Origin of the sequence: Halomonas sp. 328, assembly GCF_015645095.1 — a bacterium.
Classification (GTDB): Bacteria; Pseudomonadota; Gammaproteobacteria; order Pseudomonadales; family Halomonadaceae; genus Bisbaumannia.
Map to the genome: position 1 here is coordinate 1 of NZ_JADOTW010000031.1, position 43,816 is coordinate 43,816.

Annotated in this window: 42 protein-coding genes and 2 riboswitches; of the genes, 21 read left to right on the forward strand and 21 right to left on the reverse strand. The window is 68.8% G+C overall.

Going from position 1 to position 43,816, the window contains the following annotated elements; all coding sequences use genetic code 11:
* On the forward strand, positions 1 to 958 hold a 958-nt coding region (locus IHD13_RS14845; protein WP_195861810.1), incomplete at its 5' end, for a hypothetical protein.
* A gap of 25 nt (positions 959 to 983) precedes the next feature.
* The gene (locus IHD13_RS14850; protein ID WP_195861811.1) at positions 984 to 1,340 is read left to right on the forward strand and encodes a hypothetical protein; all 357 of its coding nucleotides are present in this window, start codon (positions 984 to 986) and stop codon (positions 1,338 to 1,340) included.
* Here the strand turns inward: IHD13_RS14850 and IHD13_RS14855 are convergent.
* The 3 genes from IHD13_RS14855 to IHD13_RS14865 are packed head-to-tail and all read right to left on the reverse strand — an operon-like array spanning position 1,309 to position 6,210.
* Entirely contained in the window at positions 1,309 to 1,632 is a 324-nt protein-coding gene (locus IHD13_RS14855; protein WP_195861812.1) for a DUF503 domain-containing protein, read from the reverse strand. The genes IHD13_RS14850 and IHD13_RS14855 overlap by 32 nt on opposite strands.
* 34 nt (positions 1,633 to 1,666) lie before the next feature.
* The gene (locus tag IHD13_RS14860; RefSeq protein WP_195861813.1) at positions 1,667 to 4,963 is read right to left on the reverse strand and encodes an AAA family ATPase; all 3,297 of its coding nucleotides are present in this window, start codon (positions 4,961 to 4,963) and stop codon (positions 1,667 to 1,669) included.
* Positions 4,960 to 6,210 carry an exonuclease SbcCD subunit D C-terminal domain-containing protein gene (locus IHD13_RS14865; RefSeq protein ID WP_195861814.1) on the reverse strand — a complete coding sequence of 417 codons (1,251 nt, stop codon included), beginning with the start codon at positions 6,208 to 6,210 and terminating at the stop codon, positions 4,960 to 4,962. Before IHD13_RS14865 ends, IHD13_RS14860 begins: the two co-directional genes overlap by 4 nt.
* A 338-nt stretch (positions 6,211 to 6,548) precedes the next feature.
* Here IHD13_RS14865 and IHD13_RS14870 point away from each other — a divergent pair, with 338 nt between their 5' ends.
* Both IHD13_RS14870 and nfi read left to right on the forward strand, forming a co-directional pair.
* Positions 6,549 to 6,998, forward strand: a complete 450-nt coding sequence (locus tag IHD13_RS14870; RefSeq protein WP_230086351.1) for a DUF1499 domain-containing protein — start codon at positions 6,549 to 6,551, stop codon at positions 6,996 to 6,998.
* Positions 6,999 to 7,013: 15 nt separating this feature from the next.
* Positions 7,014 to 7,703: a deoxyribonuclease V gene (nfi, locus tag IHD13_RS14875; RefSeq protein ID WP_195861815.1), complete on the forward strand. Its 690-nt coding sequence runs from the start codon at positions 7,014 to 7,016 to the stop codon at positions 7,701 to 7,703.
* A gap of 24 nt (positions 7,704 to 7,727) precedes the next feature.
* Here the strand turns inward: nfi and IHD13_RS14880 are convergent, their stop codons facing one another.
* On the reverse strand, positions 7,728 to 8,612 hold the full coding sequence (locus tag IHD13_RS14880; protein WP_195861816.1) for an aldo/keto reductase: 885 nt from the start codon (positions 8,610 to 8,612) through the stop codon (positions 7,728 to 7,730).
* Positions 8,613 to 8,739: 127 nt separating this feature from the next.
* On the opposite strand from IHD13_RS14880, the gene IHD13_RS14885 reads away from it, so the two are divergent.
* Positions 8,740 to 9,291 (forward strand): DUF1415 domain-containing protein, encoded by a 552-nt coding sequence (locus IHD13_RS14885; protein WP_195861817.1) that lies wholly within the window; start codon positions 8,740 to 8,742, stop codon positions 9,289 to 9,291.
* 97 nt (positions 9,292 to 9,388) lie between these two features.
* Here the strand turns inward: IHD13_RS14885 and IHD13_RS14890 are convergent, their stop codons facing one another.
* Complete coding sequence (locus IHD13_RS14890) at positions 9,389 to 10,078, reverse strand: gamma-glutamyl-gamma-aminobutyrate hydrolase family protein (protein WP_195861818.1); 690 nt, start codon at positions 10,076 to 10,078, stop codon at positions 9,389 to 9,391.
* Positions 10,075 to 11,079 (reverse strand): amidoligase family protein, encoded by a 1,005-nt coding sequence (locus IHD13_RS14895; protein WP_195861850.1) that lies wholly within the window; start codon positions 11,077 to 11,079, stop codon positions 10,075 to 10,077. The genes IHD13_RS14890 and IHD13_RS14895 overlap by 4 nt, the downstream gene beginning before the upstream one ends.
* A 143-nt stretch (positions 11,080 to 11,222) precedes the next feature.
* On the opposite strand from IHD13_RS14895, the gene IHD13_RS14900 reads away from it, so the two are divergent.
* From IHD13_RS14900 to IHD13_RS14915, 4 genes are all read left to right on the forward strand, one after another.
* On the forward strand, positions 11,223 to 13,547 hold the full coding sequence (locus IHD13_RS14900; protein ID WP_195861819.1) for a mechanosensitive ion channel family protein: 2,325 nt from the start codon (positions 11,223 to 11,225) through the stop codon (positions 13,545 to 13,547).
* A gap of 381 nt (positions 13,548 to 13,928) precedes the next feature.
* Positions 13,929 to 14,708, forward strand: a complete 780-nt coding sequence (locus IHD13_RS14905) for a ThuA domain-containing protein (RefSeq protein WP_195861820.1) — start codon at positions 13,929 to 13,931, stop codon at positions 14,706 to 14,708.
* Positions 14,708 to 15,754, forward strand: coding sequence for a Gfo/Idh/MocA family protein (locus IHD13_RS14910; RefSeq protein WP_230086352.1), 1,047 nt, complete (start codon positions 14,708 to 14,710; stop codon positions 15,752 to 15,754). The genes IHD13_RS14905 and IHD13_RS14910 overlap by 1 nt, the downstream gene beginning before the upstream one ends.
* A 128-nt stretch (positions 15,755 to 15,882) precedes the next feature.
* A complete protein-coding gene (locus IHD13_RS14915) occupies positions 15,883 to 16,854 on the forward strand; it encodes a LacI family DNA-binding transcriptional regulator (RefSeq protein WP_195861822.1) in 972 nt (323 codons plus the stop codon).
* 16 nt (positions 16,855 to 16,870) lie between these two features.
* On the opposite strand, the gene IHD13_RS14920 is transcribed toward IHD13_RS14915, so the two are convergent.
* Positions 16,871 to 17,287 carry a hypothetical protein gene (locus IHD13_RS14920; RefSeq protein ID WP_195861823.1) on the reverse strand — a complete coding sequence of 139 codons (417 nt, stop codon included), beginning with the start codon at positions 17,285 to 17,287 and terminating at the stop codon, positions 16,871 to 16,873.
* Positions 17,287 to 18,210, reverse strand: a complete 924-nt coding sequence (locus tag IHD13_RS18480) for a J domain-containing protein (RefSeq protein ID WP_195861824.1) — start codon at positions 18,208 to 18,210, stop codon at positions 17,287 to 17,289. The genes IHD13_RS14920 and IHD13_RS18480 overlap by 1 nt, the downstream gene beginning before the upstream one ends.
* Before the next feature lie 311 nt (positions 18,211 to 18,521).
* On the opposite strand from IHD13_RS18480, the gene IHD13_RS14930 reads away from it, so the two are divergent.
* The 3 genes from IHD13_RS14930 to IHD13_RS14940 are packed head-to-tail and all read left to right on the forward strand — an operon-like array spanning position 18,522 to position 20,868.
* Positions 18,522 to 19,268: a DUF1190 domain-containing protein gene (locus tag IHD13_RS14930; protein WP_195861825.1), complete on the forward strand. Its 747-nt coding sequence runs from the start codon at positions 18,522 to 18,524 to the stop codon at positions 19,266 to 19,268.
* A gap of 32 nt (positions 19,269 to 19,300) precedes the next feature.
* Positions 19,301 to 20,179 (forward strand): hypothetical protein, encoded by an 879-nt coding sequence (locus tag IHD13_RS14935; protein WP_195861826.1) that lies wholly within the window; start codon positions 19,301 to 19,303, stop codon positions 20,177 to 20,179.
* Positions 20,164 to 20,868, forward strand: coding sequence for a hypothetical protein (locus IHD13_RS14940; protein WP_195861827.1), 705 nt, complete (start codon positions 20,164 to 20,166; stop codon positions 20,866 to 20,868). The genes IHD13_RS14935 and IHD13_RS14940 overlap by 16 nt, the downstream gene beginning before the upstream one ends.
* Here IHD13_RS14940 and IHD13_RS14945 read toward each other — a convergent pair.
* Positions 20,855 to 22,018 (reverse strand): glutathionylspermidine synthase family protein, encoded by a 1,164-nt coding sequence (locus IHD13_RS14945; RefSeq protein WP_195861828.1) that lies wholly within the window; start codon positions 22,016 to 22,018, stop codon positions 20,855 to 20,857. The two genes, IHD13_RS14940 and IHD13_RS14945, sit on opposite strands and share 14 nt — an antisense overlap.
* A 147-nt stretch (positions 22,019 to 22,165) precedes the next feature.
* Here IHD13_RS14945 and IHD13_RS14950 point away from each other — a divergent pair, with 147 nt between their 5' ends.
* Positions 22,166 to 23,581: a hypothetical protein gene (locus IHD13_RS14950; RefSeq protein ID WP_195861829.1), complete on the forward strand. Its 1,416-nt coding sequence runs from the start codon at positions 22,166 to 22,168 to the stop codon at positions 23,579 to 23,581.
* Between the two features lie 44 nt (positions 23,582 to 23,625).
* On the forward strand, positions 23,626 to 24,042 hold the full coding sequence (locus IHD13_RS14955; RefSeq protein ID WP_195861830.1) for a glutaredoxin family protein: 417 nt from the start codon (positions 23,626 to 23,628) through the stop codon (positions 24,040 to 24,042).
* A gap of 89 nt (positions 24,043 to 24,131) precedes the next feature.
* Here the strand turns inward: IHD13_RS14955 and IHD13_RS14960 are convergent, their stop codons facing one another.
* From IHD13_RS14960 to rbsK, 5 genes are read right to left on the reverse strand one after another with little or no spacing between them, the layout of a single operon-like run.
* A complete protein-coding gene (locus IHD13_RS14960) occupies positions 24,132 to 25,397 on the reverse strand; it encodes a NupC/NupG family nucleoside CNT transporter (protein WP_195861831.1) in 1,266 nt (421 codons plus the stop codon).
* A 41-nt stretch (positions 25,398 to 25,438) separates the two neighbouring features.
* The gene (locus IHD13_RS14965) at positions 25,439 to 26,254 is read right to left on the reverse strand and encodes an outer membrane protein OmpK (protein ID WP_195861832.1); all 816 of its coding nucleotides are present in this window, start codon (positions 26,252 to 26,254) and stop codon (positions 25,439 to 25,441) included.
* 27 nt (positions 26,255 to 26,281) lie between these two features.
* On the reverse strand, positions 26,282 to 27,349 hold the full coding sequence (tal, locus tag IHD13_RS14970) for a transaldolase (protein ID WP_195861833.1): 1,068 nt from the start codon (positions 27,347 to 27,349) through the stop codon (positions 26,282 to 26,284).
* The gene (locus IHD13_RS14975) at positions 27,346 to 28,332 is read right to left on the reverse strand and encodes a nucleoside hydrolase (protein ID WP_195861834.1); all 987 of its coding nucleotides are present in this window, start codon (positions 28,330 to 28,332) and stop codon (positions 27,346 to 27,348) included. The genes tal and IHD13_RS14975 overlap by 4 nt, the downstream gene beginning before the upstream one ends.
* Positions 28,333 to 28,343: 11 nt before the next feature.
* Positions 28,344 to 29,294 (reverse strand): ribokinase, encoded by a 951-nt coding sequence (rbsK, locus tag IHD13_RS14980; RefSeq protein ID WP_326838369.1) that lies wholly within the window; start codon positions 29,292 to 29,294, stop codon positions 28,344 to 28,346.
* Between the two features lie 516 nt (positions 29,295 to 29,810).
* Between rbsK and IHD13_RS14985 the strand changes: the two genes are divergently transcribed.
* Both IHD13_RS14985 and gfa read left to right on the forward strand, forming a co-directional pair.
* The gene (locus IHD13_RS14985; protein WP_195861835.1) at positions 29,811 to 30,812 is read left to right on the forward strand and encodes a substrate-binding domain-containing protein; all 1,002 of its coding nucleotides are present in this window, start codon (positions 29,811 to 29,813) and stop codon (positions 30,810 to 30,812) included.
* 144 nt (positions 30,813 to 30,956) lie between these two features.
* Complete coding sequence (gene gfa / locus IHD13_RS14990; RefSeq protein WP_195861836.1) at positions 30,957 to 31,547, forward strand: S-(hydroxymethyl)glutathione synthase; 591 nt, start codon at positions 30,957 to 30,959, stop codon at positions 31,545 to 31,547.
* A gap of 49 nt (positions 31,548 to 31,596) precedes the next feature.
* Here gfa and IHD13_RS14995 read toward each other — a convergent pair whose 3' ends face one another.
* Entirely contained in the window at positions 31,597 to 32,199 is a 603-nt protein-coding gene (locus IHD13_RS14995) for a class I SAM-dependent methyltransferase (protein ID WP_195861837.1), read from the reverse strand.
* A 361-nt stretch (positions 32,200 to 32,560) separates the two neighbouring features.
* Between IHD13_RS14995 and IHD13_RS15000 the strand changes: the two genes are divergently transcribed.
* Positions 32,561 to 33,241, forward strand: coding sequence for a CBS domain-containing protein (locus IHD13_RS15000; RefSeq protein ID WP_195861838.1), 681 nt, complete (start codon positions 32,561 to 32,563; stop codon positions 33,239 to 33,241).
* A 71-nt stretch (positions 33,242 to 33,312) separates the two neighbouring features.
* On the opposite strand, the gene IHD13_RS15005 is transcribed toward IHD13_RS15000, so the two are convergent.
* Positions 33,313 to 34,434 (reverse strand): aminotransferase class V-fold PLP-dependent enzyme, encoded by a 1,122-nt coding sequence (locus tag IHD13_RS15005; protein ID WP_195861839.1) that lies wholly within the window; start codon positions 34,432 to 34,434, stop codon positions 33,313 to 33,315.
* Positions 34,435 to 34,630: 196 nt separating this feature from the next.
* On the opposite strand from IHD13_RS15005, the gene IHD13_RS15010 reads away from it, so the two are divergent.
* Complete coding sequence (locus IHD13_RS15010) at positions 34,631 to 35,161, forward strand: porin family protein (protein WP_195861840.1); 531 nt, start codon at positions 34,631 to 34,633, stop codon at positions 35,159 to 35,161.
* 73 nt (positions 35,162 to 35,234) lie between these two features.
* Here the strand turns inward: IHD13_RS15010 and thiC are convergent, their stop codons facing one another.
* The 5 genes from thiC to IHD13_RS15035 all read right to left on the reverse strand — a co-directional run bounded on the left by thiC (position 35,235) and on the right by IHD13_RS15035 (position 40,366).
* The gene (gene thiC / locus IHD13_RS15015; RefSeq protein WP_195861841.1) at positions 35,235 to 37,124 is read right to left on the reverse strand and encodes a phosphomethylpyrimidine synthase ThiC; all 1,890 of its coding nucleotides are present in this window, start codon (positions 37,122 to 37,124) and stop codon (positions 35,235 to 35,237) included.
* 78 nt (positions 37,125 to 37,202) lie between these two features.
* Positions 37,203 to 37,324: riboswitch (TPP riboswitch) on the reverse strand.
* Positions 37,325 to 37,528: 204 nt separating this feature from the next.
* The gene (gene tenA / locus IHD13_RS15020) at positions 37,529 to 38,197 is read right to left on the reverse strand and encodes a thiaminase II (RefSeq protein WP_195861842.1); all 669 of its coding nucleotides are present in this window, start codon (positions 38,195 to 38,197) and stop codon (positions 37,529 to 37,531) included.
* 58 nt (positions 38,198 to 38,255) lie between these two features.
* Positions 38,256 to 38,413: riboswitch (TPP riboswitch) on the reverse strand.
* A 212-nt stretch (positions 38,414 to 38,625) separates the two neighbouring features.
* A complete protein-coding gene (locus IHD13_RS15025) occupies positions 38,626 to 39,546 on the reverse strand; it encodes a lysophospholipid acyltransferase family protein (RefSeq protein WP_195861843.1) in 921 nt (306 codons plus the stop codon).
* A 3-nt stretch (positions 39,547 to 39,549) separates the two neighbouring features.
* The gene (locus IHD13_RS15030; RefSeq protein WP_195861844.1) at positions 39,550 to 39,924 is read right to left on the reverse strand and encodes a DUF4870 family protein; all 375 of its coding nucleotides are present in this window, start codon (positions 39,922 to 39,924) and stop codon (positions 39,550 to 39,552) included.
* Between the two features lie 61 nt (positions 39,925 to 39,985).
* A complete protein-coding gene (locus IHD13_RS15035) occupies positions 39,986 to 40,366 on the reverse strand; it encodes a VOC family protein (RefSeq protein WP_195861845.1) in 381 nt (126 codons plus the stop codon).
* Positions 40,367 to 40,446: 80 nt separating this feature from the next.
* Here IHD13_RS15035 and IHD13_RS15040 point away from each other — a divergent pair, with 80 nt between their 5' ends.
* From IHD13_RS15040 to IHD13_RS15050, 3 genes are all read left to right on the forward strand, one after another.
* Positions 40,447 to 41,139 (forward strand): class I SAM-dependent methyltransferase, encoded by a 693-nt coding sequence (locus IHD13_RS15040; protein WP_195861846.1) that lies wholly within the window; start codon positions 40,447 to 40,449, stop codon positions 41,137 to 41,139.
* A gap of 207 nt (positions 41,140 to 41,346) precedes the next feature.
* The gene (locus IHD13_RS15045; RefSeq protein ID WP_195861847.1) at positions 41,347 to 42,747 is read left to right on the forward strand and encodes an MFS transporter; all 1,401 of its coding nucleotides are present in this window, start codon (positions 41,347 to 41,349) and stop codon (positions 42,745 to 42,747) included.
* A 182-nt stretch (positions 42,748 to 42,929) separates the two neighbouring features.
* Positions 42,930 to 43,703, forward strand: a complete 774-nt coding sequence (locus IHD13_RS15050; RefSeq protein WP_195861848.1) for an enoyl-CoA hydratase-related protein — start codon at positions 42,930 to 42,932, stop codon at positions 43,701 to 43,703.
* The last annotated feature ends 113 nt before the right edge of the window (positions 43,704 to 43,816 follow it).

Below are 43,816 nucleotides of genomic sequence, written 5' to 3' on the forward strand. Positions count from 1 at the left end.
CTCTACCTCCTGTCCATGTGGAGGTCATATCCTGGGCCAGTTCAGGGGGCAAATTCCACACCCAACGACGAAGAGCCTGAAAAAGCGCATTACCGCGGCGTTCCCGATCAACCGCGATCTGTATCGCTATGGCCAGGTGAGTGCCTATTTCGCCAAGGCGGAAGCCGTCGTCGATCAGCTTGCAGAACAGGCGCCGCAGGTTTCTGCGGAGCAGTGCCTGCCCCTGGTAGACTACGCGCTGTCACGCCTGGGCCGGGCGTTGGAAACCATCGATGACTCCGGCGGTTTCCGCTACCACTGCGAAGGGACCCTGCAGAGGCTGCATGTCCAGGCCGTGGCGCGGCTCGACTGGCCCGCCGAGACGCTGGCGGCCTATCTCTATGACAAGGCGTTCGGCGATCACTATGACTTCTATCCAGAGATTCCCGGTGCCTATGCCGAGGCCCTGGGTAGCGAGGGGCGGGAGGCCTACCATGCCTGCCTGCAGCAGGCCTGGGATGCCTTGCCGAGCCTGTCCCCTGGCGCCGACTGGTCGGAGCAGTACCGCTACCTGCGCCTGCGTGGTCCCTTGCTCGAGCGCGCCGAAGCGTGCGGTGACTTTCCCGCCATCCTGGCGCTACACCAGAAGAGCGCTATCAAGGCTCAGGATTATTTGGAAATCGCCGAGCTGTGCATGGCCCACGACGCCTGGGAGCAGGTGGAAACCTGGCTGGCCCAGGCGGCCAAGGTCGAGGACAAACGTTACCCTCACTGCCGTCTCGAGCGGGAACGCTTGCGGGTACGCCTGTTGCTGCATCGCGGCGAGGGCGAGGTGGCAGTGGAGCTCTCAGTGGCAGATTTACCAGGCGACGCAGCGGCTGGAGGATTACCGCCACCTGTTGGCATTGGCCGAGGAGCATGGCCTGGCCACCGATTACCGCCAGCGTGTCCACGGTTGGTTGGCTGCCAGGCTCGATGAGGCGCCCAAGAGCCGCTGGACCGTTGTGCCCCAGGCGGTGAATAGCCTGCTGGAGATCTATCTCTTCGAGCAGCGCCTGGCCGATGCCCTGGCACTGTGCACCGACAGGCCGGTGGCCGGAGGGCTGCTATTGAATCTGGCGCGGGCCCTGAATGAGCCCCATGACAGCTTACCGCTCTATCTGCGCCTGGTGCGCACGCTCGTCCATAACACCAATAACCAGAGCTACCGGGAAGGGATCGCCCTGTTGCAGGAGCTGCATGGCACCCTGGCAACGACGGCCCATCGGCAGGCCTTCGCCCAGGCCCTGATTGAGCTGCGTAGAGAGTTCAAGGCCAAGCGCAACTTCATCAAGTGGCTGAATGAGGCCTTCGCACCATAAGCGCTGGTCGCGACAGCAGTTCCCGGGTCGTCGCCATGACCCGCCCGCCCACGCCGCGCTGGATCTTGTCTTCGATCTCCGCGAGCAGCGACTCCACCTTTTGCGGTGTCGTGGCCGCGGCCACGACGGTCCGCTCGCTGGCTTCCAGGCGAACCCGGTCGCCGCTCTCGCAGACCGCTATCGCCGGGTGGCGGCCGAAGCGTTCATGGAGGCCACCCATGCGCTGGCGCTTCTCCTTGAGGGAGCGACAGCCGGGCAGCGAGAGTCGCAGGGTCAGGATACCGATATGCATGGTGTCGCCTCCGTAGCCTTGTGAATCCTGCTGTCTAGACGCCCACTAGCCGGGCGCGGCTGGTGCCGTTGCCCAGCGGTGCTACCTGAATCTGCACCGGGATGCGTTCGTGCATCTCCTGCACATGGGAGATCACCCCGACCCGGCGGCCCAGGGCCTGGAGGCCGTCCAGGGCCTCCATGGCCAGGGCCAGGGACTGGGGATCGAGGCTGCCGAAGCCCTCGTCGATAAACAGCGACTCGATGGTGAGCTCTCCGGAGGCCAGGGAGGCGAGGCCGAGGGCCAGGGCCAGGGAGACCAGGAAGGTCTCGCCGCCGGAGAGGGAGTGTACCGAGCGGGTCTCGTCGCCCATGTCGTGATCCACCACCAGCAGGCCCAGTTCGCTGCCGCCGCGAATCAGGCGGTAGCGGCGGCTCAGGCTGCCCAGGTGGGCATTGGCGTGCTCCAGCAGCTGCTCCAGGTTGTAGGCCTGGGCGATGCGCCGGAAGGCCTTGCCGTCGGCGGAACCGATCAATTCGCTGATCTGCCCCCAGCGGCGATACTCGGCGCGGGCCGCCTCCAGCTCGGCCTGGCCCTCGCGCTGGCGGGCACGCTTGCGGTCATCGTCATTCAGGGCATAGACGGCGGCATCGCGGGCCTGCTGGGCCTCCTGCACCCGGGGCACCAGGATATCCTGCGCCTCGGTTAATGCCTCGCCCTGCCGGGCCAATTCGGCGTCCCAGGTCGCGGCCAGCAGGGCCTCTTCCTCGGCCTCCGGGGCGACTTCACGGCGCTGGGCCAGCAGTTGCTGGCGGCGCTCGGTGAGGGTGGCGGCGGCCTGCTGGCGGTGGCGCTCGGCCTCGTCCAGGGCCTGCTCCTGGGCCCTGGCCTCGTCCTCGGACTGGGCCAGCAGGCGGGCCAGGGTGGCGTCGTCCAGCTCGGGATGCCCCCGCCGCCAGGCGCTCAGCTCCTGAGTCAGCTGCTCCTGCTCCCGGCGCAGTTGGGCCAGGCGCTCGGCCTCGTGTTCCCGCCGCTGGGCCAGGCGCTGGCATGCCTGCTCGGCGGCGTGGTGGTGAGTGAGGGCGGTGTCCCGCGCCTGGGTGGCCTGGGCCTGTTGCTGCTCCAGCTGCTGTTGCCAGGCATCGGCGCTGGGGTAATCGCCCAGGCGGGCGCGCAGCTCGGTATCGAGGCGTTCCTGTGCCTGGTGCAGGGGAGGCAGCTGGGCCTCCAGCTTGGCCAGCTCCTGGTCGAGGCCCTGGCGCCGGGTCTCGAGCCGGGTTGACTCGATCTCGCCCCGGCGCAGTCGTTCATCGATGGGGGCCAGGGCGCGTTCGGCCTCGGCGAAGACGGCCAGCGCCTCGGCCTGTCGATCACGCTCGTCTTCGCTGGCCTGTTGCTGGGACGTTAGCCAGGCATCCCGGGCTTCGACGGCGATGGCGGCCAGCTCCTCCCATAGCGGCTCTGCCTCCAGCGCCTGGTTGGCCGCCGCCAGGCGCCGTTCGGCCGCCGCCAGGCCGTTGGCCAACTGCTTCAGGGCACGTTCCGCCATGCGGTAGTCGCCCACCCGTTCCTGGTGCTGGCGTTGCGCCTGGTCGAGCCGCTCCCGGGCCTCGCCCAACTGGCGCTCCTCTTCGGTTTCCTGGGCGGCGAGCTGGGCGGCCTCGGGGCTGGCGGGAGGGCGTTGGCGGTAGGGGTGGTCGAGGCCGCCGCACACCGGACAGGGCTGCTCCTCCGCCAGGGTCTCGCGGAGCCGGGCCACGCTCTCGCTGCGTACCGCCCGCTGCCGCTCGATCAGGACCGAGACGCTGTTCAGGTGGGACTGGGCATGGTCCAGCCGTTCGCGGGCGGCATGGCCCTCCGCGAGCAGGGTTTCGCGGCGCCGGGTCTCTTCCTGGCGTTGCCGGACGAGCTCCTGACGCTGGTGCTCGGCGCGCTGGCTCTCCTGCCAGCGGCTGGCCAGTTCCCCCAGGGCGAGCCGGCGGCGGGCGGCCCGGTCATGGCGCTCCTGAACCGCTCGGCGGGCGGCATCACGATCGTCATGATCGCCCAGCAGGCGGGTCAGGGTGGCCTGCCAGCGGTCGCGTTCTTGCACCAGCTGTTGCTGGGCGTCGAGCTGCTCCTGGCGGCGGGTCGCGAGTTGCGTCGCTTCGGCCTGCCGTTCCCGACGGGTCCGGGTCAGCGTCGCCAGCTCCTGCTCCAGGCCGGCCAGTTGCTGGGCCTGCTCACGGGCGATACGTAATTCGGGCTCGGCGGCCTGGCGGGACGCCAGGGCCGCCGCCAGCGATGCCTTGGCCTGGTCGAGGGTAGCGGCGGTGTGCTGCCGCTTGGTCTCGGCCTCGGTCAGGGCCTGCTGGGTCTCGGCCTGGTCGGCCTCGAGGGTGGCGAGCTCTTGGGGCAGGGCGGCCTGGCGTGCCAGGGCATGGCGCTGGGGGGCGAGCAGGCGCCGCCACTCCCGCTCGGCGCGGGCGGAGCCCAAGGCCTGCCAGTGTCGCTCGGCTTCTTGCTGCTGCGCCAGGCCCTGGCGGTAGGCCTCACTCAGGCGCCGCTCCGTGGCATGCCACTGGCGGCGCCGTTCCAGCGCCGTGGCCTCCCGATTGAGCTCGGCGAGGCGGGATTCGGCCGCCTTGGCCGCCTGTTCCAGCTCGGCCCGGGCCTCGGCCTCGGCGGGCAGGTCGTCGGCGAGCCGGGCCTCCCGTTCGGTCACGGCCTTGCGGGCCTCGCTGGCACGGCGGTAGGCGGCGATGGAGATCCGCGAATACTCGGCGGTACCGGTGAGGCGTTCCAGCAGGTCGCTGCGCTCGTTGTCGTCGGCCTTGAGGAAGGCGGCGAACTCGCTCTGGGCCAGCAGCACGGCGCGGGTGAACTGGTCGAAGGTCAGCCCCAGCCGCTGGGGCAGCAGCTCGGCGAACTCGCGCTTCTGGGTGGTCAGCAGTCGATCGTCGTCCAGGTCGGTGAGCGACTGCTCTACCGCCTGCAGCCGCCCCCCGGCCTTCTCACGGGCGCGGCGCACCGCCCAGCGGGCCCGGTAGCGACGGCCGTCGCGGCCCAGGAAGTCGACCTCGGCATGGCCGCTGGCACAACCCCGGCGCAGCAGGGTGCGGGGGTCGGCGGTGCCGACCGTCTCGCCCTCCACGTCGGGCAGCGGCGCCTCCCGGCCGGGGGCCTGGCGCAGCCGAGGGGTATTGCCATAGAGGGCCAGGCAGAGGGCATCGAGCAAGGTGCTCTTGCCCGCCCCAGTCGGGCCGGTGATGGCGAAGAGGCCGGCGTCGCGCAGCGGCGACTCGGTGAAGTCGAGCTCCAGGGGGCCGGGCAGGGAGGCCAGGTTCTGCAGGCGCAGGGCGAGGATTCTCATGGCGTTTCCTCCCCGTCGAGGACGTCCTGGCGCAGGCGATCGAAGTCGGCCATTACCGCCGCATCCGGCGGGGCGTCCCAGTGGCGCTCCCAGGTACGCTGGAAGAGTTGGCGCGGGCCCAGGGAGGCGAGGTCGACCCGGGCCGCGCCCGGTTGGTCATCGCCTCGAGGCAGGCGTCGCTCCAGGCGCAGCAGGCGCAGTGCCTGGCCCTCCAGGGCGGCATCGACACGCGCGCGCAGGTCGGGGACCGGAGCCTCCAATTCCACCCGCACCTCCAGCCAGGGCCACTGCTCCTGGGGCAGGGCCGGGTCCTGGGGCAGGGTCTCCAGCTCGGCCAGCACCGTCTCGAGGGAGGCGGGGCCGACCCGGTGCATGGCCACCGGGCGGGGAATCGGCAGGCTCTCCACGCCGGCCAGCGCGGCGCCGGCCAGGGTCACCTCCACCACCTGGTGAGGGTAGCTCACCTCGCTGAAGTCCAGGGGCAGGGGGCTGCCGCTATAGCGGATGCGCGCTTCACCCACCCGCTGGGGGCGGTGCAGGTGGCCGAGGGCCACATAGGCGATCTCGGCGGGGAAGAGGGTGGCGGAGAGGGACTCCTCGCCGCCGATCACGATGGGTCGCTCGCTGGCCTCGGAGACGGCGGCGCCATGCAGGTGGGCATGGCTCATGGCGACCAGGGCCTGATCCGGCTGGCGTTGTCTCAGGGCGGCGTCGAAGAGCTGGCGATGTACCCGCTCGATTCCTCCCACATAGTCGTTGCCGGCCTCCTCGGCGGGATCCGCCGCCAGGCCGCCGCCGGTGACCTCGGCGGGGCGCAGGAAGGGGAGTGCCAGGCACCAGGCGCGTATCTCCCCCGTGGCATCGGTGAGCGGTACCAGCAGGCGTTCGGCGTCCAGGTGGCCGTCGTCGAGCCAGCGCACCCGGCCGACGGCATGGGTGCGCAAGCGCTTCATCAGCGGTGCCGGCAGCTCGATGCGGTTGCCGCTGTCGTGGTTGCCGGCGATCAGCACCATGTCCAGGGTCGGCAGCCGCTCGTGGGCTTCGACGATAAAGTCGTAGAGCAGCTCCTGGGCGCGCAGCGAGGGATTGACCACGTCGAAGAGGTCGCCGGCCACCAGCAGGGCGTCGGCCTGGCGCTCCACCAGGGTGTCGAGCAGCCAGGTGAGGAAGGCGCGATGCTCCGCATGGCGCTCCTGGCCATGGAAGGTCTGGCCGAGATGCCAGTCCGAGGTGTGAATCAGCTTCACGGCAAGGGTCCTTGTTCTCCCTGGGCGCGGGTGCGTTGACCGTCGCGCCGTCCATCCAGGCGGGTCGCGAGGCGCTGACCCGAGGGGGTCATCTTGCCATGCCAGGCTAGGGCTGTCGTCGCCGGTGCCGGGACCGACTCGGGCCGTTGACGGACCCGGCTTGCAGTGGCCGGGGGAGTGGCGTTGACTGGGATAGACCAAGGTCGAAAAAGCCAGGGGCAAGGAGCTCGGATCGTCGCAAGACTTGACACGGAAAGGTTTATGGAAAATATTTTCACATAAGGTTCCGGGAGAGGGCCGATGGCAGGAGCGATGCCTCTGCCGACCACGACACCACCATGATGCGCAGCCCACTGCGCGAGGAGGCCTCGATGCTGACCAACCCACTGACCAGCAAGCGCCCGGAAGAGATCGGCGTTCATCAGGGGCGCCTGGCGGCCTGTTCCCCCACCCGCAACAGCGTCTCCAGCCAGGCCGAGGACGCGGCCCACTATATCGATCCCCTGGAGCCGGGTGAGCGTTGCCCCGCCGAGATGATGCGTCGCCTCAAGACCGCCCTGATGGGCTGCGAGGAGGCGGAGGTGATCACCGCCAGCGACACCTACCTGCATGCCGAATGTCACTCGGCCCTGGGCTTCGTCGATGACCTGGAACTGCTGTGGAGCGAGGAAGAGGGCGTCTGTCATGTGCGCAGTGCCTCGCGGCTGGGCATCAGCGACCTGGGCAAGAATCGCGCCCGGGTCGAGAAGCTGCGCATGCTGCTGGAGGGCTGGGGCTTCTGCGAATAAGTCATCGGTCGATCCATGGGTAGAACGCCCCTGCACGACTGGTCGCTGACGCCTCGCCAGGCCATCGCCCTGCAGCGCCAATTGGCCGTGGACGTCGAGCGCCACGACCGCCTGGATGCGGTGACCCATATCGCCGGCGTCGATATCGGCTTCGAGGAGGGGGGCGCCATCACCCGGGCCGCTGTGGTGGTACTGGCCTGGTCGCCCGAGGCCCCCGCCCCGGGACTGACCCTGGTCGAACGGGTCCTGCACCGGGAGCCCACCCGCTGGCCCTATGTCCCGGGCCTGCTCTCCTTTCGCGAGGTGCCCGCCGCCCTCGGTGCCTTCGCCCGCCTGACGATTCGCCCGCAACTGGTGATAGTGGATGGTCAGGGCATCGCCCATCCGCGTCGCCTCGGCGTGGCCTCCCACCTGGGATTGTGGCTCGACCTGCCGACCATCGGCGTGGCCAAGTCGCGGCTCTGTGGGCGTCATCACGAGGTGGGGCCCGAGCGCGGCGATTGGGCAGCCCTGATCGACGGCGACGAGCCCCTCGGCGTAGTGCTGCGTTCCCGGGCCGGGGTCAAGCCGATCTATGTCTCCCCGGGGCACCGCCTGGGCATCGGCACGGCCCGCGACTGGGTGGTGCGCTGCCTGGGCAGGACCAAGCTCCCCGAGCCCACCCGCCTGGCCGATCGCCTCGCCTCCCGGCGAGGCGAGCTCTGACTTCCCGATTCCCGGATCCCGTTCTTAGACGATATCCAGCGGTAACTTGCGCGTCGGTGCCGGGAAGGCCGCCTCCAGGCGCGCCAGGGCTTCGTCGCCGAGGGCGATATCCAGCGCCCTGGCGTTCTGCTCCACATGCTCCGGCTGCACCGCCTTGGGAATGGCGATCACCTCGCGGCGGCCGTTTTCGGCGCGAATCGCCCAGGCCAGCAGCACCTGGGCGGGGGTGATGCCCAGCTCGCCGGCGACCTCCAGCAGGGCCGGCTGGCTCAGCAGGTCGCGACGCAGGCGCCCGGCCTGAGCCAGGGGGCAGTAGGCCATCACCGGCATGTTGCGCTCGCGCATCCAGGGGCGCAGGGCATGGTCGATGCCCCGGGAGCCCAGGTGGTAGAGCACCTGGTTGACGGCGCAGGCCTCACCGCCGGGCAGGCCATGGAAGGCGGCCAGCTCGTCCACGTCGAAGTTGGAGACCCCGAAGCGACGGATCTTGCCCGCCTCCTGCAACCGCTGGAAGGCCTCCAGGGTCTCCTCCAGGGGAATCGAACCGGGCCAGTGCAGCAGGTAGAGGTCCAGGTAGTCGGTGCCCAGGCGCCGGAGGCTGCGCTCGCAGGCGGCGATGGCGCTGTCACGGCCGGCGTTCCAGGGGTAGACCTTGGAGACCAGGAAGGCCTGGTCGCGGCGTCCCAGCAGGGCCTCGCCCACCACTTCCTCGGCGCCGCCCTCGGCATACATCTCGGCGGTATCGATCAGCGACAGGCCCAGCTCCAGCCCCTGCTGCAGGGCGCGCACCTCGTCGCGGCGCGGGGCCAGCCCCTCGCCCATGAACCAGGTGCCCTGGCCGATGGCTGGCAGATCGACGGTGGTCTGGTCGGTGCCGGCCGGCAGGGTGACATGGGGACGTGTGCTCATCGTGGCCTCCGGAGCTCGCTATTATATCGTGGAATGCATTTCTACAATTATGCTCGACCAGGCGAGGGCGGAATGCAAGATGCGCTAGGGGTATACTGCCTGCCCGCCCACCGTTCGAGCCCTTGCCATGACCGCCTCCGACGCCTGCCTCGCCGCCACTCGCACCTGGGTGGAGACCTTCGTGGTCGCCGAGAACCTCTGCCCCTTCGCCAATCGCGAGGTGCAGCGGGGCAGTATCGACTACCGAGTGATCGATGGTGGCGACTGGCCCCAGGCCCTGGCGGCGCTGATCGCCGCCTGCCGTGAGCTCGAGGCGAGGCCCGATATCGAGACCTGCCTGCTGGTGATTCCCGAGGGCCTCGAGGCCTTCGACGACTACCTGGACTTCCTGGGCCTGGCCGAGACCCTGATGAGTGATCAGGGCTACGAGGGTATCTTCCAGCTGGCCAGCTTCCACCCGGACTACTGTTTCGCCGATGCCGAACCGGAGGATCCCGCCAACTACACCAACCGCTCCCCCTGGCCGATGCTGCACCTGCTGCGGGAGGCGAGCCTGGAGCAGGCCCTGGCCGCCTACCCGGATCCCGAGGCGATTCCCGAGCGCAATATGGAACGGCTCAGGGCGATCGGCGGTGAGCCGCTGGCCCGGGCCCTGGCGGCGTTGCGCCGGAACCCTTAAGTCTGCGCCTGCCAGGCATCCTGGTTTGGAGAGAGCGGCGGCCCGCCGCCCCGTGCTTTGGAGGCCAAATTGACGGCCTTGCGAGACATGGGGTGACTCAGGTCTGCGCCTGCCAGGCCTCCTGATGACGGCGAGCCGCATCCACCAGGGCGCGAATTAGTCGCTGCTGGGGGCGGTTGAAGATCAGCCATTCCGGATGCCACTGCACGCCGATCAGGAAGTCGTGGTGGGCGGATTCGATGCCCTGGACCAGCCCCTCCCGATCCCGGGCCACGATCTCGATCCCCTGGCCCGTTTGCTGCACCGCCTGGTGGTGGAGGCTGTTGATGCGGCACCAGCTCACCTCGAGGATGCGGTGCAGCTGGCTGCCGCCGACGATATCCACCGTCTTGCGGGGCAGCACGGTGCGGCGTCGTTTGAGACCCTGATGGGTGGTGTAGATGTCGCTATCCAGGGTGCCGCCCTGATAGACGTTGATCATCTGGGCGCCGCGGCAGATGCCCAGCACCGGGCAGCCCTGGGGAATGAAACGCGCCAGCAGCGCCAGCTCCAGCTCGTCCCGCTGCGGGTCGACCCGCACGTCCAGCTGCATCTCGCCGCCATAGAGGTGCGCCTCGATATCGTCGCCGCCGCCGATGATCAGCCCATCCAGGGCCTCTGGTACCGGTCGCGACGGCGACAGGCGCAGTGGCCGGCCGCCGTGGCGCCACACCGCCAGCCAGTCGAAGAACCAGGCGATGCGGCTCTTGTGATCCGAGGTGGTGATGCCGATGCGGGGGCGGGTCATTCGTCCATCCAGCCGCGCAGCTTGTCGAGCCAGCGAGTCATCGGCGACTGGCGGTGATGGGCCACGAAGGCGGCGGCCCGCTCGGCCAGCAGCGTTTCGTCGGCGGCCAGGCGCTCCACCTCCAGCCAGCGGTTCCACTCCTCCACGGCGCCCCAGCCGGGGCGCGAGAGCTGGGCATTGGGCAGGCGGTAATGGAAGGTGGGCCTTGGCTTGACCAGGTCGCCACTCAGCAGGGGGCTGGGGTGCTCGGGGCAGAGGTGGGCGAAGAGCGGAAAGAGGTCCAGCTCCCGGTTGCGGGTGGGGTTATCCACCAGGTAGTCGTCGATCAGGGTGGTCAGGTCCGGCGCGTAGTCCGGATCGAGCACCTTGAGGGCGTACTCCTTGGGGAAGGGGTTGGCGTGGGGCAGCACCTCCCGGGTGATATCGATATCGATATCCTGGCGCAGCCACTCCGCCAGCAGCAGGTAGGCGCGCAGGTGTGCCAGCAGGGCGGTGACCGAAGTATCGGCCAGCTCCGGGTTGAGATGCAGGCCGAAGCCGTAGAGCAGACTGGCATCGGTGCCCTTGGCGCCCTGGGTGCGCAGCCCCTCGAAGAGGGCATCCAGCTCGCCCAGTTCCGCCCAGGGCACCGGCGGGCAGACCACCTCGGTGGGCACCAGTCCGGCCACCACGTCGCCGATCAGCTCCCGGGTGCGGTGATGGAGGTCGAGGCGCAGCTGATGGCGCAGTTGCTCCCACTCGCTGTTGCCCTTGGGAGCACGGTCGGTGACCTTGGCGTCCGGGTGGGCATACTTGGCATCCAGCTCGATGGTGAAGTCGCCCCAGCGGGCCCCCTCCACCTTGAGGCGGTGGGGGCTGACCGGTCGCGGGGTACCGCCGAACCGCTCGACCACCAGCTCGGCGGCCTGGGCCGGGGCGATGCCGGCGAACTCGATCTCTACCCCGACACGGCGGGGCCGGCCCTCTGGGGTGATGGGGTGTGGGGGGGCTTGCGGCTCCATCATGGGGGGACTCCTCGTGACCTCACCTGCCTCGGATTCCGAGCCTACCATAGTCGCCGGGTTCGTCATCACCGCCGGTGGTTTTCCCGGGCCGGCGGGTCCATTACTCTTGCCGCATACCCTTGCCCGTTTCGGAGTCGCCCATGTCTCGCCCCCCTGTTGCCCGCTTGTTGCTGCCACTGCTGGGGGGCTGGCTGCTGTGCCTGATGCTGCTGTCGCTGGCCGGGCCGGCCCAGGGGCAGGGCCTGACCCTGCCGGGGCTGGCCGGCGAGTCCGCCACGTCCGAGGGCGCCGATCCGGAGGCCCTGCGGCGCTCCCTGGACGAGGTGATCGCCACCCTGGAGGATGGCCAGCGGCGAGGCGACCTGCTGGAGCGGCTCAAGGAGCTGCGCGAGGCCACCACGCAACTGGAGCGGCCCGGCGGCGAGCTGCCCCGCCAGGGCCTGTTGGGGGCCCTGGCGGATACCTTCAGCGACCTGGGTGACCAGGCCGAGGCGGGCCAGTCGCCCCTGGATGCCTGGCAGCAGCAACTGGCCCAGGCCGGCGAGGAGGCCGCCGACCTGGCCCGGGAGGCGAGCCATGCCCAGATCGCCCGCTTCGCCGTCGAGGCGGCGGTGATGTTGGCGATCTGGCTGGCCCTGTTGAGCCTGTGGATGGGCCTGGGGCGCTGGCTGGCGCTGCGTCGAGACTGGCCGCGAACCCTGCCCCGGGAGCCCAAGGCCTGGTTGCTGGGGGTGCATTTCCTGCGCCGGGTGCTGCCCTGGCTGCTGGCCTTCCTGATGGCGCTGGCCCTGGGGCAGGCGCTGGCGCCCAATCCGGGGCGCGACCTGGCCCTGGTGATCGCCTATGTGGCGCTCTGCGGGCGCCTGGTGGCGGCGGCCTGCGAGGTCGTGATCTCGGTGTTCTCCCGGGGGCACCGCTTCGTGGCCGTGCAGCACCTGCGCCAGCGGGCGCTGCGCCGGCTGTTCGTGATCGGCGCCCTGGTGGCCCTGGCCGACGCCCTGGACTCCTCGCGGCTGATCGTGCTGCTGGGGGATGACCTGGCGGGCTTTCTCTCGGTGTCATCCAATGCCCTGGCGGCGCTGCTCAGCGGCTTCTTCGTGGTGCGCTTCAAGCGCCCCATCAAGCACCTGATTCGCAACCGCCCCTACGCCCAGCGTCGCGAAAGCAATACCGCTCAGGAGCTGATTCGGGTCCTCGGAGGCCTCTGGCATATTCCGGCGCTGCTGATGGTGGGGGCCTCGCTGCTGGCGATCTTCGTCTCGGTGGGGGATGCCGGTGGCGCCCTGACCCGGGCCCTGGCCAGCGCGGCGCTGCTGATCCTGACCCTGGTGGTGACCAGCCTGATCCGCCGCCACAGCGAGACGGTGACCCGGCGCAAGCGCATCTCCCAGTACCGCCGGCGCCTGGAGCGCTTCGGCTATGCCCTGGCACATCTGCTCGCCTGGCTGGCCTTCGCCGAGCTCTCCCTGCAGGTGTGGGGCACCTCGCTGATCGGCATCGGCGGCGAGGCGGTGGCCAGCGCACGCATCGGCCAGGCGCTGCTGGCCATCGGTTTCACGGTACTGCTGGCCTGGCTGGCGTGGATCTTCGCCGACACGGCGATCCAGCGGGCCCTGACCTCCTCGGCCCGGGCCCGTGGGCGGCGGGTCAACAACGCCCGGGCCCAGACCATCACGCCGATGATCCGCAATATCATCTTCGCCGCCATCGTGATCATCGCCGCCATCGTCGGCCTGGCCAACCTGGGGGTCAATGTGACGCCGCTGCTGGCCGGTGCCGGGGTGATCGGCCTGGCCATCGGTTTCGGCGCCCAGACCCTGGTGCAGGACCTGATCACCGGGCTCTTTATCCTGATCGAGGATTCCCTGGCCATCGACGACTTCGTCAATCTGGGCGGCCACATGGGCACCGTGGAGGGGCTGACCATTCGCACCGTGCGGCTGCGCGACCTGGATGGCATCGTGCATATCATCCCCTTCAGCCAGATCACCTCCATCCACAACATGTCGCGGCAGTTCGGCATCGCCCTGATGCGTTTGCGCATTCCCCACGAGATGAAGATCGACGACGCCATCGCCCTGGTGCGGGAGGTGGCCGATGACCTGCGCCAGGACCCCATGATGCGCCACCATATCTGGTCGCCCCTGGAGCTGCAGGGGGTGGAGCGCTTCGAGGAGGGCGCCGCGGTGCTGCGCATGCGGATCCGTACCGCCCCGGTGATGCAGTGGGACGTGGCCCGGGCCTTCAACCTGCGCTTCAAGCAGCGCATGGAGGAGGATGGCCGCGATATGGCCATGCCGCGGCTCAGCGTGCAGATGGAGGGCCGCGGCGGGGCTCCCCTGGAGGTCAGCCCGGAGCAGGCCCCCCGCGCCGATGGCCTGGGTCGGGCCCCGGGGGAGGCGGGCAGCGCCGATCCCCTGGGCCAGACCAGTGCCAGCGGCGGTTCGCCGGACCCGGGGCGTTAACCCGAACGAGTCGACCCGGGACGGCGGCAGGCGCCGACCATCCATGCAGATCCAGGCCAGTGCCAGCGGCGGTAGGCGCCGACCATCCATGCAGGGCCAGACCAGTGCCAGCGGCGGTTCGCCGGACCCGGGGCGTTAACCCGACGGCGCCAATCCCTCCCTCCCTCGACTGACTTGTCATTACCCCATACCCCTTGGCCCCGGCCGGCACTCGCCGGCTTGGTCACTGGTTCTTTCGTATCGCTCGTGGCTTGCAAAATTGGGCGAAAGTCGTAGAGAGTAAGCGTTTACGTTCAATCGAGTAAACGTTTACTCTTGGCGTGTCCCCGCGGGGGATTCACCCATCATGCCCGTCAGGGCACGACCAGGAGGAGCCAGTCAATGACGATCAGGGTCACGGTCTGGGGCGAGAACGTCCACGAGCAGACCAACGAGGTAGTCGCACGGATCTATCCCGATGGCATGCATGCCTGCATCGCCACCGCGCTCAACGAGGACGAGGCCATCGAGGCCCGTGCGGTCACCCTGCAGGACCCGGAACACGGCCTCACCGAGGCGGTGCTGGAGCACACCGATGTCCTGCTGTGGTGGGGGCATGCCGCCCATGGCGAGGTGCGCGACGAGATCGTCGACCGGGTCCAGGCTCGGGTACTGCAGGGCATGGGCCTGCTGGTGCTGCACTCCGGCCACTACGCCAAGATCTTCAAGCGGCTGATGGGTACCACCTGCTCGCTGAAGTGGCGCGAGGCCGGCGAGCGTGAGCGACTCTGGGTGGTCAACCCCGGCCATCCCATCGTCCAGGGCCTGGGCGACTACCTCGAGCTGCCCCACACCGAGATGTATGGCGAGCCCTTCGCGGTGCCCAACCCCGACGAGGTGATCTTCATCAGTGCCTACGAGGGGGGCGAGGTGTTCCGCTCCGGCCTGACCTACAAGCGTGGCAACGGCAAGATCTTCTACTTCAGCCCCGGCCACGAGACCTACCCGATCTACTACGACGACCAGGTGCGCCTGGTGCTCAGGAATGCGGTCAAGTGGGCGCGCCCCGAGGGCTCGCGGTGGATCGATAGCTGCCCCAATGTGCCGCCCGACCAGGCGCCCAACCCGGTGGAAGTGAAGGGAGAAAGCCTGCACAAGCCCGGCGAGGAGGGCTTCAAGTGATGCGACTGGCGATCATCGGTGCCGGCAGCATGGCCGGCGAACATGCCAAGCACTTCACGGCCCTCGAGGGCGTCGAGGTGGTGGCGGTGTGCGACCTGGACGGCGACAAGGTACGCGCCTTCGCCGCGGCGCACGGTATCCCCGAGGCCTATACCGACCTCGAGGCGATGCTGGCCCGGGACGATATCGACGCGGTAAGCAACGTCACCCCGGATGGGGTACACAAGGCGACCTCGCTGCTCGCCATCGCCGCCGGCAAGCACATCCTCTGCGAGAAGCCCCTGGCCACCAACCAAGCCGATGCCGAGGCGATGGCCGCGGCGGCCCGCGAGGCCGGGGTGATCAACATGATCAACCTCAGCTACCGCGATGCGCCGGCCATCCAGCATGCCCGGGAGCTGATCGCCGCCGGCGCCATCGGCCGGGTGAGGCACGTGGACGCCAGCTACCGGCAGAGCTGGCTGGTCAGCCATGCCTGGGGGCGCTGGGATCGGGACAGCCAGTGGCTGTGGCGGCTCTCCGAGGAGCACGGCAGCAAGGGGGTGCTGGGCGACGTGGGGGTGCATATCCTCGACTTCGCGAGCTTCCCGGTGGGCGAGATCACCGCGGTCAACTGCAAGCTCAAGTGCTTCGACAAGGCGCCGGGCAATCGTATCGGCGATTATCGGCTCGATGCCAACGACACGGCGCTGATGCGGGTGGAGTTCGCCGGCGGGGCACTGGGGACCCTCCAGGCCACCCGCTGGGCCACCGGCCACCACAATTCCCTGGGCCTGAGCGTCCATGGCGACCGCGGCGCCCTGCGCATCGACCTGGACAAGGCCCGGGACGAGGTGCAGGTGTGCCTGGGCGAGGACGTCCATCCGGCGCGCTGGAGCACCGTGACGGCGCCGCCCACGCCCAGCATCTACCGGCGTTTCGTCGATGGCATCGAAAGCGGCAGCAACGGCCAGCCCGACTTCGCTCGGGGCGCCGAACTGCAGCGGGTGCTCGACGCCTGCTTCGCCTCGGATGCCGAGGATCGCAGCCTGGTCCTGGCCGGCTAGCCCGAGGCCTCCGGCTCGTTGCCGGATTCGATGGCTCGCGCAGGTCGGTGATTTTCGGCACAATCGGCTGCCTGACACAGGGGCGGCGCCCGATCCGGCGCCGTCCGTCCGGGCGATGAGGCAGGGGCATGAGCAGAGAGCCGTCGAAGTCGGCGACCATTCGTGAAATCGCGCGGCGGGCCGGGGTATCCATCGCCTCGGTGAGCCGCGCGCTCAATGGCAAGCCGGGACTCAGCGAGGCACTGCGTGACCGGATCCTGGCGATCAGCCACGAGATCGAGTACCGGCCCAGTGCCGCCGCCCGCCAGTTGATCAGCGGCAAGGGCGCGGTGGTGGGTATCTCGCTGGGGCGCCAGGAGATCGAGCTGCGCCCCTATTACATCCTGCTCTACCAGCACCTGACCCTGGCCCTCCACGAGCAGGGCATGGTGCCGATCTTCTTCGCCCACGACCAGATGGCCTTGCTGCCCGAGCGGGCCGGGGCCGCCATCCTGCTGGGCGAGTTTCCCGATGACTCGCGTCCCGCCTGCCTGCAAGCCTGGGGAATCCCCTTCGTGCGCATCGGCGAGGCGGGCGAGGGCTTCTCGGTGGCGCCGGACGACCGCCATGGCCTCTACCTGGCCACCCGCCACCTGATCGAGGGGGGCCGCCGGCGCATCGCCTTCGTGGGCTGCGAGCTGGGGCTGCCCCATCGCCAGCATCGCCTCGGGGGGTACCAGGCGGCCCTGGCCGAGGCCGGCTTGCCGGAACGGTCGATCAGCGTGCCGCATGTCCATGACGATGCCCTGGCCGGCTATCGCCACCTGATGCGAGTGCTGGCCGAGGCGCCGCCACCCTTCGATGCCCTGGTCTGCGAGACCGATGAGCTGGCGCTGGGTTGCCTGGCGGCCCTGGAGGATCGCGGTATCGAGGTGCCCGGGCAGGTCGCGGTGACCGGCTTCGACGATCTGCCGGTACTGGCCGCCGACCTGACCACGGTACGCCAGGACATCGCCGCCATCGCCGCGACCAGCGTCACCCTGCTGGGCGAGGCCGTGGCCGGCCAGCCGCCGCGGCATGTCTCCGTGCCGGTGGCGCTGGTGGTACGCCGGACCGGCTAGGGGTTGCCTGGCGGCGTCAGCCGAGCAGCCAGTGACAGGTGGCGGCGCCGGCCAGCAGGCCGAGCAGGAAGAGGCCGAGGCCCAGCCCCAGGGCGCGGCCGCGTCGCCAGCGATCATGGGCCAGGGCGGCCTGGCTCAGGCGCCGCATCAGCGCCTCATGGTGGGAGCCGGCCAGGTCGGCGGGGGCGGAGAAGTCGTCGGCCAGGCCATCCCGCCAGTGAGCGCCGTGGGTCAGGCCCAGGCGGGAACGCAGCCGGCCGATATCGCCGAGGGTGGCGTGCAGGGCGTCGTACTCCCGGCGATGCTCGGCCTCGACCAGGACCGCCTCGGCATCGCGCCTGAGGGTGCGGTGCTCGCAGGCGGCGATGGCCCGGCTCAGGGTCTCGCCGTCGCTGTCCGGGGGCACGCCCAGGCGCCGGTAGAGGTCGCGCATCAGGAGACCTCCCGCATCAGGTAGTCATAGGCCTGCTTGATGCGCTGGAAGCGCCGGGAGGCGCTGGCCATCACCGCCTCGCCCTCGGCATGGAAGCGGTCCGGGTGATGGGCCTGGGCCAGGCGGCGGTAGGCGCGGCGAATCTCCTGGCGGCTGGCGCCTTCGGCGAGCCCCAGCACCTGGAGGGCACGGCCCTGGCGCCCGGGGGGCGCGTAATGGCGTGGCCGCTCCTGCTCCTCCCGCCGCCGATGGCCATCCCGCGATTCCCCGTGGCGTTGCTCTTCCCGCTGGCGCCGCCCGTCTTCCTGCCTTTCCCGGCCTTCATGGGTCTTCCCTCGCCCCTCTCTCTTCTTCCCGCTTTCCTCTTTCCTGCGTCTTTCCTCTTCCCGCTGCCGTTCTGCCCGGCGTGCCTGCTCCTCGGCCTGGCGCCGGGCTTCTTCCCGACGGGCGCGCTCCTCGAAGCGGGGCTGCCAGTAGGCGTGGCGGCTGGGGTCGGCGGGCTCCTGCAGCGGGCGCTGGCTGGTGGCTTCATAGAGGGCGGCGAACTCCTGGGGAGGGACCCCCAGCAGGTCGGCCAGAAAGCGCAGCACATGGTGGTTGGCCGGGCTCGGCTCGCCCTGGCCGGCGGCCAGGGCGATGGCCAGGCGCAGGAAGGGGTAGCCGCCGCGGGCCTCCCGCTGCAGCACCTCGGCGGCCAGCTGGATGGCGTCCAGGTCCTGGGCGGCGGCGATCTCCAGCAGCGGCGCCAGGTCATGGCCGTGGCGAAAATCCCGGGTCAGGCTCACCAGCCGGGCGCGCTGATCCTCTCCCACCGGCCCCTGGTTGACCAGCACCCAGCCCAGCAACAGCAGGGCGGCGGTGTCGGCCTGGTGGCGGCTGGTGAGCAACAGCCGCTCGAAGGGCGTGAAGCGGGCGATGGACATAACGGGCTCCGGGGAGGGCGTTAGCCGTGCCGGCAGGCGGCTCGACGGTCGAGGATCACCTGCCGAATATCGGCCGATAGCGGGGGCCCTTTAATCCCGACTCGCACGAAGGATTCGAGGTACGGGCGAGGCAGGATGGGGAAGGGCCCCAGGGGGAGTCTAAGCATCCTTGTCGATGCTGAGAAGGGTGGCAAGATATTAGCTTATTCTACTGTTTGCATGGACAGCCGTCGGCGGCTCGGTTAGCATGCCGGGCCGCCGGCGAAGGGATCTCTCGCCGAGGCGACTGGCAAGACGACAAGGACGTTGGTATGGCCGAATCTTCCCAGGCGGACGGTATCGCTCCGTCCGTCCGCACCCAGAAGCGCGTCTCCCTGCTGACCCTCACCCTGATGGGGGTGGCCCCCGTGGTCATCTATAGCTGGGACCCGCTGCATTCCCAGGTGCACCTTTTCGACTCCGCCGAGGCCTGCGCGCAGGGCAGTGGACTCGACCTGGTGACCTGCGAGGCCCTCGAGTCCGAGGCCCACCGCCGTGGCCTCTCCCAGGCACCCAGCTATGCCCACCTGAACGCCTGCGAGGCGGAGTTTGCTCGTATCCGTCCCGCCTGCGATGGCAACCAATGGTGCGGTGCCGAGAGCGTGATCGGTTGCCGGGTCGGTGAGGATGGCCTGGCCCGCCCCGAGGCCTCGGGGTTCATGGTCGGCGATGCCCTGATCCGGCGACTCGACGGGGAGCCCGGCGAGTCGCTGGCCGACCTCGACGAGTCGCAGCTCCAGCCGGTCTATGGCATGGCGGAGCAGAACCTCAACGGCACCAGCAGCTACATGGCGGGCTGGCACTACTTCACCGCCCGGGGGCATCACCTGGGACCGGGACGCGACGCCCGGCAGGTTCGTCTGCACCATCATTTCCTGAACGCGGGGAGCGGCCCGCACTTCGACCGGCGCTTCGATGCCAGCCGGCTACCGGATCGTTTCTCTGCCTCCCGCAGCAGCGGGGTACGGGGCGGTTTCGGCGGTACCGCCCGCCAGAGCATGGTGAGGGCCACCGGATGAGGCGCCGGCTGTCCTGGCATGGGGGCCTCCTGGTGGTGTTGCTGTCTTTCTCGATGCCACTGGCCGCCGATCGCCTGGAGGCGCGGATCGAGGCCGCCCAGCCGCTGATCGAGTCGCTGCGCCAGCGTTTTCGCGAGGCGCCGGAGACCCTGCCGGTGGTGGGGCTGCGTGGCCATGGGGCGCGTCCCCTGTCGAGCTATCACCAGCGCGGTTGCAGCCTGCCCGAGCTGGCCTACCCGCTGCCGCTACCCACCGCGGTGTCCCACTGCGTGGGGCCGGGGGTCGCCTCGTCGCGCTCCGATCATCCTGAGCAGCGACTCTGGATCGTCTGGGAATATCGCGATGGCGAGTGGCGGAGCGGCCAGGAGATGGCCCGGCAGTGGCGTCAGCGCGGGACCTGGGGATGGCACACCGAGCGCGATACCCGGGCCACTACCCGTGGCGGGCGCGAGCTGGCGTTGCCGATCACCACGGCCAGTGCCGCTCAGTTGCAGGTGCTGGGCGCCCTGTGGCGGCACCTGGCCACGACGCCCCTCGAGGGGCTGGAGACGCTCGACGTCGATTTCCCCGGGGCCTGGCCGCCGGGACTCTCGGCGCTGCATCGGGATGGTCGCCTGCTGCTGCGCGATCATCGCCTGGCGGGGCTGGGCGACTGGCAGGAATGGATGGCGGAGCTGACGCTACCCGACTGGGTCGAGGGGGTCGCCGGCGTCGGCGTGTCGCGGCGCTCGAGTTATGGCGAGCCGCCCATGCCGGCCCTGCTGCTGGCAACCCGGCGCCTGGGCGAGTCGCGCCAGGGGCTGGTGTTGGTCCCCGCGGCCACGCCGCTATCCCGAGACCCGCTCTGGGCCTCCTCGGAGTGGGCCCTGGCCTGGATGGAAATCACGGAGGGCTCATGGAATCGCCGCTGACAATCATTGCCCGAGACGACGAGCGTGGCGAAGGCATCCTCCAGGGGCGGGGGTGGTCGCTGCCGATGGTGACGATCGCCTATGGGGTACCGGTCCTGGTCTGCTTCTTCCTGGGGGGGCAGCAGGCGTTGGGAATCGCGCTCTGGCCGTTGAATAACTTCACCCTGATGCTGCTGGCCTGGAGCCTCATCTGGGGGCTGTTCCTGCTCTGGAGTGGTCGCCATGGCTATTACCGGGACCTCTATCTCTTCCGTCCGGAGGATCATCTGCTGATCCACCTGGGCAGCGGTCGGGTGGAGCCCCTGGTGGGGGCGGAGGCCCGGCGCCTGGTGCATGAGCAGAACGAGATGAACTGGCACCTGGACGTGGGACGGGGTTATCTGGGCAAGCTGGACCGGCGCGCCTTCCGCGAGCACCCGCTCTGGGTGCCCCGATCCGCCAAGGAGGTCCTGCTGCGTCCGGTGGACGGGGGCGCGCTGGCGCTCGTGTTGATCCTGGTGGAACCCATTCTGCTGGCCGCCCTGCTGGCCGGCGAGAGCTTCGTCGTCTTCCTGTCCGGGCACCTGTGGGTCGCCGTCGCCTGGCTGCTGGTCCGCGGCGTCGACTGGTGGTTGCAGTCACAGCTGCCGCGCTGCGCCCGCCGGCTGCTGGAGGAGACGCCGGCGGGCGTGGCGCTCAATCGAGGATGATGTGCGGCACGAAGCGGGAGCTGTCCCGGGTGATGGGGCTGTCATCCTCGCGCACCCCCATGCCCACCGGCTCGCCTCCCACCAGCCAGCTGCCGATGATCGGGTGGCGGCCGCCGACGTCGGGGGGCGGCGTCCAGGCCTGAAGGATCGCCGGGCCCTGGTCATAGGGACCTGGCACCCGGGTGGTAACGCCCGTGGGGGTCTCGATGGCGATATTGGCGCCCTCGCGGGAGAAGAAGGGCTTGCGCACCCAGCGTTCGCCCAGCGGCGCCGAGTCCGGGGCATCGGCGAAGCAGGCGGGAATCAGGTTGGGATGGCCGGGATGGCGCTCCCAGAGCAGGGGCAGGATCGCCTTGTTGGACAGCAGGCTCTTCCAGGCCGGCTCGATAAAGCGGGTGGTCCGCGAGTCGATATGCGCGGCGAAGGGCTCCTGGAATAACCACTCCCAGGGGTAGAGCTTGAAGAGCTGGCGAATGGGGGTGTCATTCAGGTCGATGAAGCCGGCGCCGGGCCGGTGGCCGATGTCGTCGATATAGGTCAGGACCGGTTCGAGGCCGGCCTGGGCGGCGCAGTCGGCCAGGTAGGTGACGGTGCCCATGTCCTCGATATGCTCCGGGCAGCAGGCCAGGTGCAGGGGAGCCTGGCGCTCGCCCAGCATCGCGAGGCGGGCGATCAGGGCCTCCTGGATCCGGTTGTACTGATCGGCATGTGCCGGTAGCCGCCCGGCCTCGCGGCACTGCTCGAGCCAGACCCACTGGAAGAAGGCCGCCTCGTAGAGGGAGGTGGGGGTATCGGCGTTGTACTCGTAGAACCTGGCCGGACCATGCCCGTCGTAGCAGAGGTCCATGCGCCCATAGAGTGCCGGCTCGTCGCGTTTCCAGCTATCGCGCACCAGGGGCCAGAAGGCCTCGGGAATCGCCATCCGGGCGAGCAGCGCCTCGCTGTCGATGGCCTCGGCCACCAGGGCCAGGCACATGGCCTCGAGTTCGGCACTGGGTGCCTCGATATCCTCTTCGACCTGGCGCAGGCTGAAGCGGTAGTAGAGGCTCTCGTCCCAGTAGGGTTCGCCATCCAGGGAGTGGAAGTGAAAGCCGAGGGCCTCCGCCTGGCTGCACCAGTCGTGGCGGGGCGTCGCAAGCATCCGTTGCATGGTCGTATCGTCGATCCGCTGTCCATTAGCTGTCGCGGAATCATACCATGCGTCCGACCGGCGATGCCCTTCCGGGTCGGCGCCGTGGTGGTGTGGGGCCCCTTGGTATAACGTAAGGCTTTCGACGCGGCGTCAGGGAGCGGTGGTGTGATCACACTGGAGCGCAGGGAAGGGTTTCATCTCAAGCTGTCCCGGGTGCTGCGCGAGTCCAGCTCCCACAAGCTCGATCTCTACCTCTTCGTGCCCGCGGAGCTGGACCTCTCGGCGGCGGTGGTCTCGGAGCAGGCCTTCTACCATAACGCCATCCACCTCAGCCGCACCTACTACAGCGACCGCCACCAGCTGCCCCTGGTGCATAGCCGCCTGGCCCGGCGCAACGAGCTGGGCAGCGACCAGTATCGCCTGAGCCTGAGCCTCTATGCCTACCAGTACGTGGTGGCCCTGGAGGGGGCGGTGCGCGAGCTGAAGGCGCGGCTCAAGGAGCGGCGCGGCGACAAGCGCCGCGAGGCCTCGGAGGACGCTATCGAGGCCCTCGAAGCGCGCTTCGAGGAGGTGGTGGCGCTGGCCGTGGATATCCTCAAGCGGCTGCGGCGCAACGTGCCGGAGCGCGAGAGCCTGCTCAAGTACTACACCAATATCGACAATTACCTCTCCTGGTTCACCGAGCAGCGGCTGCTGGAGCTGCTCTGTCAGCTACCCCGGGAGACCGACTATGCCGGGATGCGCCGGCGCCTGGTGGCGGTCTGCGAGGCGGAGGCGGCGCATCGCGAGGCCGAGGAGTACAACTCGCCCCGGGTGGTGGAGGATCCCACCCGGATGTCCAACAAGATGCGCCTGCTGCGCCGCCTGATCGAGTACCCCCTGACCCTGCGCCAGCGCACCCAGGAGCTGGGGGGCGGCGAGCAGAAGGCGGTCAAGGCGCTGGCCACGGCGGTGGTGATGGTCTTCGTCTCCCTGGGGCTGCTGCAGGCTCGGGAGTCCCTGGGCGATATCACCGCCCTCTTCGTGCTGGTGCTGGCGGTGATCTATGCCCTGCGCGAGGTGTTCAAGGATGACCTGCGCAATACCCTGTGGCGGCTGCTGCGCAAGGGGCGCCCCAAGTGGCGGCGCCAGTACCAGGACCCCACCAGCCAGGCGCTGGTGGGGCGCCAGCTGGAGTGGTGCGACTACCAGCGCTACGTGAAGCTGGACGACGAGATCAAGTGGGCGCGCAAGCGCAACGTGGCCCAGCGGGAGGAGGTGGTGCTGCACTACCGCTCCAGCTCGCGGATATCGCCGACCCGCTTCCTGAGCGGCTATGAGCAGGTGCGCGAGACCCTGACCCTGGACCTCAGCCTGGTGGCGCGACTGATGGACAAGGCCAGCCACCTGGTCTACCGCCTGGAGGGGGAGGAGGTGAGTCGCGAACGGGTGGAGCGCCGCCACCTGATCAACCTGGTGACCCGGGAGCGTAGCGGCGACGGCGAGGCGGTGATCCAGCGCTGGAAGATCGTGATGAACCGCTCACGGGTGGTGGATATCGAGGAGGTGACGGTGGTGCCCCGACAGGAGGGGGGGCGATAGGGTATGCTGGCGTGTTATCCACCCTTTCTTGTTACGAGGATGCCATGCGAGTGCTGATCCGCTACTTCTTCCGCACCCTGCGCCTGCTGCTCACGCCGCTGATGCTGCTGGCCGAGAAACTCTCCACCCCCAAGGCGGCGGTGAGCCGCAGTGCCGAGGCCCAGGCCGAGGTGGATCGCCAGTGCCGGTCCCTGGCGCTCTACCAGTTCCGCGCCTGCCCCTTCTGCGTCAAGGTGCGTAAGGAGATGGCCCGCCTGGACCTGAGCATCGAATTGCGCGATGCCCAGCTCGACCCCGACCACCGCCAGGCGCTGCTGGAAGGCGGCGGCCGGGTCAAGGTGCCCTGCCTGCGCATCGAGCAAGCCGATGGCAGCGTCGACTGGCTCTACGAGTCCGATGCGATCAATGCCTGGCTGCGCGAACGCTTCGGCGCGCTGGAAGCCGAGCCCCAGCAGGGCTAAGACGCCCGACATCGAGAGATCGCACCTACGATGTCCATGACAGCACGCCCCCAGGGAAGCTCTCCCCGGGGGCGTGCTGCGTTATCGCTTTAGGCCAGGGCCAGGAAGAAGCCGGCGATCGAGGCCGACATCAGGTTGGAGAGGGTGCCGGCGAGCACCGCCTTGAGGCCGAAGCGGGCGATGTCGTGGCGACGGCTGGGGGCGATGCTGCCCAGGCCGCCGAGCAGGATGGCCACCGAGGAGAGGTTGGCGAAGCCGCACAGGGCGAAGGAGAGGATCGCCATGGTATGGGGCGTCATCGCCTGGCCGGTGGCGGCCACCAGCTGGTCGCCGGAGATATAGGGCGCCAGGTTGATATAGGCGACGAACTCGTTGACCACCAGTTTCTGACCGAGGAAGGAGCCGGCCAGGGTCGCCTCCTCCCAGGGGATACCGAGCAGGAAGGCCAGGGGCGCGAAGAGCCAGCCGAGCAGCAGCTCCAGGCTCAGCGACTCCAGGCCGAACCAGCCGCCCAGGCCGCCGAGCATGCCGTTGATCAGGGCGATCAGGCCGATAAAGGCGAGCAGCATGGCGCCCACATTGGCGGCCAGCTTGAGGCCCGAGGTGGCCCCGGCGGCGGCGGCGTCGAGCACATTGCTGGGCCGCTCCTCCTCCGCCTCGAGGCGCGCCTCGGCGGCGGAGACGCTGTCCTCCGGCGTCTCGGTCTCCGGCATGATCAGCTTGGCGAACAAGAGCCCGCCCGGGGCGGCCATAAAGGAGGCGGCCACCAGGTACTCCATGGGAATGCCCAGCGCCGCATAGCCGGCCAGCACCGAGCCGGCCACCGAGGCCAGGCCGCCGCACATTACCGCGAAGAGCTGCGACGGGGTCATCCGCGCGATAAAGGGACGTACCACCAGGGGCGCCTCGGTCTGGCCGACGAAGATATTGGCGGTGGCCGACAGCGACTCGGTGCGCGAGGTGCCCAGCACCCGCTGCAGGGCGCCACCCAGCAGGCGGATCACCCACTGCATGATGCCCAGGTAGTAGAGCACGGCGATCAGCGAGGAGAAGAAGATGATCACCGGCAAGACCTTGATGGCGAACACGAAGCCGACCCCGCTGGGGTCGGCCAGGCCGCCGAACAGGAAGTCGATGCCGTCGTTGGCATACATGACCACCTGGCTGACCGCGGCGGAGACGGCGGCGAGCATCGTCTGGCCGGCGGGCACATAGAGCACGAAGGCGCCGATGCCGGCCTGGATGGCGAAGGCGCCACCCACGGTGCGCAGGCGGATGGCGCGGCGGTTGGTGGAGAAGATCAGGGCGATGGCGATCAGCGACGCCATGCCGACCAGGCTCATGGTGATTGTCATTGGAGTTCCTTCATGATCCGGGCTGTCGGGGCGCGGGGCCCTTACAGGAAGTTGAACTTGAGGGTGTAGATCATGGCGTTCTGGTAGGCGTCGGGGGTGCCCAGCTTGTTGTTGGCATAGCGGTACTGCACCCCGGTGGTGAGCCGCTCATGGGGGTGCCACCAGAGGCTCACCGCGCCATTGGTGCCGACCGGGCCGGCCGCCTCGCCGACATAGTTCTGCTCGAGGTAGGCGTCGGCGCGGGCGAAGGTCTGTTCGTGCCAGTTGGTGACGCTGAAGGCCTGGTCGAAGGCCTGGAAGTCGTAGCCGGCGACCCAGCCGGCCATGTAGCCGTTCATGCCGGTGTGGCCGCTGCTCTGCACCCGGGCCGCCCCGAAGAAGGGCTTGACCCAGAGGCCGTTGGCAAAGGTGTGGCGGAAGCCCAGGCCGAGGACCTGGTCCTGCTCGCGGCTGTTGAAGCCCGGGTCGCGGAAGTCGTAGACATGGGCATAGAGGGAGAAGGGCGAGTCGCCCAGGTAGAAGTGCGAGGTCAGCTTGGCGGCGGTACGGCGATTGTCCTGGCCGCCGCTGGCCGCGTCGAAGCGGCTGTTGCCCGGGTTCTCGAGATCGGCGAAGCCGTAGAACTCGCCCCACTCGAAGCCGGCGCCGCCCTCCAGTTCCAGGTAAAAGAAGTCGCTCTTGGCGGCGTTGTCGGCGGTTCGCCGCTCGGTGCCGCCAGACCAGTCCAGGTAGTTGAGCGAGGCATTGGCGAAGGACCAGACGGGGGTCAGGGTATCGGCCTGCAGGGCGGTGGGGGCCAGCAGGGCGCCGCCGAGCAGGGCCGGCAGCAGGCGACGGGAAGCTTGGGAAAGAGGCATCTTGTTCTCCTTGTGAGGGTAAGGGGGTCAGGCGACCCGCTCGAGCAGGGCGTCGAAGGCGCGGTCGAAGGCGGCCAGGCCCTCCGCTTGCAGGGCGTCGCCCTCGGCGTCGAGATCGATGCCGAGGGCCGTCAGTGCGGCGAGCTGCCGCCGGGCGGCGTCGAGGTCCCGGGTCAGGGTCTCGGCGGCCTCGCCGTGGTCGGCGAAGGCCTCGAGGGTCGCCGCCGGCACGGTGTTGACGGTGTCGGGACCGATCAGCTCCTCCACGTAGCGCACGTCGGAGTAGGCCGGGTCCTTGGTGCCGGTGCTGGCCCACAGGCAGCTCGGCGGCCGGGCGCCGGCGGCGCCCAGGGCGGCGAAATCGTCGCCGCCGAACACGTCCTGCCAGCGGGCATAGGCGGCCCTGGCGGAGGCGATGGCGGCGGTGCCGCGCAGCTCGGGAGCGGCTTCCGCCAGCCGCGGGTCGAGGCGGGCATCGACCCGGCTGAGGAAGACGCTGGCCACCCCGCGCAGGCCGGCGACCGGTAGTCCGGCGGCATGGCGGGCGGCCAGGCCCTCGCGGAAGGCGGCGAAGACGGCGTCGAGCTGGCGCGGCGAGAAGATCAGGGTGACATTGATATTGATCCCGGCGGCGACGGCGTCGCGGATCGCCGGCAGACAGGCCGGCGTCGCCGGGATCTTGATCATGGCGTTGGGACGGTCGATGGCCGTCCACAGCCGGCGGGCCTCGGCCAGGGTGGCGTCGGCGTCCTGGGCCAGGCGCGGCGAGACCTCGAAGCTGACATAGCCCTTGTCACCCCGCGATTCATCGTAGCGGGGACGCAGCAGGTCGCAGGCCTCGCGGATATCGGGCAGCACCAGGGCCTCGAAGCGGCGCTCCGGGTCCGGCGCCTCGGCGCGCAGCCGGGCCAGGTCCTCCTGGTAGAGCGGGTCCTCGGCGAGGGCCTGGTGGAAGATCGCCGGGTTGGAGGTGACCCCGGCGATGGCGTCCTCCTCGATCAGGCGGCGCAGCCGGCCGCCGCGCAGCAGCTGGCGCGACAGTTGGTCCAGCCAGACCTGCTGGCCGAAGTCGGCGATGCGGCTCAGTCGACTCATGACGCGGTCTCCTCGGTGTCGATAAAGGTTTCCATGAAGAGGGTCAGCAGGCGCTCGGCGTCCACACCCACGCAGACGCCCTGGGAGGGCAGGCCGTCCCAGTCGCCGGGGGGAAAGTCCCGGTCGTCGGGGCGCTGCAGGGTCTGGCCCATGGCGATGCCGTCGGTGACCGCGCGCACCGGCCCCCGGCGCACCTCGAACAGGCTCGGGTCGATCACATAGGCCACGGCGCTGGAGTCGTGGACATAGCAGCCGTCGATGGCCTCCCGGGCCGAGTAGAAGCCCACGTAATGGCGGGAGATCTGCCACATGAAGTCGCCATCCTCGCCGCCCTGGTCGCGCAGGCGGGCGAAGTCGGCGTTGCTCATCAACACCCGGTGGGTCACGTCCAGGCCCACCGCGGTGACCGGCCAGGGGGCGGTGAAGACCAGGTCGGCGGCCAGGGGGTCGCCGTGGATATTGGCCTCCGCCGCCGGGGTGACATTGCCGCCCTGGCCGCCGACGCCGAAGGCGCCGCCCATGATCACCACCGCCTTGACCAGCTCGGCGATCGCCGGGTCCTCCTTGAGGGCCAGGGCCAGGTTGGTCAGGGGCCCCACCGCCACCAGGGTCACCTCGCCGGGGTGGGCGCGGACGGTGTCGATGATCCAGCGATAGGCGGGGCGCGGGTCCGGCGTGCGGCTCGGCGCGAAGCTCTGGCCGACGTTACCCAGGCCGTCGTCGCCATGCACCATGGCCGGCGGCGGCGACTTGGCCATCGCCAGGGGCTCCCGGGCGCCGCGGGCGATGGGCACCTCGATGGCGAAGCGCTCGGCCAGGTAGCAGGCGTTGGCGGTGGTGGTGTCGATGCCGGCATTGCCGTGCACGGTGGTGATGCCGAGCAGCTCGATGGCCGGGTGGCGATGCAGGAAGAGCAGCGCCATGGCGTCGTCGACGCCCGGGTCGGTATCGAAGATCACCTTGTGAGCAGGGGCGGAGGTCATTGTTGTTCTCCTCAGGGAGTGGCGGGGGGGAGTTCGTGGCGATAGGGGATCGCCGTCTGGGCGCCCGGGCGGGTGACGGCGATGGCGGCGGCGGCCTGGCCCTCCTGTAGGGCCGTGATCACCTCGGCGCCGCGGGCCAGGGCCGCGGCGAAGGCGCCGACGAAGGTATCGCCGGCGCCGGTGGTATCCACCGCCGTGACCGGCCGGGCGGGGGCGTGGTGGAGGCCCGACTCGAGGCCCGCCACGACGCCCTGGGCGCCCAGGGTGATCAGTACCCGGCGACAGCCCAGGGCCTGGAGCCGCTCGATGGCCCGGGCCGCCTGGTCGGGGTCGGCCACGGGGCAGCCGCTAAGGGCCTCGGCCTCGCTCTCGTTGACCACCAGCCAGTCGACCAGGGCGAGCAGTTCGCCGGGCAGCGCCATGGCCGGGGCGGCGTTGAGCAGGGTGGTGGCACCATGGGCCCGGGCGCGCTCGAAGGCGTGGCGTACCGTCTCGAGCGGCACTTCCAGCTGGCAGACCACCAGTCTGGCCGAGGCCAGCAGGGCCTCGGCGGCCTCCACATCGGCTGGCGTGAGCTCGGCATTGCTGCCGGGGATCACCACGATGCTGTTCTGGCTGGCGTCATCGACCTGGATCATGGCCACGCCGGTTGCTCCGGCGGCGCTGGTGCGCACGGCCTGGTGCCGGATGCCTTCGCGAGAGAGGTTGTCGCGCAGGGCATGACCATGGGCGTCGTCGCCGAGGCAGCCGACCATCACCGTGGCGGCGCCCAGGCGCGCCGCGGCCACGGCCTGGTTGGCGCCCTTGCCGCCGGGGGTGGTGGCGAAGCCGTGGCCGAGCAGGGTCTCGCCGGGCACGGGATGGCGTGGCGTGCGCACCACCAGGTCCATGTTGAGGCTGCCGACGACGACGACGTCGGGAGCATCACCGCTGGGGGGAGTGAGGGGCGTAGAGAGTGTCACTGTCTTGATCCTGAGGGTTGAGGCTAGTTCAGGGCTCGCCGGGCAGGCACGGGCGGGTCGCCGGCGGGGCCGGATCGAGGGCGTGCTGAGCGGGAGGCGGCGGCTGGGTCGGGGCGCCGAGTGTGGCGGCGGCACCGGATGGTGCGGAGAGGGCGCGGGTGCCTTCTCGAGAGGCGCCTGTCGGAATAGGGAAGCGAGTGGGCTGGCATGGGAGCTTGCCTCTGGGTCTTGTGGTTGTTTTTTGCCTACCCTAGGCAAATAAAAACGATTGCGCAATCGTTTTTATTTGTCCGATAGGCTAGCCTGGCAAGCAGATCCCGGCACCGACACCTGGCGGGCCCTGAGCTGCCCACCGTGTGGCTTGGTCAGAAAATCAAGGGGTTATCTGGTGCATCCCTGGGCGGCGGCGGCCCGGATCGCGTATCCTGAGCATCGCGACCCGGAACCGGTCCCCGGGGCGAGGCGATACCGGTCGGCAGGTCGGGCGGTCAATGAGTGCAATGGCGGAGGCAGCGGATGGTGACGATTACCGATGTGGCGAAGGCGGCGGGGGTCTCGGTCTCCACCGTTTCCCATGTGGTGAACGACACCCGCTTCGTCAAGCCGGAGACCCGGGCTCGGGTGATGGCGGCCATCGAGCGCCTCGACTACACCCCCAGCAGCTCGGCGCAGTCGTTGAAGAAGAACGTCACCCATACCGTCGGGATGATCGTCACCAGCTCCACCAACCCCTACTTCGCCGAGGTGGTTTCCGGGGTGGAGGCGGCCCTCTATGCGGCGGGCTTCAACCTGATGCTGTGCAACTCCGGGCGCGATATCGACAGGCAGCGCAGCTATATTCGCACCCTCAAGGGCAAACGCATCGATGGCCTGCTGGTGCTGGAGTCGGTGATCTCCGAGGAGTTCCTGGCGCTGCTCACCGCCTGCCCCTTCCCGGTGGTGCTGATGGACAACGAGGCCCCGACCCTGGCCAGCGTCGTCGATGATTCCGAGCAGGGCGGCTACCTGGCCACCCGCTACCTGATCGAGCAGGGCCATCGAGAGATCGGTTGCATTACCGGCCCCGCGGACCATTACCAGTCCCGGCAGCGCTATCGCGGCTTTCGGCGCGCCCTCGCCGAGGCGGGGCTCGAGGTCGAGCCGGCCTGGGTCCAGGCCGGCAACCTGGAGGTCGGCGGTGGCGAGGCCGCCATCCAGGCGCTGGCCGCCGGTCCGCGGCGTCCCACGGCGCTGTTCGCCTTCAACGACCTGCTGGCCCTGGGGGCCATCGGTGAGGCGACTCGCCGCGGCTGGCGGGTCCCCGAGGCGCTGTCGATCATCGGCTACGACGATATCGAGATCGCTCGCCTGCTCTCTCCCTCCCTGACCACCCTGCGTCAGCAGACCGACCGCCTGTGTCGTGAGGCCTGCCGGCTGTTGACGGCGGCCATCGCCGCCAAGGAGCCGGTCTTCGAGCAGGTGCGAATCGCGCCGCAACGGGTGATTCGCGACTCGGTGCGTGAGCCGCCGACGGATTAACCCAGGCGCCGGTCATCGAGCCGGGGCGGGTCGGAGCACGGCGGGTGATCCGCGACTCGGTGCATGAGCCACCGACGGATCTACACTGATAGGTGTCGCGCCGGAAGGCCTGGCCTTCCGGGATTCCCTAGAGGAGGCGTCACCATGAACGATACCGTCAAGCTGCATCCGGCGGTGGATAACGGCATCACGCCGGCCGATCCGGACTTCGACGGAGCCACCCTGCTGTGTCGCTGCAAGGAGCAGCAGGTGGTGGTGGCCATCCATGAGCAGTGTCAGCATAACCACCTGTGCGGCTGCACCAAGTGCTGGAAGCCCGAGGGCGCCCTGTTCTCCCAGGTGGCGGTCGTGCCCCGGGCCAGCGTGCATGTCATCGCGCATCCGGAAAAGCTCGAGATCCTCGACCGCAAGGCGGCGATCCGTCGCCACGCCTGCACCGGCTGTGGCGTGCATCTGTTCGGGCGCATCGAGCAGAAGGGCCATCCCTTCTATGGCCTCGATTTCATCCACCCGGAGCTCTCCCACCATGGCGGCTGGGCGCCGCCGGGCTTCGCCGCCTTCGTCTCGTCGATCATCGAGTCCGGGGTCGATCCGGGACGCATGCCGGTGATCCGTGAGCGGCTGCGGCAGCTCAAGCTGGAGCCCTATGACTGCCTGTCGCCCACCCTGATGGATGCCATCGCCACCCATGTCGCCAAGGCCAAGGGGGTGCTGGGCGACGAACGGGCCGCCTGATTATCGCCCCCGTCGGGTGGGTGCCCGGTGGGGGGCGATGGCCGGGAGATCAGCGGTGGCAGGTATAGAGATGGGCCGGCAGGATATTGAGCGGTTCGAAGCCTTTCTCGACCCGGGTGAAGAGGCGGCGCAGGTCGCCTCCCACCTTGGGCGAGAATTGATAGATGAGCATGGCGCCCTCATCGCTCAGCGCTTCCCGGCTGTCGTGGAGAATGCGCTCGCGGCACTCGCCGGGCATGGTGCTGAAGGGGATCCCGGCGACGATATAGTCAGCGGGTGGCAGGTCCAGCCGGCTCAACTCCGCCTGGATGGTCTCGGCGGAGCCGGCCACCACCTGCAGGCGCGGGTCGGGGAGCGACTCCCCCAGGTAGGCGACGAAATCCGGGTTGGTCTCCAGGGCCAGGAGGGTGGCGTCCGGGGGCAGCCGGGCCAGGATCTCCCGGGTGATGGTACCCACCCCGGGGCCGTACTCCACCACCACCCGGGCTCGGTCCCACTCCACCCGATCGAGGAGCCGCCGCACCAGAAAGGGAGAGCTGGGGATAATGGAACCCAGCATGCGCGGATGCTTGAAGAAATTCCTGGCGAACAGCGAGAGCTGGGCGCGTCGTGATGGGGCTAGCACGCGACTGGGGCGGTCGGGCACCGTCATGGGCGTCTCTCCTGCGATGGGCGGGTATGATTCCACTCTAGCAGCCCGTCGGACTTAACGCCGATCTACTGCGAATCCCGGGCTTTCGGTGAACTTCTTTCGATCCGACGACTTGAATCGCCTGTCATTCGCCTCATCCGATCGATCAACGCCTCTCCCAATCCGTGATTCAGGTGACGATCGGTCAACCCCGATCGACCGCCAGCAACCCCGTCGGCCTGGCGCCGATTCCCTGCGGGCCGGGCAAAGGGGACTTGTCCTGGATCAAGCGTCGTGATTCGCGACTCTGCTACATTCAGAGAATGATCAGGCATCGGGAGCCGATCCTGGCCTCCCGGGCCCAGGCCAACGAGGGAATGCTATGCAAGCCGTGGATATCATGACGCCCAATGTCATCACCGTCGCTCCGGATACCCAGGTGCAGGAGGTGGCGCGGTTGCTGCTGGAGAATCATATCAGTGCGGTGCCGGTGGTGGATGCCGAGCAGCGGGTGCTGGGGATCGTCAGCGAGGGCGATCTGATGCGCCGCATCGAGGCCAATGGCGAGCGGCCGCGCCACTGGCTGCGCGCCCTGTTCGAGACGCCGGCGAGCCCCCTGGACTATATCAAGTCCCATGGCCGCACCGCCGAGCAGGTGATGACTGCGCCGGTGATCCAGGTGAAGCGAGACATGCCGCTGGACGAGATCGCCCGCTTGCTGGAGAAGCATCGCATCAAGCGGGTGCCGGTCACCGAGGAGGGGCGATTGGTCGGCATCATCAGCCGGGCCAACCTGCTGCGCGGTTTCTCGGTGGCGGGCCTGGAGGAGGGCGCCACCGTGGATGATCGGGCCATTCGCGACCGCCTCCATAAGGAGCTGGAGGAGACCCTGGGCCTGGGCCAGATCAATGTCATCGTGGTTCAGGGCGAGGTGCAGCTGTGGGGCCTGGTGGACAGCGCCGAGCAACGCAAGGCGGCCCAGGTGGCCGCGGAAGACATCCCCGGCGTTAAGCGGGTGGAGAACAACCTGGGCATGTTGCCGCGGGGATTAAGTGGCGCCTAGCAGTCTGTTGGAAGCTCGAAGGGGTGGCCTTAGGCCACCCCTTCGTCGTTCTGCTCCAGCGCCGTTGCCGGTCAGCTCAGCCGGTCCAGGGCCTCGGCCAGGGTGGTCACGCTACGCTCCACGTCGAGCAGCTTGTCGAGGCCGAACAGGCCGATACGGAAGGTCTGGAAGTCGTCGCCCTCGTCGCACTGCAGGGGCACTCCGGCGGCCACCTGCAGGCCGGCGGCCATGAACTTGGCGGCGATGCCGGCATCCTCGGTATAGCTCACCACCACCCCGGGGGCAGCGAACCCCTCGGCAGCCACGCTGGCGAAGCCTCGAGCCGCGAGGAGTTCGCGCACCCGGCGACCGAGTTCCAGCTGGGCATCGCGAACCCGCACGAAGCCGACCCGCTCGGTCTCCTCCATGATATCGCGCAGGCGGCGCAGGCCGTCGGTGGGCAGGGTGGCGTGGTAGGCGTGACCGCCCTGCTCATAGGCCTGCATGATGGCGTGCCACTTGCCCAGGTCCATGGCGAAGCTGCTGCTGGTGGTGGCCTCCAGGCGCTGGCGGCCGCGCTCGGAGAGCATCACCATGGCGCAACAGGGGCTGCCGCTCCATCCCTTCTGGGGGGCACTGATCAGCACGTCCACCCCGCTGGCTTGCATGTCCACCCAGAGGGTGCCGGAGGCGATGCAGTCCAGTACCAGCAGGCCGCCCACCGCATGCACCGCCTCGGCCAGGCGGCGGATATAGTCATCCGGCAGCAGCATGCCGGAGGCGGTCTCCACATGGGGGGCGAAGACCAGGGCCGGGCGCTCGGTGGCGATGCTGGCCTCCACCTCCTCGATGGGCGCGGGAGCGAAGGGCGTCCGGGCACCTTCACCCTGGCGGCGGGCCTTGTGTACCACCTCGCTGGCGGGGATATCGCCCATGGCGAAGATCTGGCTCCAGCGGTAGCTGAACCAGCCGTTACGAACCACCAGGACCTTCTGGTCGGTGGCGAACTGGCGAGCCACCGACTCCATGCCGAAGGTACCGCTCCCCGGCACGATCACTGCCGCCTCGGCACCATAGACCCGCTTGAGGGTGGTGGAAAGATCGGTCATCACTGTCTGGAAGGCGCGGGACATATGGTTGAGGGCGCGGTCGGTGTAGACCACCGAATACTCCAGCAGGCCATCGGGATCCACATCGGGCAGCAGGCCGGACATCGTGCTCTCCTGGATAGGGGCAAGGTCTCCTCAGGATATTCGCTTCGCCGACTAACGGCTAGTGCCGATGCCTGGTGGGTGGAGTCGAGCTACTGCAGTCGGGCTCGGGACTGAAAACATTTCATTTGCGCCCTGGGGAACTCTGAGCCACACTGCGAGAGGTGTTAAAAAACACCGTTCTTTAATGGAGGTGGTCATGAGATTTCTTGTTGCCGCATCTGCCGCGGCCCTTCTGGCGGCAGGGTCCTTCGCTACCACGGCGCAGGCCAATCAGCATGGCTTCTATCCCCAGGGATATGTGGGGGGCGATGCCATGTTCTGGGACCTTGACCCTAAGGGGAGTTCCTCGGTCAATGACGTGGGCCTGCGACTGCGGGGCGGCGTTCAGTTGAACGAGTTCTTCGCCGTGGAGGGGCACCTGGGTACCGGTGGCTCCGATCGGGTGGGGGGCACCAAGGTCGAGCTCGACTATGTGGTCGGTGGCTTCGCCAAGGGGATTCTGCCGATCTCCCAGGAGTTCCGGCTCTATGGCCTGCTGGGCTACTCCGAGGCTCGCTTCGACTTCTCGCCGGGTGGGCGAGATCGCGAGAGCGACTTCTCCTATGGGGCCGGGGCCGAATTCGAAGTCGCCCCCAACCTCTCCGTGGGCGCCGACTATATCCGTTACCTCGACAAGTCCGACTTCAATTTCGATGCCGCCAGCGTCGGGCTGCGCTATCACTTCTAACTCGCGCCCGTCATTCACGACGCCCCCGCTCACGGCGGGGGCGTCGTCGTCTCTGGCCCGATAAGGGCCGGGCTCAGACTTCCTGGTAGAGCTCGCGGCCCGTGTCGCGGAACTTCTCCGCCTGTTCCTCCATGCCCTTCATCACCGCCTCGGCGTCGCCGGTGAGGCCGTGCTCGGCGGCGTAGTCGCGCACCTCCTGGGTGATTTTCATGGAGCAGAACTTGGGCCCGCACATGGAGCAGAAGTGGGCCACCTTGGCGGAGTCCTTGGGCAGGGTCTCGTCGTGGTACTCGCGGGCGGTGTCCGGGTCCAGGCCGAGGTTGAACTGGTCCTCCCAGCGGAACTCGAAGCGCGCCTTGGAGAGCGCATTGTCGCGGCGCTGGGCGGCCGGGTGACCCTTGGCCAGGTCGGCGGCGTGGGCGGCGATCTTGTAGGTGATGATGCCGGTCTTGACGTCGTCCTTGTTGGGCAGGCCCAGGTGCTCCTTGGGGGTCACGTAGCAGAGCATGGCGCAGCCGTACCAGCCGATCATCGCCGCGCCGATGCCCGAGGTGATGTGGTCGTAGCCCGGCGCGATATCGGTGACCAGCGGTCCCAGGGTATAGAAGGGCGCCTCGTCGCAGTACTCGAGCTGCTTGTCCATGTTCTCCTTGACCAGGTGCATGGGCACGTGGCCGGGGCCCTCGATCATCACCTGGACGTCGTGCTTCCAGGCGATACGGGTCAGCTCCCCCAGGGTCTTGAGCTCGGCCATCTGCGCCTCGTCGTTGGCGTCGGCCACCGAGCCGGGACGCAGGCCGTCACCCAGGGAGAAGGCGACATCGTACTGCTTGCAGATCTCGCAGATCTCCTCGAAGTGGGTGTAGAGGAAGCTCTCCCTGTGGTGGAAGAGGCACCACTTGGCCATGATCGAGCCGCCCCGGGAGACGATGCCGGTGACCCGCTTGGCGGTCAGCGGCACATAGCGCAGCAGCACGCCGGCGTGGATGGTGAAGTAGTCCACGCCCTGCTCGGCCTGCTCGATCAGGGTATCGCGGAACACCTCCCAGGTGAGGTCCTCGGCGACCCCCTTGACCTTCTCCAGGGCCTGGTAGATGGGCACGGTGCCGATCGGCACCGGGGCGTTGCGGATGATCCACTCCCGGGTCTCGTGGATGTTCTGGCCGGTGGAGAGGTCCATGATGGTGTCGGCGCCCCAGCGGATGCCCCAGGTCATCTTGTCCACTTCCTCCTCGATGGAGGAGGTGACCGCCGAGTTGCCCAGGTTGCCGTTGATCTTCACCAGGAAGTTGCGGCCGATGATCATCGGCTCGGACTCCGGGTGGTTGATATTGTTGGGGATGATCGCCCGGCCCTCGGCCACTTCCCGGCGCACGAACTCCGGAGTGATCTCCTCGGGCAGGCGGGCGCCGAAGCCCTGACCCGGATGCTGGTGGCCGAGGATGCGTTCGACCTCTTCCGTTCCCAGCGCCTGGCGGCGCTGGTTCTCGCGCAGGGCGATAAATTCCATCTCCGGGGTGATGATCCCCTGGCGGGCGTAGTGGAGCTGGGTGACGTTTTTCCCGGGCTTGGCGCGGCGCGGGGTGCGGGTCAGGTCGAAGCGCAGCTGGGCCAGCGTCGGGTCATTGGCGCGACGCTTTCCGTACTCGCTTGTCGGGCCATCGAGGAACTCGGTGTCACCCCGCTCCTCGATCCAGGCGCGGCGCAGCTCGGGCAGTCCCTTGCGCAGGTCGATGCGGGCCTCCGGGTCGGTGTAGGGGCCGGAGGTATCATAGACCAGCAGCGGCGGGTTGGCCTCGTCCTCACCGGAGGTCTTGGTGGGCGAGAGGCTGATCTCGCGGAAGGGCACGCGGATGTCCGGGCGCGAGCCTTCCACATAGACCTTGCGCGAGCCGGGCAGCGGCTGGACGGCGGCGGCGTCGACCCTGGCGGTCTCGGCGAGGAAGTGGGCGGTCTTGCTCATGGTGTTCTCCCTAGGGTTGTCGGGGTCTTGTCAGGGAGGACAGCTGGGGAGGACAGGGGCGGCCGGCGAGTGGGTGCCGGCGGCGTGTCGCTTGATCCCTACGCTGGTCCTAGCCAGTTCAGGTTCAACGGGATCCATGCTGTCTCTATGGTGGGAGGGCATGATCTCAGCCGTCATCAACGGCACCCCGTCAAGCGTGTGGTGCCCGCTATCGCCAGCGGGCGGGTTTATTGCCGGGAAGTCCTGCCTGGAGTCCGGGGCTGATCCGGCGACAGGTCTACGAGGGGCGCTGTGAACCCCTCCCTGGGCGCTACCGATGCCATCCCTGGCATAGGACCCCCTCTACGACCTGTCCCCGGCGCCCCTCACGTCCGCGCAGTGGCAATAGGTATAAAGACTGTGGGCTAGTCGGCGCGATCCAGGCCCATCTGCCAGAAGTCGATCTCGAGGCGCGTGGCATCGCGGAATACCGTGGCCAGCTCCTCGAAGCGCCGCGGCGTGACCTCCGCCAGGCGGCCGTTCAGCCAGGCGATCTCGTCGCGCATGGCGGCCTGGAAGTCATCGCCGGCGTACATGGCGATCCAGGCGTCATAGGGGTTGGCCTCGCCGCGCACCGTGAAGGACTGGGCGGCCAGCCACTGGGCGATCTCGCCATAGCCCACCAGGCAGGGAGCCAGGGCCACATGCAGGTCGAGGAGGTCGCCGCGGTTGCCGGTATCCAGCACATAGCGGGTATAGGCCAGGGTGGCCTTGGCCTCCGGCAGGGCGGCGAGCTCCGCCTCGTCGATGCCCCAGTCGCGGCAGAAGTCGATATGCAGCTGCAGCTCCACGTCGAGGATGGTCTTGAGGCCGGCATGGGCATGGCGCAGGTCGGCCAGCGACCGGCTCTTGTAGGCGGCCAGGGCATAGGCCCGGGAGAAGTGGATCAGGAACAGGTAGTCCTGCTTCAGGTAGTGGCGGAAGGCCCCGGCCTCCAGGGTGCCGGCGCCCAGCTGGCGCACGAAGTCGTGCTCGATATAGGCGCGCCAGTCATGATGGCAGGCACCCTTGAGATCGTCGAAAGCGTAGCCCATGCAACCTCCGGTGGTGGGATCCGGAGTGGGGCGAGAGGGGGAGGGCGAATGGCGACCAGGCCAGGGCCCGCCTGATTCCCTACGCCGGTTCATATGGGCGCGACAGCGCACCATTTCACCCGGATCAGGTTCTACGGGATCGGCGCTCGGTGGCAAGTCAGTGGCCTGCCAGCCCGCGCCATCTCAGCCGGTCTACCGGCACCCCGTCAAGCGTCGGGCCTAGTCTAGCAGCTTGGCGATCAGATACCAGGTTGGTTTATGGAAATATTTTCCATTTATTTGGCGCTAGGCGCTGTCTGAAAAGTCGGCGAGCGAAGGCCAGGCAAGGCAAAAATCGGCGAAAAGACGGAGTTTACGCAGTGTAAATGAGTACTTTGAGCCGATTTTTAACGCCGTATGGGCGAGCGCAGTCAGTTTTCGGACAGTGCCTAGTAGAGGCGGAAGGAGCCATGGTCGGGATGCCCCTGCTGCTCCTCGATCACCTTGCGGTAGCGCTTGTATTCCCACTGGTACTGGGCCGGCTCCAGGGCGATGGCGGCCTCCACGCAGGCGTTGACGCCGGTGGCGGACTCGACCTCGTCCGGCGAATAGACGCGCTGGTCGGCGGCCAGGAAGTGGATCTCGAAGCCCTGGCCGGGCAGGCGCCGGGCCACCCCGGTGACCACCCGGGCCCGGGTGCGGGCCACCAGCTTGGGCAGCAGGGTCGCGGTATAGGCCGGCCGGCCATAGAAGGGTGCGAAGACGCCGCTCCCCCAGTCCGGCTCCTGATCGGGCAGGATGCCCACCGCCTCGGCCCGCTTGAGGGCCTTGAGCAGGGCCGCCACGCCGCGGGGGTTGGTGGGCACCAGGCTCGCGCCCATGCGCTCGCGCCCGTCGCGGATCACCGGGTCCAGGTCGGGGAGCTTGGGGGGCTCGTACATGGCGGTGAAGGGGAAGTGTCCGGAGAGCCAGAAGTTGAGCACCTCCCAGTTGCCGAAATGGGGGGCCAGCACGATCACTCCTTGGCCGGAGGCCCGGGCTTCGTCGAGCAGCTCGCGGCCGTGGACGGCGAGGATCGATGCCTCCACCCGTTCCGGAGGCGCCATCCAGGCGAAGCCCAGCTCCAGCATGGTGGCGGTGGAGTGGGTCAGGCTGGCCCGAGCCAGGCGGCGCCGCGATTGGCTATCCAGGTCGGGGAAGACCTCGCGCAGGTTGATCTCGGTGACCTCCCGTTCGCGGCGGCTGAAGCGATGCACCAAGGGCCCGGCGAGGCGCGCCAGGCGCCACAGGGTGCCCAGCCGCCGTCCGGCCAGGCATCGCCACAGGGTGGCGATGGCCCGGGCCTGGTATCGATGCTTGGCCTCACTCATGGCTCAGACCAGCCAGGTGTCCACGTTGGCCGGGGCGCGCTTCTCCTGGAGCCCCTTGAAGCCCTTGACGCAGCGGATGATCATCCACACCGCCAGGGCCAGCATCAGCAGGAAGCCGATACCGATCAGTGCCAGCACCAGGCAGATCAGGCCGTAGACCAGGCCGATCCAGAAGGTGCGGATCTGGTAGCGGTAGTGCTCGTCGAGCCACTGGGGCCCCTTGCCCCGGTAGACGTAGGCGATCACCAGGCCGATGATGCCGGTGAAGCCGACCACGAAGCTGGCCAGGAAGAGGGCATAGACCACCATGGCCATGGTGGTGTCCGGGGCCTGGCCCTGTTCGGCCACCACGCTGTCGTTCTGCAGGTTGTCGTTCATCGATCATCCTTGGGAAGTACCAATCGGCCGACCATGATACCCGCCCGGCGCGCCGTTGCCATCAGCCGGCAGGGCGGCAGATCTCCAGCAGGTTGCCTTCCGGATCGCGCAGGTAGAGGGCTTCGATGGGGCCCGAGGCGCCCAGGCCCGGCACCGGGCCCTGTTCCAGGGGGATGCCCAGTACGTCCAGGTGATGACGCACCTCGTCCAGGGGCAGGCGGCTGCGCAGGCACAGTGCCTGGCTGCCCGGGAGGGGGGTGGCGGCCTGGAGGTCCGTCGCCTGGGCGGGATCGAGCAGCCGCAGGGCCAGGCCGTCCAGCAGCAGATCGACCCGCCCGGCGTCCCGATAGCGCACTTCCAGGCCCAGCACGCGGCTGTAGAAATCCACGGCGCGGGGCAGGTCGGAAACCGGAATCAGCAGATGATCGAGGGCGGCAAGCATGGGGCAATGACTCCTGAGGGGTGTCAGCGGCCGCCAAAGCGGGTAGCCTTGGCGGCGCCGTTCGTCAAAAGCATACGATGATGAAGCCCTCCCTGTCCCTACCCGATCGCCCGCTACCCGTCTCGCCGGATCCCTGCCCGCTCTGTGGCGCCGTCGAGGCCGCTCACTTCCACCGGGACGCCCGCCGCGACTACTACCGCTGTGGGGCCTGCGCCCTGGTGCATGTACCGGCGGCCTACCGTCTGCCCCCCGAGGCGGAGCGGGCGGTCTACGACCAGCACGAGAACTCCCCGGATGATCCGGGCTACCGGCGCTTTTTGGGGCGGCTCTTCACCCCCTTGAAGGCAAGGCTCGCTCCCGGCGCCGAGGGCCTCGACTTCGGTGCCGGGCCGGGGCCGACCCTGTCGGTGATGTTCGAGGAGGCCGGGCATCCCATGGCGATCTACGATCCCTTCTTTGCCCCGCATCCCGAGGTGCTGGAGCGCCACTACGACTTTATTACCGCCACCGAGGTGGTGGAGCATCTCTACGCCCCCGGCGAGGAGCTGGCGCGGCTGGTAGGCCGGCTGCGCCCCGGCGGCTGGCTGGGGCTGATGACCAAGCGGGTGACCTCCAGGGAGGCCTTCGTCGGCTGGCACTATATCCTCGACCCCACTCACGTCTGCTTCTTCGGCGAGGCGACCTTCCGGTGGCTGGCGGAGCACCTTGGCCTGGAGGTGGAGTTTCCCGCCGCCGATGTGGTGCTGCTGCAGAAGCCCCATCGCCAGGGGTAACCGAAAGCCTCGGCAAGCTTTGGTGGTTGGTTCGATAACATCGCGTTATTGAAGCGAAAGTCCGGCGAAGTTCGGCGAAAAGGGCTTGGCAGGTCGGCATGCCGGGCGTATAGTCGCCGCGCGATTCTCTAGCCAGGCCGTTCCGGTCCGGCCACGCACCTCCTATTCTTGCTCTCTGGTTCGCTTTCTCGTTGCGAGGCTTCGCTTATGTCGCGGCAGTTGTTGGCCATGGCGCTGGCGCCTTTGCTGGGGCTCTTTATCCTCGGCATCGGCAACGGCTTCCTGGCCACCCTGATCACCCTGCGCCTGGATGGCGCCGGCTACTCGGCGCTGGTCATCGGCTGGGTGTCGTCGGCCTACTTTATCGGCCTGGCCCTGGGCGCCCTGTTCAACGATCGCCTGCTGCTGCGCATCGGCCATATCCGCGCCTACGGCGGCTTCGCCTCCCTGGTGGCGGTCACCGTGCTGCTGCAGTCCCTGTGGCTCGACCCCTACGCCTGGTTCGTGCTGCGCCTGATCGGCGGCTGGGCCACGGTGGGGGTTTTCCTGGTGATCGAGAGCTGGCTGCTGACCGCCTCTGACTCCCGAGTGCGCGGGCGCCTGCTGGCGCTCTACATGATCGCCCTCTATGCCGCCGGGGTGATCGGCCAACTGCTGCTGGGCGTTACCGACGCCGCCGGCGAGATGGTGCCCTTCGTGGTGATCGGCCTGCTGGCGTCGTTATCGGTGCTGCCCATGGCGATGATTCCACGGGTCTCGCCGCTGATCGAGCATGCCGAGCCGCTGCCACCCCATCGGCTGATCACCATTACCCCCACCGGGGTGATGGGCAGCTTCGGCTCCGGACTGGCGGTGGCCGCCATCTATACCCTGCTGCCCCTCTACCTGCAGCGCAGCGGCCTCGGCGTCGACCGGGTGGGGCAGATGATGGCGGTGGTGATCCTCGGCGCCATGCTGCTCCAGTACCCCATCGGCCGCTGGTCCGATCGCCACGACCGCCAGCAGGTGCTGATCCTGATCGGCGCCTTCTGCGCGCTGATTTCCCTGGCGATTCTCGTGCTGCCCGGCGAGCCCTGGATCCTGGCGGGGCTGCTGTTCTTCCTCGGCGGCGGCGTCTTCGCCCTCTACCCGGTGGCGGTCAGCCACGCCGCCGACCGGGCCCCCGCCGGGGCCCTGGTGCGCATGAGCCAGGGCCTGCTGCTGATCAACGCCATCGGTTCGACCCTGAGCCCGCCCTTGATCACTCCGGTGATGACGGCACTGGGCGACGGCGGCCTGTTCTGGTCGCTGGGCGGCCTGGGCGTCTTCCTGGTGCTCTTCTTCGCCTGGCGGCGCAGCGTGCGTCCGGCGCCGCTGCCGGTGGCGCCCTTCGTGCCCACCACGCCCCAGTCGGTGGTGGGGGCCGAGCTCACCGTGACCGAGGAACTGGTGCAGGGGGCCCTGGAGCACGAGCATGTGGAGGACCTCTCCGAGGTGGTGCCGGAGGTCGAGGTGGCCGAGCCCCTGGTGGGCCCACCCCGGGAGGAGGACGATCATATCGCCTACTTCGATACGGATGCCGAGGCGGGCGCGCCCCCCGACGAGCCCCGGCCCTCTTCCATCGGCTAAGCGATGCGTCGGCCCATAGCGCCCGAGATCCCGGATCTCGGATCTCGGGCGTGTTGCGTGGTGTGCCGGGTCGGACGCCGTGGAGGAGGGCTCGACAAAGGGGGGATTGTCGCCCAACCAAGCGTTCGCTAGGGTTGGTGGGCAGGTATCGTCAACCAGACATCACCGTCCCAGGAGCCACCATGAGCGAGCAACTGATCGAAGTCGTCGACCAGGCGGGCATCGTCACCCTGACCATCAACCGTCCCCAGGCCCTCAATGCACTCAACAGCGCCGTCCTGAGCGAACTGGACCGTTTGTTAGACGAGCTCCAGGCCCGCGAGGACCTGCGTGCGGTGCTGATCACCGGCGCCGGCGAGAAGGCCTTCGTGGCCGGCGCCGATATCGCCGAGATGCGCGCCAAGACCCCGGAGCAGGCGCGCCGCTTCGCCCGCCAGGCGCTGGCCACCTTCAAGCGGCTGGAGGCCCTGCCGGTGCCCACCGTGGCCCTGGTCAACGGCTTCTGCCTGGGCGGCGGCTGCGAGCTGGCCCTGGCCTGCGACTGGGCGGTGGCCAGCGACAACGCCATCTTCGGTCAGCCCGAGGTGCTCTTGGGAGTGATCCCCGGCTTCGGCGGCACCCAGCGCCTGCCGCGCCGGGTCGGCCCGGCCATGGCGCTCGACCTGTGCACCACGGGGCGCAAGATCGATGCCGCCGAGGCCCTGCGCATCGGCCTGGTCAATCGGGTCATGGCCCAGAGCGAGTTGCCCGCCTATGTGGCGGAGCTGACCCAGCAACTGGGCGGCAATGGTCCGGCGTCGGTGCGCGCCGCCAAGCAGGCCATCCACGATGGCATGGACCAGGACCTGGAGAGCGCCCTGGCCCTGGAGACCAGCCTCTTCGCGCTGTGCTTCGCCGGCGACGAGCAGCGCGAGGGCATGAGCGCCTTCGTCGAGAAGCGCAAGCCCAACTTCTGAGGTCGCGCCGCCACGCAAGACGACGACGGGCAGGGGCCCCGGGGCCCCGGCCGCGTCATGAGAGGCGCGCGCCCCCCTCGCCGAAGTGTGTGTTTTTGTCTCTTAGGGCCGGT

What these genes read in the sequence shown, in the direction of transcription:
- IHD13_RS14855 (WP_195861812.1), bottom strand. Translation starts at nt 1,632, where the DNA reads ATGCATATCGGTATCCTGACCCTGCGACTCTCGCTGCCCGGCTGTCGC.
- IHD13_RS14860 (WP_195861813.1), bottom strand. Translation starts at nt 4,963, where the DNA reads ATGAGAATCCTCGCCCTGCGCCTGCAGAACCTGGCCTCCCTGCCCGGC.
- IHD13_RS14870 (WP_230086351.1), top strand. Translation starts at nt 6,549, where the DNA reads ATGATGCGCAGCCCACTGCGCGAGGAGGCCTCGATGCTGACCAACCCA.
- nfi (WP_195861815.1), top strand. Translation starts at nt 7,014, where the DNA reads ATGGGTAGAACGCCCCTGCACGACTGGTCGCTGACGCCTCGCCAGGCC.
- IHD13_RS14880 (WP_195861816.1), bottom strand. Translation starts at nt 8,612, where the DNA reads ATGAGCACACGTCCCCATGTCACCCTGCCGGCCGGCACCGACCAGACC.
- IHD13_RS14885 (WP_195861817.1), top strand. Translation starts at nt 8,740, where the DNA reads ATGACCGCCTCCGACGCCTGCCTCGCCGCCACTCGCACCTGGGTGGAG.
- IHD13_RS14890 (WP_195861818.1), bottom strand. Translation starts at nt 10,078, where the DNA reads ATGACCCGCCCCCGCATCGGCATCACCACCTCGGATCACAAGAGCCGC.
- IHD13_RS14895 (WP_195861850.1), bottom strand. Translation starts at nt 11,079, where the DNA reads ATGGAGCCGCAAGCCCCCCCACACCCCATCACCCCAGAGGGCCGGCCC.
- IHD13_RS14900 (WP_195861819.1), top strand. Translation starts at nt 11,223, where the DNA reads ATGTCTCGCCCCCCTGTTGCCCGCTTGTTGCTGCCACTGCTGGGGGGC.
- IHD13_RS14905 (WP_195861820.1), top strand. Translation starts at nt 13,929, where the DNA reads ATGACGATCAGGGTCACGGTCTGGGGCGAGAACGTCCACGAGCAGACC.
- IHD13_RS14910 (WP_230086352.1), top strand. Translation starts at nt 14,708, where the DNA reads ATGCGACTGGCGATCATCGGTGCCGGCAGCATGGCCGGCGAACATGCC.
- IHD13_RS14915 (WP_195861822.1), top strand. Translation starts at nt 15,883, where the DNA reads ATGAGCAGAGAGCCGTCGAAGTCGGCGACCATTCGTGAAATCGCGCGG.
- IHD13_RS14920 (WP_195861823.1), bottom strand. Translation starts at nt 17,287, where the DNA reads ATGCGCGACCTCTACCGGCGCCTGGGCGTGCCCCCGGACAGCGACGGC.
- IHD13_RS18480 (WP_195861824.1), bottom strand. Translation starts at nt 18,210, where the DNA reads ATGTCCATCGCCCGCTTCACGCCCTTCGAGCGGCTGTTGCTCACCAGC.
- IHD13_RS14930 (WP_195861825.1), top strand. Translation starts at nt 18,522, where the DNA reads ATGGCCGAATCTTCCCAGGCGGACGGTATCGCTCCGTCCGTCCGCACC.
- IHD13_RS14940 (WP_195861827.1), top strand. Translation starts at nt 20,164, where the DNA reads ATGGAATCGCCGCTGACAATCATTGCCCGAGACGACGAGCGTGGCGAA.
- IHD13_RS14945 (WP_195861828.1), bottom strand. Translation starts at nt 22,018, where the DNA reads ATGCAACGGATGCTTGCGACGCCCCGCCACGACTGGTGCAGCCAGGCG.
- IHD13_RS14955 (WP_195861830.1), top strand. Translation starts at nt 23,626, where the DNA reads ATGCGAGTGCTGATCCGCTACTTCTTCCGCACCCTGCGCCTGCTGCTC.
- IHD13_RS14960 (WP_195861831.1), bottom strand. Translation starts at nt 25,397, where the DNA reads ATGACAATCACCATGAGCCTGGTCGGCATGGCGTCGCTGATCGCCATC.
- IHD13_RS14965 (WP_195861832.1), bottom strand. Translation starts at nt 26,254, where the DNA reads ATGCCTCTTTCCCAAGCTTCCCGTCGCCTGCTGCCGGCCCTGCTCGGC.
- tal (WP_195861833.1), bottom strand. Translation starts at nt 27,349, where the DNA reads ATGAGTCGACTGAGCCGCATCGCCGACTTCGGCCAGCAGGTCTGGCTG.
- IHD13_RS14975 (WP_195861834.1), bottom strand. Translation starts at nt 28,332, where the DNA reads ATGACCTCCGCCCCTGCTCACAAGGTGATCTTCGATACCGACCCGGGC.
- IHD13_RS14985 (WP_195861835.1), top strand. Translation starts at nt 29,811, where the DNA reads ATGGTGACGATTACCGATGTGGCGAAGGCGGCGGGGGTCTCGGTCTCC.
- gfa (WP_195861836.1), top strand. Translation starts at nt 30,957, where the DNA reads ATGAACGATACCGTCAAGCTGCATCCGGCGGTGGATAACGGCATCACG.
- IHD13_RS14995 (WP_195861837.1), bottom strand. Translation starts at nt 32,199, where the DNA reads ATGACGGTGCCCGACCGCCCCAGTCGCGTGCTAGCCCCATCACGACGC.
- IHD13_RS15000 (WP_195861838.1), top strand. Translation starts at nt 32,561, where the DNA reads ATGCAAGCCGTGGATATCATGACGCCCAATGTCATCACCGTCGCTCCG.
- IHD13_RS15005 (WP_195861839.1), bottom strand. Translation starts at nt 34,434, where the DNA reads ATGTCCGGCCTGCTGCCCGATGTGGATCCCGATGGCCTGCTGGAGTAT.
- IHD13_RS15010 (WP_195861840.1), top strand. Translation starts at nt 34,631, where the DNA reads ATGAGATTTCTTGTTGCCGCATCTGCCGCGGCCCTTCTGGCGGCAGGG.
- thiC (WP_195861841.1), bottom strand. Translation starts at nt 37,124, where the DNA reads ATGAGCAAGACCGCCCACTTCCTCGCCGAGACCGCCAGGGTCGACGCC.
- tenA (WP_195861842.1), bottom strand. Translation starts at nt 38,197, where the DNA reads ATGGGCTACGCTTTCGACGATCTCAAGGGTGCCTGCCATCATGACTGG.
- IHD13_RS15025 (WP_195861843.1), bottom strand. Translation starts at nt 39,546, where the DNA reads ATGAGTGAGGCCAAGCATCGATACCAGGCCCGGGCCATCGCCACCCTG.
- IHD13_RS15030 (WP_195861844.1), bottom strand. Translation starts at nt 39,924, where the DNA reads ATGAACGACAACCTGCAGAACGACAGCGTGGTGGCCGAACAGGGCCAG.
- IHD13_RS15035 (WP_195861845.1), bottom strand. Translation starts at nt 40,366, where the DNA reads ATGCTTGCCGCCCTCGATCATCTGCTGATTCCGGTTTCCGACCTGCCC.
- IHD13_RS15040 (WP_195861846.1), top strand. Translation starts at nt 40,447, where the DNA reads ATGAAGCCCTCCCTGTCCCTACCCGATCGCCCGCTACCCGTCTCGCCG.
- IHD13_RS15045 (WP_195861847.1), top strand. Translation starts at nt 41,347, where the DNA reads ATGTCGCGGCAGTTGTTGGCCATGGCGCTGGCGCCTTTGCTGGGGCTC.
- IHD13_RS15050 (WP_195861848.1), top strand. Translation starts at nt 42,930, where the DNA reads ATGAGCGAGCAACTGATCGAAGTCGTCGACCAGGCGGGCATCGTCACC.